The 57,671-nt window shown below is 50.5% G+C and carries 56 protein-coding genes, 2 pseudogenes and 1 riboswitch (2 of these 59 running past the window's edge); of the genes and pseudogenes, 42 read left to right on the top strand and 16 right to left on the bottom strand.

All coding sequences use genetic code 11. The features are described 5' to 3' along the window. Positions 1-641 carry the 3' portion of a hypothetical protein gene (locus tag DWX59_RS18150; RefSeq protein WP_117560617.1) on the top strand. Its footprint begins 103 nt before the window's first position, so the window shows 641 of its 744 coding nt (coding positions 104-744); its start codon lies off the left edge, out of view; it ends in the stop codon at positions 639-641. 188 nt (positions 642-829) lie between these two features. Here DWX59_RS18150 and DWX59_RS18145 read toward each other — a convergent pair whose 3' ends face one another. After that, positions 830-1,510 (bottom strand): GntR family transcriptional regulator, encoded by a 681-nt coding sequence (locus DWX59_RS18145; RefSeq protein ID WP_117560616.1) that lies wholly within the window; start codon positions 1,508-1,510, stop codon positions 830-832. Between the two features lie 497 nt (positions 1,511-2,007). On the opposite strand from DWX59_RS18145, the gene DWX59_RS18140 reads away from it, so the two are divergent. From DWX59_RS18140 to DWX59_RS18115, 6 genes are all read left to right on the top strand, one after another. Continuing rightward, a complete protein-coding gene (locus DWX59_RS18140) occupies positions 2,008-2,691 on the top strand; it encodes a ribulose-phosphate 3-epimerase (protein WP_227116799.1) in 684 nt (227 codons plus the stop codon). A gap of 39 nt (positions 2,692-2,730) precedes the next feature. Then, entirely contained in the window at positions 2,731-3,816 is a 1,086-nt protein-coding gene (locus DWX59_RS18135) for a TRAP transporter substrate-binding protein (protein ID WP_117560615.1), read from the top strand. 86 nt (positions 3,817-3,902) lie between these two features. Next, positions 3,903-4,382, top strand: a complete 480-nt coding sequence (locus DWX59_RS18130) for a TRAP transporter small permease (RefSeq protein WP_117560614.1) — start codon at positions 3,903-3,905, stop codon at positions 4,380-4,382. 3 nt (positions 4,383-4,385) lie between these two features. Then, positions 4,386-5,657, top strand: a complete 1,272-nt coding sequence (locus tag DWX59_RS18125) for a TRAP transporter large permease (protein WP_117560613.1) — start codon at positions 4,386-4,388, stop codon at positions 5,655-5,657. A gap of 26 nt (positions 5,658-5,683) precedes the next feature. Next, entirely contained in the window at positions 5,684-6,568 is an 885-nt protein-coding gene (locus DWX59_RS18120; protein ID WP_117560612.1) for an SDR family NAD(P)-dependent oxidoreductase, read from the top strand. Positions 6,569-6,594: 26 nt separating this feature from the next. Then, on the top strand, positions 6,595-7,617 hold the full coding sequence (locus tag DWX59_RS18115; protein WP_117560611.1) for a zinc-binding alcohol dehydrogenase family protein: 1,023 nt from the start codon (positions 6,595-6,597) through the stop codon (positions 7,615-7,617). 2 nt (positions 7,618-7,619) lie between these two features. Here DWX59_RS18115 and DWX59_RS18110 read toward each other — a convergent pair whose 3' ends face one another. Together DWX59_RS18110 and DWX59_RS18105 are read right to left on the bottom strand one after the other, a co-directional pair. Then, positions 7,620-8,294, bottom strand: coding sequence for a GntR family transcriptional regulator (locus tag DWX59_RS18110; RefSeq protein WP_117560610.1), 675 nt, complete (start codon positions 8,292-8,294; stop codon positions 7,620-7,622). An 84-nt stretch (positions 8,295-8,378) separates the two neighbouring features. Further along, positions 8,379-9,401, bottom strand: coding sequence for a zinc-binding alcohol dehydrogenase family protein (locus DWX59_RS18105; protein WP_117560609.1), 1,023 nt, complete (start codon positions 9,399-9,401; stop codon positions 8,379-8,381). Positions 9,402-9,698: 297 nt separating this feature from the next. Between DWX59_RS18105 and DWX59_RS18100 the strand changes: the two genes are divergently transcribed. Continuing rightward, positions 9,699-11,309, top strand: a complete 1,611-nt coding sequence (locus tag DWX59_RS18100; RefSeq protein WP_117560608.1) for a mannitol dehydrogenase family protein — start codon at positions 9,699-9,701, stop codon at positions 11,307-11,309. Positions 11,310-11,387: 78 nt separating this feature from the next. Here DWX59_RS18100 and DWX59_RS18095 read toward each other — a convergent pair. Continuing rightward, positions 11,388-11,585 (bottom strand): annotated as a pseudogene (locus DWX59_RS18095) (cysteine-rich VLP protein); the annotation flags it as partial. A 231-nt stretch (positions 11,586-11,816) separates the two neighbouring features. On the opposite strand from DWX59_RS18095, the gene DWX59_RS18090 reads away from it, so the two are divergent. Both DWX59_RS18090 and DWX59_RS18085 read left to right on the top strand, forming a co-directional pair. Continuing rightward, entirely contained in the window at positions 11,817-12,383 is a 567-nt protein-coding gene (locus tag DWX59_RS18090; protein WP_117560606.1) for a DNA-3-methyladenine glycosylase I, read from the top strand. A 19-nt stretch (positions 12,384-12,402) separates the two neighbouring features. Beyond that, positions 12,403-12,483, top strand: a pseudogene (locus tag DWX59_RS18085) (helix-turn-helix domain-containing protein); the annotation flags it as partial. Positions 12,484-12,604: 121 nt separating this feature from the next. On the opposite strand, the gene DWX59_RS30060 reads toward DWX59_RS18085, so the two are convergent. Genes DWX59_RS30060 through DWX59_RS18075 form a run of 3 tightly spaced genes read right to left on the bottom strand, consistent with a single transcriptional unit; the run spans position 12,605 to position 14,438 of the window. Further along, complete coding sequence (locus tag DWX59_RS30060; protein ID WP_353626771.1) at positions 12,605-12,925, bottom strand: DUF6783 domain-containing protein; 321 nt, start codon at positions 12,923-12,925, stop codon at positions 12,605-12,607. A 44-nt stretch (positions 12,926-12,969) separates the two neighbouring features. Next, the gene (locus DWX59_RS18080; protein ID WP_117560605.1) at positions 12,970-13,761 is read right to left on the bottom strand and encodes a creatininase family protein; all 792 of its coding nucleotides are present in this window, start codon (positions 13,759-13,761) and stop codon (positions 12,970-12,972) included. A gap of 59 nt (positions 13,762-13,820) precedes the next feature. Further along, on the bottom strand, positions 13,821-14,438 hold the full coding sequence (locus tag DWX59_RS18075) for an ECF transporter S component (protein ID WP_117560633.1): 618 nt from the start codon (positions 14,436-14,438) through the stop codon (positions 13,821-13,823). A gap of 214 nt (positions 14,439-14,652) precedes the next feature. Continuing rightward, positions 14,653-14,770: riboswitch (FMN riboswitch) on the bottom strand. A gap of 215 nt (positions 14,771-14,985) precedes the next feature. On the opposite strand from DWX59_RS18075, the gene DWX59_RS18070 reads away from it, so the two are divergent. The 10 genes from DWX59_RS18070 to spoIIID all read left to right on the top strand — a co-directional run bounded on the left by DWX59_RS18070 (position 14,986) and on the right by spoIIID (position 24,585). Beyond that, a complete protein-coding gene (locus tag DWX59_RS18070; protein WP_117560604.1) occupies positions 14,986-15,657 on the top strand; it encodes an aspartate/glutamate racemase family protein in 672 nt (223 codons plus the stop codon). A gap of 55 nt (positions 15,658-15,712) precedes the next feature. Continuing rightward, positions 15,713-16,732, top strand: coding sequence for a DctP family TRAP transporter solute-binding subunit (locus DWX59_RS18065; protein WP_117560603.1), 1,020 nt, complete (start codon positions 15,713-15,715; stop codon positions 16,730-16,732). A 15-nt stretch (positions 16,733-16,747) separates the two neighbouring features. Beyond that, positions 16,748-17,230: a TRAP transporter small permease gene (locus DWX59_RS18060; RefSeq protein ID WP_117560602.1), complete on the top strand. Its 483-nt coding sequence runs from the start codon at positions 16,748-16,750 to the stop codon at positions 17,228-17,230. 1 nt (position 17,231) lies between these two features. Continuing rightward, positions 17,232-18,503 (top strand): TRAP transporter large permease, encoded by a 1,272-nt coding sequence (locus tag DWX59_RS18055; protein ID WP_117560601.1) that lies wholly within the window; start codon positions 17,232-17,234, stop codon positions 18,501-18,503. A 102-nt stretch (positions 18,504-18,605) separates the two neighbouring features. After that, complete coding sequence (locus tag DWX59_RS18050; RefSeq protein WP_117560600.1) at positions 18,606-19,343, top strand: FadR/GntR family transcriptional regulator; 738 nt, start codon at positions 18,606-18,608, stop codon at positions 19,341-19,343. Between the two features lie 135 nt (positions 19,344-19,478). Next, the gene (locus DWX59_RS18045; protein WP_117560599.1) at positions 19,479-19,832 is read left to right on the top strand and encodes a cupin domain-containing protein; all 354 of its coding nucleotides are present in this window, start codon (positions 19,479-19,481) and stop codon (positions 19,830-19,832) included. Between the two features lie 93 nt (positions 19,833-19,925). Further along, positions 19,926-20,738 (top strand): beta-keto acid cleavage family enzyme, encoded by an 813-nt coding sequence (locus tag DWX59_RS18040; protein ID WP_117560598.1) that lies wholly within the window; start codon positions 19,926-19,928, stop codon positions 20,736-20,738. 31 nt (positions 20,739-20,769) lie between these two features. Beyond that, on the top strand, positions 20,770-22,197 hold the full coding sequence (locus DWX59_RS18035) for a four-carbon acid sugar kinase family protein (RefSeq protein WP_117560597.1): 1,428 nt from the start codon (positions 20,770-20,772) through the stop codon (positions 22,195-22,197). A gap of 202 nt (positions 22,198-22,399) precedes the next feature. Beyond that, positions 22,400-24,130 (top strand): SWIM zinc finger family protein, encoded by a 1,731-nt coding sequence (locus DWX59_RS18030; RefSeq protein WP_166460258.1) that lies wholly within the window; start codon positions 22,400-22,402, stop codon positions 24,128-24,130. A gap of 179 nt (positions 24,131-24,309) precedes the next feature. Next, complete coding sequence (spoIIID, locus tag DWX59_RS18025; RefSeq protein ID WP_008724393.1) at positions 24,310-24,585, top strand: sporulation transcriptional regulator SpoIIID; 276 nt, start codon at positions 24,310-24,312, stop codon at positions 24,583-24,585. A gap of 115 nt (positions 24,586-24,700) precedes the next feature. Here the strand turns inward: spoIIID and DWX59_RS18020 are convergent, their stop codons facing one another. From DWX59_RS18020 to DWX59_RS17980, 9 genes are all read right to left on the bottom strand, one after another. Then, positions 24,701-26,236 carry a sodium/proline symporter gene (locus DWX59_RS18020; protein WP_117560595.1) on the bottom strand — a complete coding sequence of 512 codons (1,536 nt, stop codon included), beginning with the start codon at positions 26,234-26,236 and terminating at the stop codon, positions 24,701-24,703. A 389-nt stretch (positions 26,237-26,625) separates the two neighbouring features. Further along, the gene (locus DWX59_RS18015) at positions 26,626-27,234 is read right to left on the bottom strand and encodes a TetR/AcrR family transcriptional regulator (protein ID WP_117560594.1); all 609 of its coding nucleotides are present in this window, start codon (positions 27,232-27,234) and stop codon (positions 26,626-26,628) included. Positions 27,235-27,308: 74 nt separating this feature from the next. Then, positions 27,309-28,127, bottom strand: a complete 819-nt coding sequence (locus DWX59_RS18010; RefSeq protein ID WP_117560593.1) for a carbohydrate ABC transporter permease — start codon at positions 28,125-28,127, stop codon at positions 27,309-27,311. A gap of 2 nt (positions 28,128-28,129) precedes the next feature. Beyond that, positions 28,130-29,020, bottom strand: a complete 891-nt coding sequence (locus DWX59_RS18005) for a carbohydrate ABC transporter permease (RefSeq protein ID WP_117560592.1) — start codon at positions 29,018-29,020, stop codon at positions 28,130-28,132. A 109-nt stretch (positions 29,021-29,129) separates the two neighbouring features. Next, positions 29,130-30,494: an ABC transporter substrate-binding protein gene (locus DWX59_RS18000; RefSeq protein WP_227116796.1), complete on the bottom strand. Its 1,365-nt coding sequence runs from the start codon at positions 30,492-30,494 to the stop codon at positions 29,130-29,132. 20 nt (positions 30,495-30,514) lie between these two features. After that, positions 30,515-32,734, bottom strand: a complete 2,220-nt coding sequence (locus DWX59_RS17995) for a glycoside hydrolase family 2 protein (protein ID WP_117560591.1) — start codon at positions 32,732-32,734, stop codon at positions 30,515-30,517. Continuing rightward, entirely contained in the window at positions 32,712-33,662 is a 951-nt protein-coding gene (locus DWX59_RS17990; RefSeq protein WP_117560590.1) for a DMT family transporter, read from the bottom strand. The genes DWX59_RS17995 and DWX59_RS17990 overlap by 23 nt, the downstream gene beginning before the upstream one ends. Before the next feature lie 61 nt (positions 33,663-33,723). Then, entirely contained in the window at positions 33,724-34,128 is a 405-nt protein-coding gene (locus DWX59_RS30055) for a 4Fe-4S dicluster domain-containing protein (RefSeq protein WP_166460257.1), read from the bottom strand. Positions 34,129-34,372: 244 nt separating this feature from the next. Next, on the bottom strand, positions 34,373-36,826 hold the full coding sequence (locus tag DWX59_RS17980; RefSeq protein ID WP_207660442.1) for a molybdopterin-containing oxidoreductase family protein: 2,454 nt from the start codon (positions 36,824-36,826) through the stop codon (positions 34,373-34,375). Between the two features lie 515 nt (positions 36,827-37,341). Between DWX59_RS17980 and DWX59_RS17975 the strand changes: the two genes are divergently transcribed. The 22 genes from DWX59_RS17975 to DWX59_RS17870 all read left to right on the top strand — a co-directional run. Continuing rightward, entirely contained in the window at positions 37,342-38,625 is a 1,284-nt protein-coding gene (locus DWX59_RS17975; protein WP_117560587.1) for a helix-turn-helix domain-containing protein, read from the top strand. 139 nt (positions 38,626-38,764) lie between these two features. After that, complete coding sequence (locus DWX59_RS17970; protein ID WP_117560586.1) at positions 38,765-39,790, top strand: branched-chain amino acid aminotransferase; 1,026 nt, start codon at positions 38,765-38,767, stop codon at positions 39,788-39,790. 111 nt (positions 39,791-39,901) lie between these two features. Next, the gene (locus tag DWX59_RS17965) at positions 39,902-40,327 is read left to right on the top strand and encodes a protease complex subunit PrcB family protein (protein WP_117560585.1); all 426 of its coding nucleotides are present in this window, start codon (positions 39,902-39,904) and stop codon (positions 40,325-40,327) included. Positions 40,328-40,443: 116 nt separating this feature from the next. Continuing rightward, positions 40,444-41,160 carry a serine O-acetyltransferase gene (cysE, locus tag DWX59_RS17960; RefSeq protein WP_117560584.1) on the top strand — a complete coding sequence of 239 codons (717 nt, stop codon included), beginning with the start codon at positions 40,444-40,446 and terminating at the stop codon, positions 41,158-41,160. Continuing rightward, positions 41,157-42,029: a tRNA 2-thiocytidine biosynthesis TtcA family protein gene (locus tag DWX59_RS17955; RefSeq protein WP_117560583.1), complete on the top strand. Its 873-nt coding sequence runs from the start codon at positions 41,157-41,159 to the stop codon at positions 42,027-42,029. The genes cysE and DWX59_RS17955 overlap by 4 nt, the downstream gene beginning before the upstream one ends. Positions 42,030-42,101: 72 nt before the next feature. Next, the gene (locus DWX59_RS17950; RefSeq protein WP_117560582.1) at positions 42,102-43,712 is read left to right on the top strand and encodes a DUF3794 and LysM peptidoglycan-binding domain-containing protein; all 1,611 of its coding nucleotides are present in this window, start codon (positions 42,102-42,104) and stop codon (positions 43,710-43,712) included. Between the two features lie 171 nt (positions 43,713-43,883). Then, on the top strand, positions 43,884-44,795 hold the full coding sequence (locus DWX59_RS17945) for a DUF2156 domain-containing protein (protein WP_117560581.1): 912 nt from the start codon (positions 43,884-43,886) through the stop codon (positions 44,793-44,795). Continuing rightward, positions 44,792-46,048: a GNAT family N-acetyltransferase gene (locus DWX59_RS17940; RefSeq protein ID WP_117560580.1), complete on the top strand. Its 1,257-nt coding sequence runs from the start codon at positions 44,792-44,794 to the stop codon at positions 46,046-46,048. The genes DWX59_RS17945 and DWX59_RS17940 overlap by 4 nt, the downstream gene beginning before the upstream one ends. A gap of 52 nt (positions 46,049-46,100) precedes the next feature. Then, positions 46,101-46,883, top strand: a complete 783-nt coding sequence (locus tag DWX59_RS17935; protein WP_117560579.1) for an NAD-dependent protein deacylase — start codon at positions 46,101-46,103, stop codon at positions 46,881-46,883. Beyond that, positions 46,883-47,890, top strand: a complete 1,008-nt coding sequence (locus DWX59_RS17930) for an aldo/keto reductase (RefSeq protein ID WP_117560631.1) — start codon at positions 46,883-46,885, stop codon at positions 47,888-47,890. Before DWX59_RS17935 ends, DWX59_RS17930 begins: the two co-directional genes overlap by 1 nt. A 23-nt stretch (positions 47,891-47,913) precedes the next feature. Then, positions 47,914-48,108: a DUF951 domain-containing protein gene (locus tag DWX59_RS17925; protein WP_117560578.1), complete on the top strand. Its 195-nt coding sequence runs from the start codon at positions 47,914-47,916 to the stop codon at positions 48,106-48,108. A 161-nt stretch (positions 48,109-48,269) separates the two neighbouring features. After that, positions 48,270-48,557: a 30S ribosomal protein S6 gene (gene rpsF / locus DWX59_RS17920; protein WP_117560577.1), complete on the top strand. Its 288-nt coding sequence runs from the start codon at positions 48,270-48,272 to the stop codon at positions 48,555-48,557. A 48-nt stretch (positions 48,558-48,605) separates the two neighbouring features. Next, positions 48,606-49,064: a single-stranded DNA-binding protein gene (locus DWX59_RS17915; protein WP_117560576.1), complete on the top strand. Its 459-nt coding sequence runs from the start codon at positions 48,606-48,608 to the stop codon at positions 49,062-49,064. 38 nt (positions 49,065-49,102) lie between these two features. Then, entirely contained in the window at positions 49,103-49,372 is a 270-nt protein-coding gene (gene rpsR / locus DWX59_RS17910; protein WP_002568382.1) for a 30S ribosomal protein S18, read from the top strand. A gap of 417 nt (positions 49,373-49,789) precedes the next feature. Continuing rightward, positions 49,790-50,791 (top strand): LacI family DNA-binding transcriptional regulator, encoded by a 1,002-nt coding sequence (locus DWX59_RS17905; RefSeq protein WP_117560575.1) that lies wholly within the window; start codon positions 49,790-49,792, stop codon positions 50,789-50,791. Between the two features lie 74 nt (positions 50,792-50,865). After that, complete coding sequence (locus tag DWX59_RS17900) at positions 50,866-51,975, top strand: M28 family metallopeptidase (RefSeq protein ID WP_117560574.1); 1,110 nt, start codon at positions 50,866-50,868, stop codon at positions 51,973-51,975. Positions 51,976-52,020: 45 nt separating this feature from the next. Beyond that, entirely contained in the window at positions 52,021-53,034 is a 1,014-nt protein-coding gene (locus tag DWX59_RS17895) for a substrate-binding domain-containing protein (protein ID WP_117560573.1), read from the top strand. A 74-nt stretch (positions 53,035-53,108) separates the two neighbouring features. Next, positions 53,109-53,507, top strand: coding sequence for a D-ribose pyranase (rbsD, locus tag DWX59_RS17890; RefSeq protein WP_025484097.1), 399 nt, complete (start codon positions 53,109-53,111; stop codon positions 53,505-53,507). A 21-nt stretch (positions 53,508-53,528) separates the two neighbouring features. Then, positions 53,529-55,019 (top strand): sugar ABC transporter ATP-binding protein, encoded by a 1,491-nt coding sequence (locus DWX59_RS17885; protein ID WP_207660441.1) that lies wholly within the window; start codon positions 53,529-53,531, stop codon positions 55,017-55,019. A gap of 1 nt (position 55,020) precedes the next feature. Next, the gene (locus DWX59_RS17880; protein WP_202048813.1) at positions 55,021-55,965 is read left to right on the top strand and encodes an ABC transporter permease; all 945 of its coding nucleotides are present in this window, start codon (positions 55,021-55,023) and stop codon (positions 55,963-55,965) included. Positions 55,966-56,019: 54 nt separating this feature from the next. Then, positions 56,020-57,294 carry an ArgE/DapE family deacylase gene (locus tag DWX59_RS17875; RefSeq protein WP_117560572.1) on the top strand — a complete coding sequence of 425 codons (1,275 nt, stop codon included), beginning with the start codon at positions 56,020-56,022 and terminating at the stop codon, positions 57,292-57,294. Positions 57,295-57,303: 9 nt separating this feature from the next. Continuing rightward, positions 57,304-57,671: the 5' end (the start) of a glutamine amidotransferase gene (locus DWX59_RS17870; protein ID WP_117560571.1), read on the top strand. It continues 388 nt past the right edge of the window; the window shows 368 of its 756 coding nt (coding positions 1-368); its start codon is at positions 57,304-57,306; its stop codon lies off the right edge, out of view.

The following is a 57,671-nucleotide window of genomic DNA, read 5'->3' as shown; positions in this document are numbered from 1 at the left end:
CAGAACTGTTATTTGGCGTGGGCAGGAAGAAGAAACAGGATGGAGCGGACGGGGCGCCAAAGAAAAGCGCGGGACGTGAACCAAGGATGAACAACGGCACCAGGAATGATCTGACGGTGTTTGTCTCCCAGCTGTTAAAAACGGCCAATAAAAACGGTATGGGAGTGGTTGCTCCGGGTTTGGTGGAATATAAAGGTAAGACGGCCCAGCTGGTGGCGTTCCTGGTGGCGCCCAGCGGCGTGACAGGTATCTATTGCCTGGGGTTTGGCGGCGTCGTCATGCCCGGGGAAAAGGACGGGCCATGGAAGCAGCATATGAATGGCCAGGACACAACATTCCGCAATCCCCTGGCGGTCTGCAAAGAACAGTATGAGCTGGTCAGGGCTGCCATGGACGAGGCAGGTGTGAAGGCGGACCTGGATATTGTGACTGTTTTCACCAATTCACGTGTGACGCTTAAGGCCGTGCCTTCTGCACGCATATACACCCAGAAGCAGTTCATGGAGCATCTGAAAAACACGGATTCCCTGAAACGGGGGGACGTGGATGTGAAGGAGATGACCAAGGTTCTTGCCCGGCTGGCCAAGATTAAGGAGAAGAAGGCGGGCAGGAATAAGAAACAAAGGGAGCAGGAGGGCTGACAGGGATTTCCTGATTGGGAATCTTATGATTTGTACAGAGAAAAATGGAATAGAACGTATGGCATTTTTGGATGTGTGTCCGGAGATGCCATGCGTTCTTTTTTGTCTGCCGCTGTTTTGGCGGTATGGGGTATGTGCATGGGATGCGGACTTGCTAATACCTGCACACATATTGTGATGCGGACTTGCTAATTCCTGCACACATATTGTTCCAGCTCTGGATGAAGCTTGTTAAACATGATGTTTACATTGTTCAGGTGTCCGAAAATGGCTTTTTGCAGCCCTGTCTCATCATGGTTTTTAATGGACTCCACAATGGCGCGGTGCTGGTGGGGCATCATGATGGGATTTTCCAGGCGGAGGGCTAAAAGACGGGCCCTCATATAGTGGATGTCCTTTTCGCCGGTATGCTCCAGCACGAATTCCTTGTGGGTCATATTATAAAATATCTTATGGAATTCCATGTCCAGCTGGAATGCCAGCTCATATGCGGATGCGTTCAGCAGTTCCTCCTGCCGTGTTACCAGGGATTCCAAATATGGGACAATGGATTCAAAACACCCGGAATGATAGCCGTCCATCATGATCTTGTACTCCAATGCTTCGCGCAGATAACGGATCCGTTCAAGCTGTTTCACATTAATCAGTGTTACAAAGCTGCCCCGCTGGGGCCGGGCCTCCAGGGCGTCTTCGGCGGCCAGGAGATGGACTGCCTCGCGGACCGGTATGCGGCTGCAGCTGAATTCTTTGGCTAATTTCACTTCACTGAGCTTCTCGCCGGGCATCAGGTGCAGGGAAGCAATCTCATGCCACAGGTGCTGGTAGACAATCTGGGTCAGGTTTGCTGGTGTCTGAAGGGTTTCAATCATAATTACTCCTGTCTGTCATAGGTATTCAAACATTTGAATCAGGCATTTGCCGGATTGCCGGATCGTGCAGATGACGGAAAGCAATTTTCAAACACGACCTAGTATACATTCTATAACACGATAAAAAATAATTCAATATCAATACAGTTAAAATTAAAAATAACATGGATATGTTTCTGGCCTGTTGAAACGTAAGCATAAAAGGTGGAATAAAGTGTATACCAGATTTTAGGAAATAAAATATGCGGAAACGAAATGTTCCGCTGGAAATGCAGAAAAATAGGGAGGGGCATAAAAAACAACAGGGCATATTTGATAAAAAATAAACAATCAAACTGTAAAAATAGCACAAAAAATTAGCTTTAATTTTGTAAATAAAAACAAAAGTGATATTCTTTGTTGATTTTGCACTTGTAAGGTGATATACTCTCCTCAGATGTTATACTAGTATACATTTTTGGAAATGCGAACAAGGAATAATAAAGAAGGAGCTGATAATGATGGAAAAAAGGCCCAAATTACTGTGCCCATCCATATTGAACCTGGCAATCGACAACATCAGGGAAGAGGTCGTGAAGCTGGATGCCACGGATATGGATATTTATCATGTGGACTTGATGGATGGGACATTTGTTCCAAACTTCGGGATGTCTGTAAGGGAACTGGAGATGATCCGGCGGGTTACGGACCAGGGCGCCCACAAATTAATCGACTGCCATATGATGGTCATGAATCCGCACAACTACATAGAGAAGGTAGCACAGGCAGGGGCTGACATCATCTACATCCACCCGGAGTCAGAACTGATCCCGTCCGCGACCCTGGAGCTGATTCAGCTGCAGGGCAAGAAAACAGGCCTTATACTGAATCCCTGTACCACACTTGAAAGCGTTAAGGACATGCTTCCGATTACTGATTATGTCATGATCATGGCAGTGAATCCTGGGTTTGCAGGAAGGGAGTTCATGCCGTATACGCGGCAGAAGTTTATTGAACTGAACCGTTACAGGGAGGAACATGGGCTTGCTTATCACCTTCTTCTGGACGGCGGGGCCACAAGGGAAGTTATCAGCGACCTGTATCACAACTGCGGCGTGGAAGGGTTTGTCCTTGGGAAACAGGAACTGTTTTTCCAGAAGGAGGATTACGCTGCCTGCATAGACAGGATACGGGCTATTTAAAGCAGTAACAATAAACCATTCATACAGGAGGACGATGAAATGAAAAAAAGATTGGCAGTTATCACTTCCGTGGTACTAAGCGCAGGCCTGCTTTTCGGATGCGGTTCCGGCAGCACATCCGCAACCAAGGCGGCAGGGACCGGGGACAAGGAAACCCAGGCAGCAGGTGAGGAAAGCAAGGAGGCTTCTGCGGCAGGGGAAACAGTCACGCTGAAGTACGACCTGACGGTATCCCTGGACCATCCATGGGGGCAGGCCGCAACCGAGTTTAAGAAACGCCTGGAGAAAAAGTCCGGCGGACGTTTTGTGGTTGAGATTTATCCTTCCAGTTCATCTGGCTCGGAAGCTGATTCCCTGGCAGGCATGCTGGTGGGCACAACGGATATGACCATGTCCGGCGGGTCCTTTAACGGATACGCGCCCAGCGCAACCCTTTTGGAAGCGCCATGGGCCTACAACTCTGAGGAAGATGTGCAGAACATGGTTGAGAGTGATATTGGGACCTCCATTAAGAATGACTTTGAAACAGCGGGATTCCACGTGCTGTGGTACCAGCTGCGCGGCGCCCGTCAGCTGACCTCCAATGTGCCGATTAACACCCCGGCCGACTTAAACGGACGCAAGATGCGCATGTCAGGCAACACGCTGCATACTAACATGTGGAACAGCGCAGGGGCGGTGTGTTCCTCCATTGCATTGGGGGAGACCTTTAACGCCTTGAGCCAGGGCGTTGTGGAGATGCAGGAAAACCCATATGACATGATTTATGACAACAGCTTTTATGAGGTACAGAAGTATGTAAATGAGACAAACCATGTATATTCAACTATCCTTAACCTGATTTCTGCCGACCTTTACAATGGCCTGGACGATGAGATGAAAGGCTGGCTGGATGAGACATCCATGGAAATGCAGCAGTGGACCAATGATTTCTACTACGGGCACAAGGACGATTACCGCCAGAAATGCATGGATGCAGGTATGACCATTAATACCGAAGTGGACCGTGAAGCCTTTAAGGACGCCATGATGCCGGCCATCCAGTCCTATCTGGAGGACCAGGGCGCAGGGCTTTGGGATATGTACCAGAACATATGTGAAATGTCAGATGCCAATGTAAAGTAACGGCATGGTGCCAGACGCCGCTTGCGGGCAGCAGGCGGCGTTTTATGAAACCGGCAGTAAATGATTGATAGAGTTGGGGGATAGCGATGAAGAAAATTACTGACATACTGGATAAGATATTCCATTACCTTACAGCCCTCTCCTTTGGCCTGGTAAGTATCTGCGTCCTGGTTCAGGTCATCACAAGATATACGCCGGGGATTTCAGCTCCCTGGACAGACGAAATGACAAGATTGTTTTTCATGTATACAATCATGTTCGGTGCGCCCATGGCAATAAAATACAAGGAATATGCGGTCATTGACATAGTGACCAACAGCATACATGGAAAGCCCAGGCATATCATAAGCATTCTGGATTATATCCTTATATGCATCGTGGGGGTTGTGGGTACAAGGCAGGCCTTTATATTCTGGAAGACCGGCCTGAGGACGGTATCCACCTCCCTGAGGATCAACATGGGCGTTTTCTATCTGGTTCCGGTGGGGATATTTGCCCTGACCTCCATCTACTGCGCGGCCGGAATCATAAGCGAGATCGTGACAATGGGGAAGGGGGAGGAATAGGATATGGTTGCAATGATGTTCATTATATTTCTGGTGCTGCTTCTGATTGGGGTTCCGATTGCATTTTCCCTGGGTCTGTCCTCCCTGTTCTATCTGTTTACAAACAATATACCGCTGACCGTCATTTCCCAGAAGTTTTATTCGGGAATGGATTCCTTTACCCTGCTCTGCATACCGGGGTTCATGCTGGCCGGCGCGCTGATGAACGGCGGAGGCATCACCAGGCGTATCCTTAATTTCTGTAATTCCTTTCTGGGACATTTCCGTGGAAGCCTTGCACTGGTGAATATTGTGGCAAGCATGGTGTTTGCGGGCATATCCGGAACAGCCATTGCCGATGTGTGCAGCCTGGGAAGCATGCTGATCCCGGCCATGGTGGATGACGGGTATGATGATGATTTCTCCGTGGCAGTGACAGCGGCCTCGTCCGTTGTGGGCCCAATCATACCCCCCAGCGTGCCCATGGTCATTGCAGGTTCCTGTGTAAGCATTTCCGTCGGGAAAATGTTCCAGGCTGGCATAATACCCGGGATCCTGCTGGGCATGGCCCTCTGTATCCCAACTTATATCATTTCCGTAAAGCGCAATTATCCAAGGCATGACAGGGCCGGATGGAAGGTGCGCCTGGAAACCACCAAGGACGCAATCTGGGCCATGCTGATGCCTGTCATTCTCTTGGGCGGAATCCTTTCAGGCGTGTTCACGCCGACGGAAGCCTCAATCGTCACATGCGTATACGCACTGGTTGTGGGCGTGTTTGTGTATAAGGAAATCCAAATCACGGATGTTCCAAGGATTGTCTGGGAGAATATAAGGGCCTGCGCCAGCATTATCGTACTCATTGGACTGGCCAATGTATTCGCCTATATCCTGACCGCGGAGCGTATCCCCCAGATGGTGGCAAACAGCATACTCAGCATTACGGATAACCGGATAGTGGTAATCCTTCTGATCAACGTGGTCCTTCTTTTCGTGGGCATGTTCATGGAAAGCCTTGCGGCAATCCTGATTACGTTTCCGGTGCTGCTTCCCGTGGCAACCGCAGTGGGCATGGAACCGGTCCACTTTGCGCTGATGGCAATCCTCAACCTGATGCTGGGGCTGACCACGCCGCCGGTGGGCATGTGCGTCTGCACAGGGGCCCAGATTGGGAAGATTTCCGCCTTCAAGGCATTTAAGGCCACGATTCCCTTCCTGGCCACAAGCCTTATTGTGTTAATGCTTGTATCGTTTATTCCGCAGCTTACACTGTGGATCCCAAGTATTTTAAATTAAATTATATTTATCGGAGGATGAGGGATATGGAACAGGTTATTGTTATAACCGGGGCAGGGGGAGGCCTTGGCAGCGTGTTTGCCAGGGAACTTGCAAGGGACGGTAAATCAATTGCAGTGCTGGATTATGATATCCGTGCCGCAGGTCAGGTAGCTGCCCAGATCAGGGCGGATGGGGGGAAGGCCGCTGCAATCCGCGGAAACGTGGTGGACAAGGCTTCCATGGAGCAGGCCCGTCAGGAGGTAAGGGAAAAACTGGGCAGATGCAATGTGCTGATTAACTGCGCGGGAATCCAGGATCCGCTTGCTAAGACCACGGCCGAGTCATACCGGCCGGGCGATGAGATGGACACAGTGGTTGCAAAAGCTGATCCGGACCACAAGGAAACGGTCCGGGAACTGCTGGGCAAGAGCCGAACCCTGTTTAATATTGACGCGGAAAGGATGATGCGGGTCATGAACGTGAATTGGCTGGGAACCGTGATTGCCAGCCAGGTATTTGCAGCGGACCTGGTAGGAGGGGAGGGCAGTTCCATCATCAACATCACCTCCATGGCTGCCTATGACGCCCTTAGCATGGTTCCGGCATATGCGTCCAGCAAAGCGGCAGTGGATATGTTTACCAAGTGGCTTTCCAATTACCTGTCCAATGAATTTGGCAAGGTCAGGGTCAACGCGGTGGCCCCGGGGTATTTCCTGACTCCATTAAACCACGACATGTATGTAAACCCGGACGGCACCTATACCCAGCGCTATTATAATGTAATCCACCGCACGCCCATGGGCAGGCTGGGGGATTCCAGGGAGCTGGTGGGCGCGCTGCGCTTTTTCGCTGACCCGGATATGTCGGGGTATGTCACGGGACAGGTGATTGCTGTGGACGGAGGGTTCCTGTCCTGCCCCGGGATTTAGCCGGAACTGAATGAAAGGAGAGGAAGATGAAAGCAATCACGGTAATAAGACCAGGCCATATGCAGATGCTGGATGTAAAGAAGCCGGCCATCACTGAGCCGGACCAGGTGCTGGTGCGGATCCATGCCACGGGAATCTGTGGCTCCGATGTGCATGTGGCCCATGGAAGCAATCCTTATGCTGTATATCCAAGGGTAATCGGACATGAGGCGGCCGGTGAGGTGGAAGCGGTGGGGGAGGCGGTGACCGATCTGGCGGCAGGGGACGGGGTGGTCTTTGAACCTATCACCTACTGCGGAAAATGTTACGCCTGCCGCAGCGGCCATCACAACGTGTGCCGGGAACTGAAGGTCCTGGGCTGTATTGTGGACGGGACCTTCAGGGAGTATGCGGTGGTTAAACGCTCCCAGCTGTACCAATACGATAAACGTAAAATGAGTTATGCCCAGGCAGCCCTGTGTGAGCCATACACCATCGGGTTCCAGGCCAACTGGCGGGGCGATGTCCGTCCGGGGGATGTTGCCCTGGTCCATGGGGCGGGCCCGATTGGCCTGATTGTGGCAGATGTGGCCAAGAGCCGGGGGGCAGTGGTAATCGTGTCTGAACCAAATGAAAACAGGCTTGCCATGTCGGCCCGGTTTGGCGCGGACTACATGGTCAACCCTGTAAAAGAAGACCTGGATGCACTTATTATGGATGTGACTGGCGGGGAAGGGGTCAACGTGATATTTGAAGCAGCGGGAATCCCGGCCCTTCTGGAACACGCGGTAGGGCTTCTCTCCCCAGCCGGACGCCTGGTGGCCATGACATTTGGGGATACGCCCATTGCGGTTGATTTTAAGGCGGTTAATGCCAAGGAGCTTACCATCCTCGGAACCAGGCACCAGATGCAGAAATTTTCGGAGACATTGGAGAGCCTTGGGGACCGGGTGGACCGGGTGGACCAGCTGATCACACATGTGTTTCCGGCTGAAAGGTATGAGGAGGCATTTGCCGTGCTGGCTGATAAAAACAGCGGGGCGGGAAAGGTAATCCTTACATTTGGCTGAACTTACACAAAATAATCCGGATACAGCTTAATAAGCTCTGATTTCTCTACCCGGTGCCTGGTCAGGTGCCGGGTCATCAGCATCTCGGCCAGCTCGCTGTCCCTTCTGCCAATGGCATAGAGGATATTCTCATGGTCCTCCACGATTTTGTCCGGCTTAAGGGATTTGAGGGATAAGGCCCTCAGCCTGTCAAAATGCACCATTTGGGAGTGGATGATACCGTAAGTCCGGGCCTTGCCCACGGACGTGAACAAAAGGCGGTGGAAATCCGTGTCCAGCTCAAACAGGCGGGTATAGTCGCCTGCTTCAAGATGCCTGGTTTCCTCCTCCATGTTTGCACGGAGCATTTCTTCATGTTCCGGTGAAATCCCTTCGCATACCAGGGCAAGGACGGCATTTTCCAGAACCAGGCGCATGAACCTGGACTCTTCCACCAGTTCATAATCGATCTTGGCAATATAACTGCCGCGCTGGGGCTGGATATCCACCAGCCCCATTTTGCTCAGCTCAATCAAGGCCTCCCGCACAGGGGTGCGGGAAAGCTTAAGTATCTGGGAGAGTTCATTTTCACTGACCGCGCTGCCAGGCGCAAGTTCAAGGGTTATGATGTTGTGCAGGAGAACGCGCAGTGCATAGGAGCGCGCGTTTTCGGAAGGCTGCCTGTCTAATAATTCCATATCCAATCCTCGCTGCTTTTATTTTGCATGTTGGTATTCATCAAGCCTGCATGGTACAGGCGAACATGTTGCTAATGGCTTGTATCAGAAGTCAAAGGTCAGTACAATCTTGCGGATGGATGGGTCGTGGCTGTCCACGAAGTCAAATGCTTCCTGGGCCTTTGTAAGGGGGAAGGTGTGGGAAACAGCGCCGGACAGGTCAAGCTTTCCCTCGTTAACCAGTTCGATGGCTTTGCCGAACATCTTGTTCTGAAGCCTGGAACCCCTGACATCCAGCTCTTTGGAGGTGATCACGAACTGGTTAATCTCTGTGGGGCTGGTGGAGAAGCCCATGGTCATGACGCGGCCCGCGTTGCCGGTCGCCTGAAGAAGGTTAATCAGGGAATCCTTGTTGCACACAGCGTCAATGGATACGGTTGCCCCGTGTCCATATGTATATTCCTTTACCTTCTCAAGCAGGTTCTCTTTTAACACGTTGATGGTGTAGGCTGCCCCATTGGCCTTTGCAGCCTCCAGCTTGTCATCCAGTACATCGGCTACGATGATATGGTCGCAGAGCAGGCGCGCAATCTTTAATATGGAACTTCCAAGTGCGCCTGAGCCGTAAATCAAGAGCATGTCATCCTTCTGAAGCTCTGCCCTGGTGCAGGACTGGATGCCGATGGTGGTGGGCTCAATCATCACAGCGTCTTCATCGGAAAGGGAATCGGGAAGGATGTAGCAGTCAGACTCGGGAACGGCAATGTACTCCCTGTAACCGCCGTCAATGTGCACACCGCGCACTGCCAGGCTGTCGCATACATTTCCGCGTCCGATCCTGCAGGGATAGCAGTGGCCGCAGCTTGTAACCTGATTGATGATGACGCGGTCGCCCGGCTTTAAGTCCTTCACATTGGGACCCACCTCATCCACGCGGCCAACCATCTCATGCCCGATGACCCTTGGGTAGGTTGCGGCTGCGTTGGTTCCGTGGTAGATGCCCACATCAGAACCGCAGATGCCGGCAGCGGTCATCTTCACAAGTACATTGTCCTTTTCGGTGATGACAGGCTTCTCCATGTCAATCAGCTTTAATTCGTTGGGTTTTACAATCTGTACGGCTTTCATAATCATTCTCCTTTGACACATTTGTTTGATTGGGGCTGGTTCATGTAACTGGTTCACGAAACGGTTGCTGTTCCATTGGAATTACTTCGTCCAACTACCATACAAGTATACTAATACCTCTTGGACGAAATGTCAATCCATGAAAATAAATTGGCATATTATAAGCGATTCTTACAAATATATACCTGAAAAATTGTGGAAAATTACATATTGAATAAAAGGCCGCTATATACTACCATACTAGATAAGAGACTTTCATTATTTTAATCTTATTTTAAAAGGAAAGGGTAATCAATTATGAAACTGACATTAGAAGGATTGAAAGACAGGAGCGCATGGGAGGCAGCAGGCATCGGACTTCCGGACTATGATATCGAAGCAGTGGCAGCAGAGACAAAGAAGGCTCCTGTGTGGGTACATTTCGGAGCAGGCAACATTTTCCGTATCTTCATCGGAGGACTGGCTGACACCCTGATTGAAAAGGGTGAGTGCAGCAAGGGGATTACCTGTGTGGAGACCTTTGACTTTGATGTGATTGACAAGATATACAAACCATATGATAACCTGGTGCTGGCAGTGACACTGAAAGCAGACGGTTCCACGGACAAGAAGGTAATCGGATCTCTGACAGAGGCCCTTAAGGCGCAGTCCGGTGTAAAAGAGGAGTGGGACCGGTTAAAGGAGATATTCGTGAATCCGGGGCTTCAGATGATTTCCTTTACCATCACGGAAAAGGGTTATGCCTTAAAGGGGTCTGACGGTAATTACTTCCCATTCATCCAGGCAGACATTGACAACGGTCCGGAAAAGGCAGTATCTGCCATGGCAGTTGTATGTGCGCTTTTGAATGAGAGATACAAAGCCGGCAAGGCGCCTCTGGCAGTTGTTTCCATGGACAACTGCTCCCACAACGGGGAAAAGCTTCAGGGCTCCATCCTTACCATGGCAAAGGAGTGGAACCAGAAGGGCTATGTAGAAGACGGTTTTATTGATTACCTTTCCGATGAAAACCAGGTGTCCTTCCCATGGTCCATGATTGATAAGATCACGCCGCGTCCGGCTGACTCTGTCTGCGCTGAACTGGAGAAGGCCGGTGTGGAGGATATGGCCCCTGTCATCACCTCCAAGAAGACATACATTGCCCCATTTGTCAATGCAGAGGGACCCCAGTACCTGGTCATCGAGGACAAGTTCCCGGCCGGAAGGCCGGCGCTGGAGAAGGCCGGGGTCTACATGACGGACAGGGATACGGTTAATAAGGTTGAGCGCATGAAGGTGACCACCTGCCTGAATCCTCTTCATACGGCACTGGCTGTATACGGCTGTGTGCTGGGCTATACCCTGATTGCGGATGAGATGAAGGATGAGCAGCTTAACAAGCTGGTCCATGAGATTGGCCCGGTTGAAGGGATGCCGGTTGTGACCAATCCTGGAATCCTGTCCCCTGAGGACTTTGTAAATGAAGTAATTAACGTAAGGATTCCCAACCCATTCATGCCTGACGCACCCCAGAGGATTGCCACCGACACCTCACAGAAGGTGGGCATCCGTTACGGCGAGACCATCAAGGCCTATGTTGCAAAGTACGGCGACGCCAAGAAGCTGAAGGCTGTTCCCCTGGCGCTTGCAGGCTGGTGCAGATACCTGCTGGCAGTGGATGATGATGGAAATGCATTCGAACTTTCAGCAGACCCGATGGTGCCTGAGCTGACAAAAGCCCTGGAAGGCATTGAGGTTGGCAGGCCGGAGACGTATAAAGGACAGTTAAAGCCAATCCTGTCCAATGCCAATATATTCGGCATAGACCTCTATGAGGCCGGAATCGGTGAGACCGTGGAATCCATGTTCCTGGAGGAGATTGCCGGACCAGGGGCCGTGAGGGCAACCCTTAAGAAGTATTTGGATTAATGAGTGAAAGGCAGAGGCGCGTAACAGGGTTACGCGGCCTCTGCCTTTTTTGTGTCACAGGAAAAATAAACCATCTGATTTTTCCCGGTTGGATTTGGGGACAAACATGCCGCCGCAGACCGAGAAAGAAACTATCTGCGGACAGGTGCAGGTGTCACCATTGTCAAGGGCAATACAGTTGCCGTCCTTACAGTTACAGCACTCCCACCGTATTATGGCGTTGGCATGCTCTCCGGACTTCGGGCCATTGTGAACTGAAGCCACCTCTGGACACATGTTCCCGAAGTCGGCTTCTTGCGTGCTTTCCCCGCTGCGTGTTCCTTTTCAGACGGTCATTCTGTTTTCAAGGGACTGTCCACCGATGAACTACCCTAAGTCTATACTTTTTTGACCGCCTGTGCCGCATACCCGAAAGGTAGGAAATCCAGCAGAAAAGCTGGCTATTTCCGCGCTCTCGGAATTATGGTAGAATAGAAGAAAATTGAAAATGATAGAAAAGAGGATATCATGGAAAAAGAAAATATAAAAAGATGTTCATGGGCAACAACGGACTTATATAAAGCGTATCACGACAAAGAATGGGGACAACCTGTTCACGATGATGATAAATTATTTGAAATGTTGATACTTGAAGGTATGCAGGCGGGGTTGTCATGGCTGACAGTATTAAATAAGAGAGAAGCGTTTAGAGAAGCCTTTGACAGATTTGATTGTAGAAAAGTAGCGCTCTATGATGAAACAAAAATTGAGGATTTGATGAAGAATGAAAAAATTATTCGTAACAGATTGAAAATTAAGTCGGCAATCATTAACGCACAACAATTCATAAATATACAAAAGGAATACGGAAGCTTTGATTCTTTCATATGGTCTTATGTCGATAATAAGCCTATTGAAAATCATTTTGATACTGAAGGTGACATACCTGCAAGAACAGCCCTTTCGGATAAAATCAGCAAGGATTTGAAAAAGCATGGTTTCAAATTTATAGGCAGTACAATTATATATGCCTATATGCAGGCAATAGGTATTGTTAATGACCATGTAAAAAGCTGTCATTTATATAAGGCTTAAATATATTCATCCAGAATAACTCCACAAGTCTGCTTTAGGCAGTTATGAGGGGGACAATTTTAAGGACATCAGCCACTACGCCTTTATCAAACTGGCGAAGTTTTGTTAAGTTTAAACATTATTTACGTCGTCAACCATCTTGGGATCCATTATTATTTTTTTGCTGATGCTGGCCTCGGTGGTGGTTGCGGTCATTATTTCAATGCGTCTTGCCAGAGGAATCAGCGTTCCAATTTAGTCAGTTTAAGTTGAAGGATACAGGGATTGAAGGCATGGATAGGCAGGAGATGCAGGATATGCAGGACATGCAGGACATGCCAGGTTAGATAGTACAGGGGCCTGCTGATTTGGACGGAAGAAAGTATTAGGCTTGTTTTTAGACAGGAATGGTATTCGGATTTTGGCACACCGGGGCGTGTTTGGAAATTCATTCCCGCTATGCCTCCCTCGTTGGGACCAAATCTCCTACAAAGTGGGACGCACAGCTGACGGAAAGCAATTTTCAAACACACCCTAATATAAAATGACTGCGGAGAAATCATTTTGATCATCCAGCAGTCATTTTGTATGTTTATAATGTGATAAATCACCCTTTCCATTTCCTGATTTCCAAAAGTCCCGGCACCAACGCATCCGCGCTTGTCTTGAGGATGATCCGTCCCTTTTCAGCCGTAGCCCCGGAGGGGTTCCCGCCAATGCCGATGGGTCTGCCGTCCTCCGTTTTCCAGTCTTCGGATACCCAGCCAATGGATACGGGACCGTAGGGCTGAAGGGCCTGGTTGTCTTTGAAAGCAGCTGGGATGCCGGCCTCAGAGGTTTCCAGCTTGACTAAGGAGGGGTCCACGGCCATGACCATGGAGGTTTCCATTTCGCCGCCGTGGAAATCCCAGATGTTGCCCTCTGAAACCGTGGCTTTTACATCGGGGTGGCCGAATGCGCCGGAGGTCAGGAGGAATGGGGAAATCCCCAGCTCGCTTCGCAGTTCCCGGCTCAGTACCTGGGCAATGGGAGCATTGCCGCCGTGGCATATGAGCAGGGCCAGCTTCTTAAATCCATGATGCGCCAGGCTGGCGCATATGTCATATAGCAGATGATAGTAGGTGTCCGGTTTTAAGGTGATGGAACCGCAGAAGTTTTTGTGCTCCGTACTGAGTCCCACAGGGATGACCGGAAATATCAGCATGGGGAAGTCTGGGTCTTCTGCTTCCAGGGCCCGGGTCAGGTATTCGGTCATGGCCTGGGCAATGATGTCGTCCGTGCCAAGGGGCGCCTGGTTCCCATGCTGCTCCAGGGCGCCAAGAGGGATGAGGACAATGGTTTCCTCCTTGTTAATCTGTTCCATCTCAAGTCTGGTAAGTTCGCTGTATTTGAGTATCATTTTCTTAATAATCCTCCTATCGGACGTGTCCGCTCCCTGATTTTGCCGGCTGGCCTCCCTTAATGCTGCCTTGCAGGTTTCAATGACGGATAAGCAGCCGTCAGCCGGTTAAACAGGAGGTATCCCACAAAATAATTAAGGCCCAGTTTCAGGATATTGAAAGGTATGGTGGCCATGACGATGAAGGTGGTCAGGCTGGTGATGGCAGGGTTCACGGAAGCAACCATGGAAACCACGCTGTCCAGGGACACGCCCATGGCTTTTGCGTATAAGGGCAGGGTGATGAAGGCGTTGCAGAAACATGCAAAAGCAGTCCGTATGGCAATGCTTACGGTCAGGCCGGTGATGGCTGCCCGGCGGTTTTTGCCCATTTTATTGTATACAATCCATAAGGGGATGACGAACAGGGCCACGCCAATCAGGTTGGACAGTTCGCCCACGTACATGGAATTGGTTCCCACGGTAATCAGCTTGATGAGTATTTTGATGATTTCCACCCAGGCAGCAGATGCCGGCCCGAACAGGAACAGGGCCATGATGGATGGGACGTCGCTGAAATCTACTTTGTAAAACGGCGGCATCATGGGAACTGAAAATTCCAGTGACATAAGGGCGCCGGCAATGGCGGCCAGCATGCCGGTGTAAATAAGCTTCTGAATACTCCACTTTGATTTCATAACATAAACCTCCTTAGATATCAGGGCCTTCATGAGCCCTAAAGCATGTTTTTGCAATGAAACAAGTCCTTTGGAAAAACTTTTTGAAAAATCTTTGGTATAAAACTTCACAGACACGTTTTCCACATTAAAAAATCCCAGAGCCATAGGGGCTTGGGATTCATTAACAATTCAATATAAATAACGGCATGTGGTTCATTATCCATATGAATTAAATCGCCTTCTCTCATCCAGACTATACTGTCGGTTTTGGAATCACACCAAATCAGCCGCCTAAGCGGGTCGCGGACTATACCGCCGGTAGGGAATCACACCCTGCCCCGAAGAACTTATTCATTTGCTGTTTTTAGCGTAGCACAAATGGTATAAGAAGTCAATGGGATGCCTTGTACTTCAGTTGGAAAAACTGCACAAAATTTTTATTCAATGATGTGCAAGTTCACGATTTACAACCAACGTAGGATGTAGTATATTATTGACATAAACATAGAACATAGGATGTAGGATATATAAGAGGAACATATGGACAGATAGAAGGAGGATTATCATGAAAGTAGCATTGGTTTACACAAGTACCACACCGGAGCTGATTGAACTGGTTGAGAAGGAGGTAGGGGCAGTGCTTCCGTCGGACACGGAGGTAGTGAGTTATGAGGATCCCTCCATTCTGGCAGAGGTCAGGGATGCCGGTTATGTGACTGCTCCGGCAGCGGCCAGGCTGGTGGGAATGTATATGAAGGCTGTGTCGGAGGGCGCGGATGCAATCTTAAACCTTTGCTCCTCAGTAGGCGAAGTGGCTGATGCCGCTCAGGAGATTGGAAGATATACAGGTATCCCGATTGTCCGGGTGGATGAGGAGATGTGCAGGGAAGCAGTTAGGCAGGGCAGGCGCATAGGCGTTATGGCCACCCTTCCCACTACACTGAATCCCACTAAGAATACCATAGCAAGGGTTGCCAGGGAAATGAACCGCCAGGTGGAATTGGTTGATGCGCTGGTGGATGGGGCATTTGGCCTTGACCAGGAACAGTTTAAGGGCCTGATGAGCGGGTATGCCGAAAAGCTGGCAGACCAGGTGGATGTAATTCTATTTGCCCAGGGTTCCATGGCATATTGTGAAGGGTATATTCATGAAAAGTATGGTAAAGTAGTGTTATCCAGTCCAAGATTCGGGGCAGCTGCATTAAAGGGTGCGCTTGTGAAAAAGGGATTACTGTAGGAAACGGATTACTGTGAGAAGTCTCTATGCGCTTGTAACGAAAGGAGAGGGAAGTATGTTTAAAAGGTTTAAAAAGGCAGCTGCAGCCATATGCGCCGCATCCATGGTATTATCCATGACAGCCTGCGGGTCTGCCGGTGATAAGAAGGTTGAACTTCATTTTACCCATACACAGAGCCCCGGGTCCATCAGCGATCTGACTGCCCAGGAGTTTAAACGGCTGGTGGAGGAAAGGAGCGGCGGGAGGATCAAGGTTAATATATATTCCAACTGCGGCCTTTCCGGCGGAGACCTGACCAAAGCCATCGAACTGGTCCAGGCAGGCAACATTGACATCCATTCCTGTGCCCCGCCAAACATCGCCAATTACGATAAAAAGTTTTATTCCTTCTGGCTTCCGTTCCTGTTCCCCAACTCGGATGACCTGCTGGCATTCTGCCACAGTGACAAGGTGCACGATGTTGTGAACAGATGGTGCAATGACCTGGAGATGGAAATGTTAGGCATTAACAACGCAGGTTCCAGGCAGATATCCAACAGTAAGAAGGAAATTACAAAACCAGAGGATTTAAAGGGCATGAACATCCGGGTGCCGGGTGCCAACATTTTCATTGACCTGTACAGGAATTATTTTGGCGCAAACCCCACGGCCATGGACTTCTCAGAGGTATATACCTCCCTTCAGCAAAAGACCATTGACGGACAGGAGAACCCCATTGCGGTGTTTGATTCTTCCAAGTTTGCAGAGGTCCAGCAATATGTTACCCTGTGGGACGGTGTCCGGGACACCACTATCTGGGTCATGAGCCAGAAAACCATGAAGAAGCTGTCACCTGAGGACCAGGCCCTTGTAAAGGAGTGTGCGTCAGAGGCGCTGGACTGGGGCAATGATTACCTGGCTGACAATGAGGAGGCCATTATCCAGAAACTGAGGGACGGCGGGACAACCATTACAGATCTGACGGACGGGCAGAAGGCCGAGTTCCAGAAAGCCTGCGCCGGGATTTATGATGATTATGCCCGGTCAGTGGGACAGGATGTAATTGATCTGTTCACCGGCGGTTACAAAGAATAACAGGAGGAGAACGGTATGAAGGAAAAAGGCTTTTTAAAGGATTTCTGGGAGAACTTTGAGGAATATCTGTGTTCGGCCGCACTGCTGGTCATGACCCTTGTCACATTCATGAATGTATTTTCCAGGAAAATATCATGGTTTAACATGTCGTTTACCCAGGAACTGGTGACAACCATGTTTGTGTGGGTGTGCTGCCTGGCGGCGGCAAGCGTGTTCAAGACGGATTCACATATGGGTTTCAACTACCTGACAGATATGTTTACAGGTACGGCCCGCAAGGTCTACCGTATGAGCAGGCTCTTACTGTGCTCGGCAAACTACGGGATTTGGATCATATGGGGCATCCAGATGGTTTACAGACAGTACCATTACAACCTGCTTACCGGCGTTCTGGAAATGCCTCAGTGGACCATTGGGATTGCCATCCCCTTATCCGGAGTATTTTCCATCATCCGCATGGTACAGTACGAAGTCAGATTAGCAAAGGAGGGGAATTAATATGTCAGCAGCGATTCTTTTTGGTTCCATGGCACTGATGATTGGCTTTGGTATCCCCATAGCCATTGTGCTGGGAGTTTCCAGCGCCCTTACCCTCCTGTTTTCAGGGGCGCCCCTGGGCGTTATCCCCTCCATGATGCAGGCAACGGTCCAGAAGTTTTCCCTTCTCACCATCCCCCTCTTTGTGCTGGCAGGTGCTATCATGGATAAAGGCGGCATTTCCAAACGCCTGATTAACCTGGCGGACAGTATCATCGGACCAGTTTACGGAGGTCTTGGATACGTGGCGGTTGTGGCAGCCCTGTTTTTTGCAGCCATATCCGGTTCCGGCACAGCAACCGTTGCAGCCATGGGATCCATCCTGATTCCCGCCATGGTGAAACAGGGATATGACCCGGGCTTTTCCAGCGCCCTTTCCGCCATATCCGGCTCCCTGGGAACCGTTATCCCGCCAAGTATCACGTTTATCATCTATGGCATGATTACCGGGGAGTCCATAGGAGATTTGTTTCTGTCCGGTATTGTCCCGGGCCTCATATTCGCCTTTGTGCTCTGCATCATGGTATTCACCCAGTCCAAGAAGCATGGATGGAAGGGGGATACCAAGAGGGCGTCTGCAAAGGAAATCGGAAAACTGTTCCTGGATACGGTCTGGGGCCTGTTAAGCCCGGTTATTGTTCTGGGCGGCATCTATTCAGGGCTTTTCACACCCACTGAGGCAGCTGCCGTGGCTGTTGTATACAGCCTGATTGTTGGCATCTTTGTCTATAAGGAGCTGCGTCTTAAGGAATTAAAGGAGACTTTGTTCTCAACCGCCAAGACAACAGGCATGATTCTGTTGATTATTATGAACGCAGGCATTTTCTCCTGGGTGCTGACCCAGCAGGGAATCGCCGCATCCCTTACGGAAATGGCCCTGGCCCTTACGGACAACAAGTACATCATGCTGTTCATCATCAACATTGTATTCCTGTGCGCAGGCTGTGTCATGGACAACACCAGCGCCCTTTACATCCTGGTCCCCATCATCATGCCCATTGCCAAGGCCCTGGATATCAACATGATCCAGCTGGGTGTCATACTGGTGCTGAACCTGTCCATTGGCCAGGTAACGCCGCCTGTCGGACCAAACCTGTATGTGGCTGCTGACATTGGAAAGGTGAAGTTTGAGGTTATATGCCGGAAGATGGTGCCGCTGCTTCTTATGTCTCTGGTCGCACTGTTTGCCATCACATACATACCGGCCCTGTCGCTCTGCCTGATCCCTGCATAAGCACTGGATACATCAGCAGAATATTAACGCAGGGTTAACACAAGATTGCGCTGAACCAACATATGATGTATACTTATGGGTAAGTACATGAGGAGGTTCAGCATGGAGAAAACCAGTTTTTTAAAGGAATCTGTCGGAGGACAGTCAATTGTAAATAAGATTGTAGACAACATAACCAATGCTATCATAAATGGAGAACTTAACCCAGGGGATAAGATTCCCACAGAGGCTGAATTGTCAGAGTCCATGGGAGTGGGCAGGAATTCGGTCAGGGAGGCCATCAAGGTCCTTGAGGCTTACGGCGTGGTACATATCAAGAGGGCGGAAGGCACCTTTGTAAGCCAGGAATATGACAGTAAGATGATTTATCCCGTGCTTTACGGAATCATTTTACAGAAGGATTCCACAAAACAGATTGTGGAACTGCGCAAGGTGATTGATGTGGGGCTTCTCCAACTGGCTGTGGACAAATTAAAGTCCAGGGAGCTGGAGAAATCCCAGATGGAAGCCATTGAACATGCCATGGAGGAGCTGGAACGCCAGGCCAATGCGGATACGCCCCAGGTGAAGAACCTGTTTGAGGCGGATGTGCAGTTCCATATGGCCATTGTGGGAATTACGGAGAATGTGATGCTTCAGTCCATCTGCAATTATGTGGACAAGATTACACGCCGTTCCCGGATGGCGACCATTGACCAGATATTCGAGGCCGGGGAGGCGGAGAATTTCCTGGACATGCACCGCAGGATTGTGAAGCTTCTGCAGGACAGGGATGCCGCGGGAATCTATGCAACCGTGGAAGAGCATTACCAGTACTGGGCAAAAGTAAAGGGTGAGTAGTAGTATAAGCAGAGGGTGGTTGCTGCAGGATGACTGTGACTGGACAGGGAGATGTCACGGGAGTCGATGATGCGGCAGCCGCCTTTTTAGTTAGAGGCATGGAAAATAAGAGAAAAATGAAGCCGGAGGCAGGATATGATATACAGGAAAAAGAGTGATTTGGAAGTCAGCCCCATTGAGAACTGCATGGGGGGACAGGGAACCGTGAAAATGGAAAAACTGCTTCATGGGCCAGAGGAAATGCTGGGAAAGGGCAGGGCTTATGTGCGCCATACCTTAAATCCGGGCGTATCCATTGGAATGCACAGACATGAGGGAGAAATGGAGACCATGGTGATTATCAGCGGAAAGGCAGTGCATACCATTAACGGGGAGGAGCAGTATCTGGAAGCCGGTGATATCATTGCGGCACAGCCTGGGGATACCCATGGGATTGCCCAGACAGGCGGCATGCCCCTGGTGCTGATTGCCCAGGTACTGTATGCATAGGATGGGCGGATGGCGTGGATGTATGGCATACGCGCCGTTGTATTGGAAGACATACCTTGTATTGGAAAATTAGATGGAAGAGGAGATTGAACCATGACAGATATGGGAAATAAAGTCCTTGTTTCCGTTGCGCCGGTGGCGGCCACGGACAAGGTAATCATACCGGAGAAGATTGCAGAGGATGTATATGATTGTTATAAAGCAGGGGCGGCCATGGTGCATCTGCATGTAAGGGACAGGGAGGGGAACCTGACGCCTGACATGACGCTGCTGGAGGAGACGCTGGCCATGATACGGAGAGATTCGGATATTGTCATAGAGGTGTCCACAGGAGGGGTCTCCAACCTGACCATAGAGGAGCGGTGTGCGCCCCTTTATTCTGATCTTGTGGAAGCCTGTTCCCTGAACGTGGGATCCACCAACCTGGGCAGGTCTGTTTACTGCAACCCTATTGATGATGTGGAATACTGTATCAGGGAAATGCTGAAGCAGAAGAAGACACCGGAGGTGGAGACATTTGAGATTGGCCACACCTGGGCCATGGAACAGCTGATGAAGAAATATGAATTCGCGGACCCTGTGCTGTTCAGCATTGTGCTGGGACATGAAGGCGAGGCTCCTGCCACGCCCCAGGCCCTGGCAGCCATGATCCAGATGATTCCGGCCGGGACTGTCTGGGGTATCACCCAGGCCCGCAGGACGGATTTCTCCCTTCTGGCAGGCGCTGTGGGCATGGGCGCCAGGACCGTGAGGATTGGCTTTGAAGACAGCAGGTATCTGGATTCCCAGACCCAGGCGCTTTCCAACGCCCCCCTTGTTGAAAAGACCGTGAACATGCTCCGCGCCATGGACAAAGAACCCATGACGCCGAAGGAAGCAAGGAACTTCTTCCGTATAGGGAGATGATGGGTTTGGGCCGAAGAAAGGGAGGATAACTATGTTAGATGCAGCTGTGCTGAACCGGTATCCCCAGGCAGATTGCCGGGCCATACAGGCGTTACTGAAAGAAAAATGCCGGGAGGACGGACATAAGATTGTGGTATTGGACGATGATCCGACCGGAGTGCAGACAGTCCATGATGTTTCCGTGTATACGGACTGGTCCTATGAAAGCATAAAAAAAGGCTTTGAAGAAGATAACAAGCTCTTTTACATACTGACCAATTCCAGGGGGTTCACTGTGGAGCAGACCACCAGGGCCCATCTGGAGATTGGGGAAAATGTGGCGAGGGTGTCTGAGGAGACGGGGATTGATTATGTGATTGTCAGCAGAGGGGATTCTACCCTGAGGGGACATTACCCATTGGAAACAGAGCTCCTTGCCCAGGCAGAGGAAACATACCGGGGAAAGCCGGTGGACGGTGAGATTATATGTCCCTATTTTAAAGAGGGCGGCCGTTTCACCATTGACAATGTACATTATGTCAAATATGGAGAACAGCTGGTTCCGGCAGGAGAGACTGAATTTGCAGGGGACAGGACCTTTGGATATCATTCATCGGATTTAAGGGAATACGTGGAGGAAAAGACCGGGGGCAGGTATAAGGCGGAAGATGTGGCATACGTGTCAGTGGAGGAACTGCGCGGTGCGGATTATGCAGGAATCACGGAAAAACTTATGGGGCTTCACGGTTTTGGGAAGCTGGTGGTCAATGCAGTGGATGCATGCGACCTGAAAGTTTTCTGTATTGCCCTATACAATGCCATGGGACAGGGAAAACGGTTCATGTTCCGCACGGCCGCCGGTTTTGTAAAGGAATTCGGCGCTGTCAGTGAACGCCCTCTTTTAGGCAGGTCTGAAATGATTGGGAGCAGCTGCAACACAGGCGGAATCATCGTGGTTGGCTCCCACACGAAAAAGACCACCAGCCAGCTGGAGGCATTAAAGCAGGTTCCGGGAATTGAATTCATTGAGTTTGATTCTGACCTTGTGCTGGATGAGGATAGGTTCCGGGAGGAAGTGGAGAGGGTCATCCGGCAGGAAGAGGAACTGCTGGGGCGCGGTGTCACGGTTGCGGTGTATACGAAGCGGAAGCTGCTTTCCCTGGATAATGACAGCCCTGAGGCGGCCCTTGTACGGTCCGTGAAAATATCTGACGCGGTCCAGTCCCTGGTGGGACGGTTAAAGGTGGCGCCTGCATTTGTGATGGCAAAGGGAGGAATCACATCCAGCGATGTTGGAACCAAGGCGCTTCAGGTAAAAAAAGCTACTGTGCTGGGGCAGATACGGCCCGGCATACCGGTGTGGAAGACCGGGGAGGAAAGCCGTTTCCCAGGCATTCCCTACATCATTTTCCCAGGAAATGTGGGTGAGGCGGACACACTTAAGGAGGCGGTTGGGATATTGATGGGCGGCCTTCAGTGACATACCTGTACAATTGAATAAGAAACTAAAAAAGCTGCCGGAAAAGTATGATATGCCCCCTGTCAGGCTGACAAGGACATGTCGGCATCCCCTTCCGGCAGCTTTTCATTGTCATGATATAAAAATCATGTATACTTATAGTTAGATGGCAAAAGACAATTTTCAGACGCGCTCGGGACGGCAGGTAAGGAGGGACGATTGTATGGATGATTTGAAAAGCCAGGATTTAGAAAGCCAGGATTGGGAAAGGTTAGATTGGGAAAGCTTATTCAGCCCCCGTATCCTGGTCCGCGGCATGGGTTACTATGAATCGGGGGCCGTAACAGAACTGTCGCGGACAGAGGGAGGATACCGCGCCCTGGTGGAGGGGACCGAAGACTATGAGGTGGAAATAGAGATAAAGGACAACCGGATTCTCGACATGAGGTGCACCTGCCCCTATGCGGGGGACGGGAAATACTGCAAGCATATGGCCGCGGTTTTATATGAGGCAGAAGAAGGGGGAGGTCTGGAAATGTCCCATGGGGCCTGTGAAGGAACCGTCCGGGATTCCAGACAGGAACTTAAGGAGGTGATAAATGGGATTCCGGAACAGGAACTGAGGAATCTTCTGGAATCCATGGCCTGGGAAGATGAAAAGCTGAGAAACAGGATCCTGATACAATATTCCCCGGCCATAAGCAGTAGTCAGATGGCATCATTGAAAAAAGAGATAGATAACATTGCTAACAGATACTCGGACAGAAGCGGTTATGTGGACTGGGCAAATGCAGGCAGTTACATATGGGGGATGGAAGCATTTCTCCATGACAAGGTACAGGCCATGATTGACAAAGGCTGCTGGATGCAGGCATTTGAACTTACAAACCAGGTATTCATCACCATCGGAAACCAGGATATGGATGATTCAGACGGCGGTACAGGCATGCTGGCGGAAGTCTGCTATGAATACTGGAAGCAGATTCTGGAAAAATGCAGCGGCCAGGATAAGGATAAGATACGTGACTGGTTTAAGGGACATCAGACCGACAGCACTGCAACTGATTATATGGAGGAATATATCAGCGAGTTCCTTATGAATGAGCTTCATGACAAGGAGCTTCTGCAAAAGACAATGGAGGCATTGGACCGGCAGATAGAAACAAGCAGGGACAGTACGGACTGCGGTAACTACTACAGCATACGGTATGGACCTGAAAACCGTATCCTGAAAAGGCTTCAGATTATGAGGGAACTGGGGGCCTCAGCGGAGGAGATACGGCAGTACCGGGAGAAAAACCGCAGATTTACGGCAGTAAGGATGCTGGAGACAGAAGAGTGCATCCAGTACGGAAAATACAAGGATGCAATCCGTGTCCTGAAGGAAAGCAAGGAACTGGACCAGTCCTCCCGGGCCTGGGTCAGGGAACACAGCCGGAAACTGATTGAACTGTACGGCAGACTGCATATGGACAAGGAATATAAGGAAGAATTGATGTTCCAGGTCTTTTCCTGCAGACAGGACAGCCTGGATTTCACCAACAGATTAAAGGCTGTCTGCGGACAAAGCGAGTGGGAACAGAACCGGGAGAAACTGCTGTCAGGCCCAACCCTCCAGGGGATTAAACTGTCTTTGCTGGAATCCGAAAAAATGTATGACCGGCTTCTGGAAGAAGTAATAAACAGCGGCTCCGCATATACCATGGACCGATATGAAAAAATACTGAAAAGGACATACCCGGACAGGATGAGGTCTGCCTATGTTGCCTTTGCCAGACAACAGGCCGAATCCGCATGTGACAGGACGCGCTATAAAGAACTGATGAAATATCTGAAGAAGATTGCATCTTACCCCCAGGGAGCGAAAGCAGCCGGGCAGCTTGCGCAGGAGTGGAGGACGCTTTACAAGAGACGCAGGGCCATGATGGATGAGTTGATGAAAGCCGGGTTTTAGTGTGGGAGGAGGCGGACTGCCTGGACCAATGCGCTATTTTGACGGACCGGATAAAAGGGACAGGGAGTTTGCCGTAAATACAAAGCCGGATATAAAAATTATCTTTAGAAACAGTACGAGGTTGTGCTAATCCCAGGATTTTCCGCATATGATGTAAAAAAATCCTCAGGAGACTCACTTTGAAGGAGTATATTGAAGAACGTGCGGTAGCCATCGCCAATTACATCATAGACCACAATGCCACGGTAAGGCAGACGGCGAAGAAATTCGGGATAAGCAAATCCACGGTACATAAGGATGTAACTGACAGGCTGGAACACATCAATCCGGGGCTGGCTGCCCAGGCAAGGATTGTACTGGACGTAAACAAGTCCGAGCGCCATATCCGGGGAGGGCTGGCTACCAGGGAAAAATACCAGCACAGGCTGGCAATCTGCAGTAAACAGGAAGATTAAGCTGGTTAAGAAAGAACACTGGACCGGGTCAGGAAAATTCCAGGCGCGGTCCGGACATGAAGAGAGACACGCAAACCGCCCGCATGGCGGTATTTGCGTGTCTCTTTCTTAAATCTTATTTCCCCACCGAATCAAACTCCCGGCAGATTTCCTCCGACGGCGCAGCGGTTGCCAGGGAGACAATCACAATGGCTGCGCAGGCCACCAGGAACGCGGGAAGCAGTTCGTAGATGTTCCAGGCGCCGCCAAGGGGACGTACGCCGTATTTCCATACAAATACCATGATACCGCCGGAAACCATGCCGGCCAGGGCGCCCTTAAGGTTGCTGCGCCTCCAGAACAGGGCGAACAGCATCACCGGGCCAAAGGAGGCGCCAAAGCCGGCCCAGGCAAAGGATACAATGGTGAACACGGAACTGTCGGGATTCCATGCCAGTATAATGCCTACCAGCGCAATCCCCACAACCGTAAGACGGGCGGCCAGCATGGATGTTTTGGTATCCATCCTGATTTTCAGGAAATCCTGAAGCAGGTTCTGGGATACCCCGGACGCAGCGGTCAGCAGCTGGGAATCAGCCGTGGACATGGTACATGCCAGGATTCCGGCCAGGACAACTCCTGCCACGATGGATAACAGTAGTCCATGGCGGCCCAGCAGGTCGGCCAGACGGATGATGACGGTCTCTGACTCGGAGCTGGAGGAAAAGGCGGGGATGCTGCCTGCAACGGAAGCGCTGTAGCCGATGATTCCAATCAGGATTGCCACAAACATGGAGATGACCACCCAGACCGAGGCAATGCGCCGCGATGTCTTAAGCTTATCCTCATGGCTGATTGCCATGAAGCGCAGAAGGATATGAGGCATCCCGAAATATCCCAGCCCCCAGGCCAGGGTAGACAGTATGGTGATGAATCCATAGGGTGAGGCTGTATTGTCGGCCATGTTGTGGATATGGGTCATGCTCAGGTATCCTGTGAGGGAACGGGCATTGTCCGCCACCGCATCCCAGCCCCCGGCAACGCTGACCCCAAAGAATACAATGATGACCAAGGCAATGCTCATGACTATGCTCTGAATCAGGTCCGTGGTGGAGACAGCCATGAATCCGCCCAGGACCGTGTAGCCGATGATGACAACAGCGCCCACAATCATGGCCACGTGGTAGTTTACGCCGAACAGGCTGTTGAACAAGGTTCCCACCGCCTTAAATCCTGAAGCCGTGTATGGGATGAAGAAGATAAGGATGACAAGGGCGGCAATGCACATCAGTATGTTTTTCTCATCCCTGTAGCGCCTGGAAAAGAAATCCGGAATCGTGATGGCGTCACAAGCCACGGAATAACGGCGCAGCCGCTTTGCCACAATCAGCCAGTTCAGGTATGTACCAACCGCAAGCCCGATGGCGGTCCAGCCCGCGTCGGCGATGCCTGTAAGGTATGCCACGCCCGGAAGCCCCATAAGCAGCCAGCTGCTCATGTCCGATGCCTCGGCGCTCATGGCCGTTACCAGGGCTCCCAGCTTGCGGCCCCCCAGATAAAATTCATCGGCTGAATCCCCGCCGCCTTTTTTGCTGAAATAAAATCCTACGTAGACCATGGCTGCCAGATATAGGATGATGGCTGCCAGGATTCCTATTTGTCCTGTACTCATGTTTTCCCTCCTGTTTTGCAATCAATCACAGTACATGCGTCATATGTGCGCTGCATCTTCGATATATGCATGATATATCTGCATATTCATAATATGTGCACGATACATATGAATGGCATGGCGCTGTATCGTACTGGCCATTACACACAGTTCCCCGGAACCTGTCAGCCCGGGGAGAATAGAAATAGCCATAATGTGCACATTATAACATGAGGCATAGGAGAACGCAATACAGAACAAAGTATAGACTGAATACTAGACGAAAAAATTATATACATCAAAAAATGCTTATGAATTAAGGGAATATTGACTGTACGTCATATCAAATAATATACATTCAAAAAATAGAATTTATTTTCCCGGCCAACTTTGGCCTTAAGACCTCCCTCTTATAAAGCGCCTTCCCGGTGTTCCAGGAAACTGCTCAGGAATCCGGGCATGACCGATACGCTGTACCTCCTAAGGGGGTATTCCCCGCCGCACAGGCACCAGTCATAGAGGATTGCGCGTTCCGATAATGCATACAGCTTCACCATTTCGCTGACGCTGGAGCCAGAGCTTAATTCGCCGCTGTCCTGTCCGTGGGCAATGATCTTGCGCAGGAGCTTGTAATAGGTACGGTTATGGTCCAGCAGATGCTTTTCGCCGGCAGTGACCAGCTGGGTGGACAGAAGCCGGGCCAGCAGATCCATGGATATACTGTTCTCAATCATCCCGAACAGCTCGCTGTTAAGGAACAGCAGCCTGTCCATGGCGGTCATCTCCGGTTTTTCTGCCAGGATATCGGTAAGCTCTTCATATTTTTCATCAAATAACAGGCTTAAGGTGCTCAGGAGGGCATCCTTGCCATCAAAATAGTGGTAAAAGGAGCCCTTGGATGTGTGGGACAGTTCAATGATTTCCTCTACCGTGGTATCCTCGTATCCCTGTTCGTAGAACAGCTTCCACGCAGCGCCTACAATCTTGCCCCGGGTTCCCCGGGCGGTTTTCTTGGCCATTGGTGATTCTCCTTCATATGTGTTAGGTTATTTAATAATTTAACACACCCTGACATGTTTTACAATGGGGATGGTTATCCTTTCACAGAACCTGTCAGTCCTTCCACAAAACTCTTCTGCATCACGAAAAAGACAATGGTCATGGGAAGTATGGCAATTAATATCCCGGCCATCTGTACCGAATAGTCCACCACATAATACTCAGCGGCCAGGTCGGATATGAGGAGGGTCATGGTCTTTTTTTCCGGGGACTGGAGTACCACAAGGGGCCACAGATAATTATTCCATGAGGTCATGAATGCATAGATGGCAGCGGCCGCATAAGTGGATTTCATGTTGGGCATCACTATTTTAAAGAATATGTAAGTGTCCCCGGCGCCGTCAATCTTGGCTGCTTCCAGCACGTCATCCGGAAACGCCTTGAAGTTCTGGCGGAAAAAGAAAATCAGGAACACAGAGCTTATGGCGGGCAGGATTACCGCTGTGGAGGTGTTGACCAGTTTTAGGGCTGCCATCATCTTAAACAGCGGTATCATCATGGCTGAAAAAGGAATCATCATGGCCAGTAGATAGATGGAATAAATCCGTTCTGACCATTTGGTGCGGAATTTCTCAAAACCATATGCTGCCAGTGAAGTGGCCAGAAGGGAGAACACAACGGTTATGAGGGCGATTTTGATTGAGTTGGAAAGAGCCTCCACAACCTTGTATTTGTGGAAAAGGTTCCACATATTAACAAGGAAGTATGGCCCGATGGTGAGCTTTCCCTGAGCCAGTTCGTTGGATGTATTGGTAGCGCCGGCCAGAATCCAGTAAAAAGGAAATATGGATACAAAGGCCGCGATGATTAAGATTGTATAAGATGCTGCTTTACGTATTGTCCTATGAGTCATATTCAGCCCACCTTTCCTTTCTTTTCCCTGGTCACTGCAAACTGCAGCATGGACAATGCGGCCACAATCAGTACCACGACCCATGAAAGGGCTGCCGAATATCCGAAGTTTGCCGAATAGACAAAGGAATGGTTATAAATGTATTGGGAGGCGGTCATGGTTGCATTGGACGGCCCCCCGGCCGTGATGTTCACCACCTCGTCAAACAGCTGGATTGTGCCGATGGTTGAGGTGATGGATGTGAATAATATGACTTCCTTTAACTGCGGTATGACCACATAGAAGAATTCCTGCAGGCGCGTGGCCCCGTCGATGCGGGCAGCCTCGATTGTTGTATAGGGGATATTCTGCATGCCGGATATATAAAACATCATATTATAACCGGTCCATCTCCAACACAGGGCAATGATGATTGAGACCTTTGCCCAAAAGGAATTGTTCAGCCAGTTAATGGGGGATGCAATCAGGTGCACGGCCATGAGGAAGTGGTTGACCAGGCCGTCAATCTGGAACAGCATTTTAAATACCAATGAATAGGCTACCAGCGAAGTGACACACGGCAGGAACAGCGCCAGCCTGAAGAAGCCCTTAAAGCGGATTTCCTTAGAATTGAGGAGATTCGCAAACAATAAGCCCAGAATCAGCATGATGGGGACCTGGATCAGGAGGAACAGGAAATTATGGAGCAATGCCTGCCAGAATATGGTGTCCTTCATCAGACGGGCAAAATTCCCCAGACCGATAAAGGTACTGTCCAGGCCCTTATAATTATGTGTGGAAATATAGATGGAATATAATACAGGATAAACCATGAATATAAGGGAAAACATGATGCTTGTCCCGGAAAACCGGAACCATTTCCCACTTGGATGTATACTCTTTGCCTTCTTCATCTGCCGCCCTCCAAAGTCATGATACCGGAGAGATGGACCCTCCGGTATGGTCTGGTGCCGCCCGGCGGCACCGGTATGTATGTCTGGTTACTGCTGCAGGCAGCGAATCCTAATTGCCAACCTGCATGTCAAATGTTTTCTCTGCTTTTTCCAAAGCCTCATCCAGTGTCAGTTTGTCGTCAAAGTAATCCTGGGTCACAGTGCGCAGGGCATCGCTGGTCTCGTTGGTATACATGCCGTAATCCACGCTGGGCACCAGTTCGCCCCAGTCGGCAAAGTCCTTATATATCTTTGCGCCGTCAAAGAAATCACTGCCTTCTTCGTATGCGCTGCCGTCAAGGGATGGGAGATAGGTTGCAACCGCGCCCTGCTCCTTCAGGATCTGCTGGTAGAAGTCTATATTTCCCGCATAAACAGTTTTAAGGAAATCAATTGCCAGGTCCTTGTTCTTGCTTTCCTCCAGCACCACCCAGCTGGAGCCGCCGATGTTGGAATACTTGGTTGCATTGTCCACTGTTTCCAGCACAGGAATGTTGGTATAACCCCATTTGCCCTTCATTTCAGGTACGCTTGTCAGGGTTGGTATGTACCACACCGCAGAAATATGTGCTGCCACGTCGCCTTTCTGCACGCCGCCGATTCCCTCAGCTGACCAATAATCCACAGGCATGATTAAATCGGCCTTGTAGAGTTCCTTTAACACGCCCATCATTTCACGGACAACCGCGCTGTCCGTAAAGTTGGCGCTTCCGTCCTCCTTGGTCAGCCATTCCCCGGCAGACTGGAGGGCAATCTGGATATAGTGGGTTCCTTTGTATGGAGTGAATACCACAAAGTATTTCCCGGTGGCTTCCTTTACTTTTTTGCCGATTTCTATGAATTCACTCCAGGTCAGGTCCTTCATGTCCTCTTCCGTGAAGCCGGCCTGCTCCAGATAATCCTTCCTGTAATAGAGCCCTGCGCTGCCGCTGTCAAAGGGTACCCCGTAAACCTTGCCGTCCACGGTATAGGCATTGACCTTATACTGGGCAAACTGGCTGAAATCAATGGCGTCCGTCAGGTCGGCGTATTTGCCTTTATAATTGTTCAGGAAGCTTTGTGCGCTGTAGTCGCCCATGAGCAGGATATCAGGCATGCCTTCTGAAACGCCTGAGGTGAATGCTGTAATGGATTTTGTTTCCACTGCGTTTTCTTCCACTTCAATGATGTTCAGGTTAAAGTCAGGATGCCCGGCCTTGCGGTAATATTCAGCCGCTGTATTCATTGCCGCGATGTTGAAGTTCTGGTCCCATGCCCAGATGGTCAGTTCCTCCGGTGATCCGGTTTCCTGGCTTTGGGAAGTACCGGAATCGGCTCCTTGGGTGGTGCCTGCCGCCGGTGCTGCGGGCGCCTCTTCCTTGGGCGGAGCCACACATGCCGTGGAAACGGCCATGATGGTTAACAGTGCTGCTGCCAGTCTTTTTGTTTTTTTCATACGTTCATCCTCCTGTGTGTTTATTCAATCCTTATAGTTACCTTATTGGATTCTAATTTAGATGTCCTGGCCCAAAGGGTTACCTGGCCGGGCACCCCGGTGGTCCTGATCCAGGCCGCAATGCATCCGCCCTGCATGGTGGTTGAGGCCGGCCCAATGATTTCAGCCGGGCCCTCTATGGCAAACTCAATGCTGTCCATCATATAATCCAGGCTGTTTCCGTATTGGTCAAGGGCTTCGAACACGACCCTTGTCACGTCATACGGTTCGTCCTCTTTCTGGGCCTTCAGCACCGTATCGTCTGCGGTGCATGAAAGCTGATGCGGAATCGGGTTCTTGGCGAATTTTTTTGTGATGGCCGGCTTTCCGTCCACGTAGCCCACAAAGGTGGCGTCCTCCCAGCCCCATTCATCCCAGATATTGTTCTGTATCCGGTCCATGTACATGGGGGCATGCTTTAAACCTGCAAACTGCCTGCGGTGGGGGAACAGGCGCCTTGCCAGTTTGTCCCCATAATAAAATTCCACATAATCGCAGTTGGTAAATACGTACATTGGAAGGAATCCGCATTCGTCAATGTCGCCGTTTACCCACAAGGTTGCGGGAACCATGACAACGCCTTCGGACGGATCTTTCTGGCTCTGGTAAACAGCCGCGGTCCATTTCTTGGCAATGCGGAACATGTCGGATACGCCGTGATAACATACCCGGTCGCCGGGGCCGAACTGGTAATGGGTGTTATAGTCAAAGGCACACCAGCCGATTGCCCCGCAGATGCGGTCATCCAGCGCAACCTCATCATGGGCCCATGCATGACGCAGCGCCATGTCCACCCGGTGGCTTGTGTCATCCCAGCGTTTGGTGGGATGGAAGGCGCCGGTAAACTCTGAAATCAGGAAGGGCACGTCATAATTCAGACCGGTTGATATATTCTGGTCCCTGTGGCGTCTCTGGGAATGGCCTGTCTGGAATTCATTCATCACATAGACGTCTTCCTGGAAATCCGCCCGCTCTATGTATTTGACCCCTCCTGTGGGCCGGGTGGCATCCATGTCATGGGCCTGTCTGTTGGTCCTCTCGTAAAGTTCAAAATCATTCTGGGATTCGTTGATCCTTACGCCCCACAGAATGATGGACGGATGGTTAAATCCTTCCATGATCATGTCATGGACGTTCTTGACGCAGAGGTCTTTCCATGCATCATCCCCGATGTACTGCCATCCTGGGATTTCCTCGAAGACAAGAAGACCGATTTCATCGCAGCGGTCCAGGAAATGGGAGGACTGCGGATAATGGCTTGTCCGGACAATATTGACCCCGATTTCATCTTTCAGGATATCGGCGTCCTTTCTCTGGGCCCTTTTCGGCATGGCATAGCCCACATAAGGATAGGACTGATGGCGGTTCAACCCAACCAGCTTTATCTTATTTCCGTTGAGGCAGAATCCTTCCGGCTTAAACGATATGTCCCTGAAGCCAAAACGCTCCGTGATGAGGGTGTCTCCCAGCATCAGTTCCATTTCATACAGGTGCGGGTTTTGCGTATCCCATAATGTGATGTTTTTTAAGGGGCCTGTGGAAAATTCAAGAACCTGTTTTCCGGTTTTTATATCAACAGTGGACTCCGATTCATGGACGGGCTGGCCATTATCCAGAAGCCGGAGACCTGCCCTGACATCAGGACGGTCTGCGGCGGAGTTGAGGAAGACTTTTACATCTGCCCGGATATTGTCTGAAAGCACGTCCACAGGAGCCACGTGCATGGCTTCCACATATACCGTGTCTGAGACAATCAGCTCCACTTCCCTGTAGATGCCGCCATAACCCAGATAATCCACCAGGTATCCAAAGGGAGGTATATCCTCCCGCTCCGTTGAATCCACTTTGACGGTAAGCCAGTTTTCACCATCCCGGAGCGCGTCTGTCAGTTCCAGTTCAAAGGCAGTGTATGCGCCCTTGTGTTCGCCCAGGCGCTGCCCGTTAAGAAAGACCTCGCCATAATTGGCAATGGCGCCGAACCGGATGAATACCCTCTGGCCCTCAGCCGGTTTCCAGCTAAACTGTTTTTTATAGCAGGATACGAACTGATAACAGCCCTCATCAAAATAATTGAATGGGATTTCCTTGTTGGCATGGGGAACCGTGACAGCCGTCATTCCCTCCAGGCTGCTGTCCCCTGCATCGCTTTCGCGGAATTCCTCTTTATAGTACCATTGGTTAAAGGGTATAATTTTCTTCATGCTTCCTCCTTGCCTCTAAGGGCGTAAATTTTTTATATGTATCAATTTTGTTCTCAAACAGCATGTACCAGGCCAGCCCAAAGAGAATGATGATGCTTCCCATGGATTTATGGAACGTAATCAGTTCCGTGGCCTGATTGTGGTCCGGTATCAGGGCAGCCCCGATCATTCCGAAGACAGGGGTCAGCATCTGGATGAAAGGGACGGTGACCGCACGGCTGTATTTTTGTCCCACTGCCTGGACGATATAAGCTATCCCTGTGCCGATTACCCCGGTCAGGATGATGATAAGGATGGATGTCCGGCATAACACAGGTGTTTCATACAGGAATATTCCCGCGGCCAGGCTGAGGATTGCCGCAATCACTATCTGCAGCGCCCCAAGCAGCTCTGCGTCCCCGTCCCTGACAAAATGATTCATGGTCATGATACAGGCTGTGTTTAACAATGCAGAACAGAAGGTGATGCCGTCCCCTATATTAAAGGAACCGCCATTGCCATGGGAAAACACATACAGCCCGGTTAAGGTAATCAGGATTGACAGCAGCAGGTTTTTTGACGGCACCTTTTTATTCAGCAATGAAATGCAGACCGGTACAAACACGATTGACATCTGGGATATGAATACGGAATTAGACGCGGATGTGTAGTTCAGTCCCAGCACGGTAAGTTCCATCGGTACAACCAACAGGATGCCCAGCACCAATCCCTGCATGAACGTCCGCAGGCTGATGCCTGCCAGACGTTTTCCATATACTGCCAGCACCAGTATGGCGGCGCTTAAGAAACGCAGCATCAGATAGGTGGGGGAGTTCATGTAAAATAAAATATGCTTCATCAGGACCGTGGTGATTCCCCAATAAACCGCTGCCACGGTCAGAAGGCAGCTGCCTTTCCTGACCCTCCATGTTTCCTTTAACCTTTCCACTTCATCTACCTCAATTCCATCGTTGTTTTATGGTTTTTTGCAGATGAAATAGAATACTTCCTTAGAAAGTATTTCCGCGTTTCCTGAATATGATATTAGGATCGGTATTTCCCCGCTCGAAACCAATTGCCTGTTCGGTATAATCTTCTGAATGACGCTCCTTTAGTCCCTTTAATTCCCCTGCTTCCAGCGCCCTCATGGGGCATGCCGCCACACAGGCGGGTTTTAAACCCGTTACAATGCGCTCCATGCATAAATCACACTTTACCATAACCGGCCGTTCTTTCAGTATGGTGTAAAACTGCGGAGCTTCCCAGGGACAGGCCTTCTGACATCTTCCACATGAGATACATGGAATTTCTTCATTGGCCAGGACTATCCCATATGTATCCTCCTTGTATATGCGTCCTGTGGGACATGCATCAATACAGGCTGGCTTACTGCAATGGTTACATGAAATATTCATGTTATATCTCATTAAATCCGGCGGTTTATTTCCCCTTTCCTCATACCAGGACCGTCGCAGACGTTCCTTCATATAATAGTTTCTTTCAACAGCGTTTTCTCCTGCGGTCCCTCCGGTCAGCTCACGTAAGGGATACAGGCGGGCATCTCCCCGTTTCTGCTCATTCCATACCTTGCAGGCAATTTCGCATGTATGGCAATTAATACAATCCTGCTGGTCAAACCAGAACCCCCATTGCCCCATATCAATCCCCCCAATCCGGCAGGGTTCTGGAAACCTCGCAGGCGCTTCCTCCTGCATGGAACCCCATACAATCTATGAAGGGATCAAAGATTCCCGGCTTGACGTCCTCCAGCAATGTATTGGCACAGCCCCCGTAGTCAACCGGTGTCCAGTGGTATGCCTTCCCTTCCCCTGCGTCAAAAAAGGCTCTGTATTGTTCGCCCCCTGGCTCATACCATGTTCCCTGCTCTATGGCTATGACTCCCGGAAGTTGGGAACGGGTGATATGTGCGCGGATGCGTATACATCCAAAGTCGGTGTAAACATATACCAGGTCATTTTCATGTATGTTCCTGGGCGCCGCGTCCTCGGGATGGATCTGCATCATGTGGGGGTGAAGCTCCTTAAGTACCTGTGTATTGCCATAATCAGAATTGGCCCTGCCCGGTGCATGGGGTGTGATGAACTGCAGCGGATACCGTCTGCCGGATGGGGAACGCATCCCCTTTTCCCCACGGCTTCCTGATGCCTGTATGGATTCCCGTCCATCCGGGAGGGGGACGTAACAGGCATGGTTGATCTTATGGGATGTACGGTCCCTGCTGGCCAGGAAAGGCGAATAAAAATTGATTTTTCCTGTTTCAGTGGGAAATGTTCCCGGTGCATATTCCATCAGGGGCGCGGGGACTTCCTCCGGTTTCACGGGAAAGGATGCGCCTCCGTTTTGGACCACTGTTTCAAAGTCCGGGAGAGGGGCAGGATGTCTTTTTTGATAAGCAGGGTCCAGGCAGGCTTTGTCCCACTGTCTTTTCATGAGCGCCCCATAGTCCGGGGCGGGTTTTTCAAGATGGAAACGCCGGCCGATCAACCGGTTTACTTCGGGGTCCGCAATCCCTTCCCCCACTGGTTCCAGTACGCCGTTCAATACGTGTATGTCCGAGTCATAGGCGCTGTTCTTATCGAATTTTTTGCCATTTTCCAATGGGAATGTAACCGGAAGCACCAGGTCGGACCATGCCGCGGTGGCTGTCATGTGCCGCTCATATGTTACTACGTAATCCAGTTTCTGCCATGCCAGCCTGCGTTTGTTAATATTGGCCAGCTGGTTAAACGGGTTCCCATTGGCAGCGCCCTTGACGATTCCGTCCAGGCAGAGGCCGCCTCCGATATCGATTCCATTCATTTTCTGTACATCTTCCCGCAGCTGGCGCCAGGGCCGTCCGTCCGTGCCCGTAAGGATGACCTGGTCTATCCCGTACTGGCTGATTAAAATAGGCTGTTTTTCTTGCTTATCCCACTCATCGGGAAGGGATGGGAGATTGACGGTATATCCGTCGTCGCCCCTCATCTCACCGAAACCGCCGCCCTGCCTTTGAAGGTTACCGGTCATGGCGCACAGCGCTATCATCATCCATGAATGGTAAAAACCATTGTAGGTCCGCTGGGCGCCGCCATGGAAACGGGACATGATGAATGCAGGGCTGCTGACCGCATATTCTATGGCAAAATTCTCTATGACCTCAGCATCCACGCCCGTGGTCCCCGCAGCCCACTCCAGCACGCCGTGATACCCGCCATGTTCTTTTTCCAGGCCCAGAAGATACTCTTCAAACGATTCCCCCTCCGGCACCCGGTATGTCCTTCCATAATAGGCCTGGCCCGTTACAGGATTTGTTTCACTGGAACGGCTTGTGACCGTGTCATTGGGATAAAAGCCAAAACAGCTGGTCCTGATGAATTCCCTGTCGTGAAGGTTCCTTTTATAAATCACATATGACATTGCCGCCATCAGCGCCCCGTCTGTGGCGGGATAAGGGCAGATTAAGGGCGGTACCTTATTTTTCCCGGTGGCAAAGGCGCCGGCTGATTCTGTATACCTGCAGTCCACCACCGTGATGGGGATTCCCTTTTCACGGGCTTTGCGGATGACATAGGGAATGGGGAACACAGTGACGCACGGGTTGGAACTCCATAATATGATATAATTGGAATTCATCATATCCATTGGCCTGGAGGCATGGATCCGGCACCGCTTTCCCAGAGCTGCCGTGATGGCCGCGTCCACATTCCCGCAGGAACTGGCGCCAAAGGGCCGCAGCGTTGTTCCAAGGAAGGAACCGATTCCGCCAATATCCAATACCGGCAGATAACCTAGCCTCCCTGCCTTTTTTAGGGAGGATTCATAATAGGATTCATACAGGTCAATGGCTTCATCCCAGCTGATTGGGCGAAATCCCTGTCTGTCGCCCCTGGAACCGGTCTGTTTCAGGGGATGGAGGATCCTGTCAGGCGAGTACATGTGATACAGCTCACTGTAACCTTTCATGCAGGCCCTTCTTTGGACCGGATATAATCCGGAGTCATATTCATCTGCATCCCCGCGGCTGATATCGCCGTCCGAGGTAATCCTGCTTATCCCGTCCTCTGTTTCCCACAGCTTCAGACGGCAGGTTGTACAGCAGTGCATTTTATGCATGGTACAGATATTGTCCATTCCTGTCCGGCCTTTCTTTGTTGTGTTTTGTTGATTGATGAATGGGGAATTTGTATGATTTTGTCATATAATACATATGACTATTTTAAACTTTTGGGTATTTTGTGTCAATAGCACTAAAAATTAGCGGGATTGAAAAGGTATTTTTATTGAAAATTTACGTTCGATTAAAATCTGAAACAGGAAAAAGCGCCTGTTTATATGGCTGTTCGTGATTGGATGGGACAAATAATGACATTTTTACTGTAGATTTTGCAGAATGGTGTTTTAACCTAAAAAAATTCAGCACATACAGGGCGGAATTAAGAATGGCTGATGTGGCGTACTGTGCAATTAATCGGGTGTTTTATATTTATCACGTGTTTTGAATTTTTATTGATTCGTACCAATGAACCGGACGAAAATGTCCTTTTTGGGTCATATCATCCCACCCCCTTCCTTGCAATGGTAAACAGATAACAGTATAATACATGTATGGTTCATGAGGAGGGATGGTATTGTCGAATATTATAAAGATGCAGGATTTATATTTTTCAGATTATGACTCCCACAGGCTGTGTCAGTTTTATTATGAGGTGCTGGATAAACCAACGACTCCAATCATTCATCAGATGTCCCGCTTCTGGCTGATTAACAAAGGGAGAGGTGTCCTGAAGCTGCAGGGGAAGGAATATGAGTTAAAGCCGGGAACCCTGGTGTCCGTCCTGCCATGGCAGGTATCGGATATCGTACAGGTGGATTCACCCATCCAGTACTTCCTGCTGGTCTATTATTTTGACGGAGTCAATGACATCATAAAGTCATTATACAATCTTGGCCACGGCCCCCTGAACCTGATTGAGGACCTGTCCCAAAATCCTGTGATATACTGCAGCACCGGGCAGGCCAAGTACATGCACCAGCTGTTCCTCCAGCTGAGGGATGAACTGGGGGGAGGCGCCGTCCCATCCCTGGAGACTTCGGTGGCATCGGAACTGGGCAGCCTTTTCATCACCAACAAACTGATTGAACTGATCATCAATCTTTGGAGGATCGGCAAGGCCAACAGCAGTCAGGCCGCAGAGGTAAGCGCCCCGGCAGACCGCACGGAAATCCTCCAGTATATGTATCACCATCTCAGTGAAAAGCTGACACTTAAAACCCTGGCAAAGACATTTTATATGAGTGAATCCTCCATAAGCCTTTATATTGTCCAGACAACAGGGCTGACGTTCCCAAACCTCCTGAATGAGATGCGTGTAGGGAAAACAATCACCTACCTTTTGTACACGGATTTTACAATGGATGAGCTGGCGGAGATACTGGGATTTGTGGACAGCTCCCATATATGCAAGGTTTTTGCGGCCAGGATCGGCCTGAAGGCAAATGAATTCAGAAAGACATATCAGAAGATAGGCAGTATCTGCAACATCAGGGACAGCAGGAAGGCATATTCCATTGTGGAGTATATCTATAAGCACTATTCCGGGAACCTGACCCCGCAGTCAGTTGCACGTAAATTTGACATTACCGTGAGAAAGCTTAACACCATCCTGTTTTACCAGGTAGAAAAGAGTTTTTCGGACTTCCTGAATTACGTGAGGATAAACCGGGCATGCGGACTTCTCCTGGACACTGACAAAACCATTGCAGAGATAGCTTCCCTGACAGGATATAATAATGTAAAGACATTAACCCGCAATTTCCTCAAGTTCCAGGTGATGACCCCGGGAAAGTACCGGGAGTCGGTTTCAAAAAAAGGCGGGGAAACTCCTGGTCCTGGGGCGGGGGAAGAGGGATAAGCCGCGCTTGGGACCGGTTATGGCTGATATGCACGAATTGTATACCATATTTCCCCATAACCCATTGATTTTACCCTTTAATACGATTATAATGTGTTCAACAAAACAAGCTACATCTACCTGAACGGAGGAATTGATTATGGAAAAGAAAGACCTGGACTGGGGAAATATAGGATTTACTTACATGCCGACAGACATGCGTTATGTGGCTGATTATAAGGACGGCGCATGGGGTGAGGGAGCGCTGACCGCTGACTCCAATGTGGTGATTAATGAGTGCGCGGGCATCCTTCAGTACTGTCAGGAGTGTTTTGAAGGCCTTAAGGCATATACCACTGAGGATGGAAGCATTGTCACCTTCCGCCCTGACCTGAATGCAGAGCGCATGATGGACTCCGCGGCCCGCCTGGAGATGCCTCCGTTTCCAAAGGAGAGGTTCCTGGAAGCAGTGGATGCGGTGGTGAAGGCCAATGCGGCATGGGTGCCTCCCTTTGGCAGCGGCGCAACCCTGTATTTAAGGCCGTATATGTTTGCCTCAGGTCCGGTTATCGGCGTCAAGCCTTCGGATGAGTATCAGTTCCGTCTGTTCGCCACCCCGGTAGGCCCGTATTTCAAGGGCGGCGCAAAGCCCCTGACCTTGTGCGTCAGTGATTTTGACCGGGCGGCGCCTCATGGAACAGGCCATGTAAAGGCAGGGCTCAACTATGCCATGAGCCTGTATGCCTCTGTCACTGCCCATGCGGCCGGTTATGATGAGAATGTGTTCTTAGACCCGGGCACCAGGACTTATGTGGAAGAGACGGGCGGCGCTAATTTCCTGTTCATCACCAAGGACGGTGAGGTAGTCACGCCTAAGTCTGACTCCATCCTTCCTTCCATCACCAGGCGTTCCCTGGTCCATGTGGCCGAGCATTACCTGGGCCTTAAGGTAACGGAGCGGCCTGTGAAGCTGGCTGAGCTTTCTGACTTTGCAGAGTGCGGCCTGTGCGGCACTGCTGCCGTCATTTCCCCGGTGGGCAGGATTGTGGACCATGGAAAGGAAATCTGCTTCCCCAGCGGCATGGATGAGATGGGACCTGTTACCAGGAAGCTGTATGAAACCCTTACCGGCATCCAGATGGGCACCACCAGGGCGCCTGAGGGCTGGATCAGGAAGATTGTATAGGGGCCTGCCCAGGCATTTTCAGGCACACCCAAAGCAGAATCAAGAATAATCAGGACCTTCCGGAATATATTGATAGTAATTGTATCATATATTCCGGGAGGTTTTATTAACATGAAGGCATTTATCAGAGGAAAAATGTACCTGGGACTGCTGATGGTCGTTGCCGCGTCACTGTGGCTGGCAGGCTGTTCCGCTTCAAAGGATGACGGTGATAAGGTCCGGGACCTGGATTTTACGGTGGCAGGGGACCTGGATGTACCGGATGAACTTAAGAAACTGATTGCTGAAAAACAGCAGCAGCCCTTCAAGCTTACATACAGCGATGAGCAGAACCTGTACATTGCAGTGGGGTATGGGGTGCAGCCCACTGGCGGGTACAGCATCAGCGTAAACGAACTTTACCTGACCGACAATTCCATTGTGATCAACACAGAGTTAAAGGGGCCTGAGAAGGGGGAAAATGCAGGCACGGAGCAATCCTTCCCATATATTGTAATCAAGACGGAATATTTGGAGAATCCTGTGGTATTCCAGTAAAAAATCCTTTTTAAATCGGATATCATATGCTATACTATACGATATTTATGTTTTTCGGTAAATGTCGTGTTACAGCACCAATGTTTTAACTTGTTAAAGAGAGGGTGGAGTATGCTATGATATTCAAAGATATTTGGCTTGACATTAAGGCCGTTCAGGAACGGGACCCGGCTGCCAGAAACGCACTGGAGGTGTTCCTGCTTTACCAGGGGGTCCATGCCCTTATATGGCACAGGTTTGCCCACTGGTTTTACCAGCATAAGATGTTTTTTGTAGCCAGGCTGATTTCACAGATAGCGCGCTTTTTCACATTGATAGAGATACACCCGGGCGCCCAGCTGGGCCATGGGATCCTCATTGACCATGGAACCGGCGTGGTCATCGGGGAGACCGCAGTGGTGGGGGATAACTGTACGATTTACCAGGGAGTCACCCTGGGCGGCGTGGGCACCAGGAAGGGAAAGCGCCATCCAACCCTTGGCAGCAATGTCATGGTCGGGGCGGGCGCCAAGATCCTGGGCGCATTTGAGGTGGGGGATAACTGCTCCATTGCCGCCAACGCGGTGCTCCTGAAACCCCTGGAGGATAATGTGACCGCGGTGGGGATACCGGCGCGCCCGGTGAAAAAGGACGGCGTCACCATACCGAAGAATAAGAGAAGCCTGACACTGGAAGAATATGAGGATATGAGGAACCGGATGGAGCAGATGGAACAGGAAATCGCGTACCTGAAGCAGGCCCTGGCGGCCCGGGGGACAGAAGTCCCTTCCCGAAAAGACGCAGGGCAGGGTATACAGGATAAAGAAACACAGGAGAAACCATATCAGTCATGAAGAATGAAGCACCATATGTGGATATAGAGCGGAGCATCATCAAGCAGTTCCGTAAGGAGATCTGGCGCCCCTTTGTCAGGGGGCTTCAGGAGTATAAGATGATCCGGGACGGCGATAAGGTGGCTGTCTGCATATCAGGGGGCAAGGATTCCATGCTGCTGGCCAAGTGCCTTCAGCAGCTTAAAAGACAGAGCAGCACGGAGTTTGGGCTGGAGTTCATTGTCATGGACCCGGGCTACCATCCTGACAACCGGAAACTGATTGAGGATAATGCAGCCCTTATGAATATACCGGTCCGCATCTTTGATTCAGATATCTTTGATATCGTGGTGGATGTGGACCAGTCGCCCTGCTATCTCTGCGCCCGCATGCGGCGGGGGTACCTGTACGCCCATGCCAGGGAGCTGGGCTGCAATAAGATTGCTCTGGGCCATCATTTTGATGACGCCATAGAAACCATACTCATGGGTATTCTCTACGGAGGACAGATGAACACCATGATGCCGAAACTCCACAGCACCAATTTTGAGGGAATGGAACTGATCCGTCCCCTTTATTTTGTAAAGGAAGAGGATATCCTGAACTGGAAAGATTACAATGGCCTGCATTTCCTCCAATGTGCCTGCCGGTTCACGGAGCAGGCTGCAAAGGAACAGGCTGCCAGGGGGATTGCGGGGAATGGGGCGGATATCGTCCACACCTCCAAGCGCCAGGAGATGAAGGAATTAATCCGTTCCCTCAGGAAAATCAGTCCCTTTATCGATGCAAACATCATGAAAAGCGTGGAGAATATCAATCTGGATGCCTGCCTTGGATATGTGCAGAAGGGCGTGCGCCATCATTTTATGGACAAATACGATGAAAGATAAGATATAAAGCATAAACCACCTGCTGTCCGCATAGATTTTTCTAAAAGACTATGAGAGATGGCAGGTGTTTTTATGGAATTAATAAAGAAGCAGATACATATGAACCAATGGAAGGGAAATGTTACCACGCAGATCACACTGGATGACGACTTTATTGTACCGGATACCATGGATGATATGGAACAGGTGATGCTGGACACCGGTGAGATACAGATTGAGACAGTAAAAAACCAGGGGGATAAGGTGGCGGTAAAGGGTAAACTGGAGTTTCAGGTGCTGTACCGCAGGGAATCAGGCGGACTTCAGACCCTGGGAGGAAACATCCCGTTTGAGGAAGTGGTCAATGTCCCTGGGCTGGAGGAAAAGGATTATGTGGGCCTGAACTGGATGCTGGAGGACCTGAATACGGATATGATTAACTCCAGGAAGCTGGGGGTCCAGGCCATCATCACGCTCCAGGTACGGGTGGAGACCTTGAGGGATGTGGAAGCCGCGGTAGATGTGGACATGGAAAGCCAGAGCCGCGGGGCAGGGGCCGGTCTGTCGGATACAGATGCATCGGGACAGGTACAGGTGGAAACGCTGAAGCGGACAGCCACCGCGGCAGCCATTGCAGTCAGGCGCAAGGATACATACCGCATCAAGGAAGAACTGAGCCTTACAGGCGGAAAGCCCAACATCGGCCAGCTTCTGTGGCGTGAGATGAAGCTTCGGGACATAACCGTTAAACCCCTGGACGGCCGTCTGCATCTGGATGGTGAGCTGAGCGTGTTTGTCATATACAGCGCTGAGGATGAAAACATGCCCATGCAGTGGATGGAAGAGACCCTGCCGTTCTCAGGCGATATGGAAATGGGCGATGTGAAGGAAGAGCAGATTCCCATGGTAACCGTACGCCTGGCCCACAAGGACATGGAAGCCAAGCCGGACTATGACGGGGAAATGCGTGAGATGGATGTGGACGCTGTCCTGGAACTGGATATCAAGCTGTACGAGGAAGAGCAGGTTGAGCTGTTAAGCGACATGTATTCCAACAACCGTGAGATTGAACTTACCCAGACTGAGGCATGCTTTGACCAGATACTGACCAGGAACGTATGCAAGTCCAAGGTGGCGGAAAAGCTGAAACTGCCCCAGGCCGAGCGCATCCTCCAGATCTGCCACAACGAAGGGACCATCAAGCTGGACGACGTGGAAGTGGGGGAGGACTGCCTGCAGATAGACGGCGTCCTGGAAGTGACCCTGTTATATCTTACCAGCGATGATACCTCTCCGGTACAGTCATCCGTGGAGCAGGTGCCATTCCACTGCACCGCCGAGGCCAGGGGAATCCGGGGGGACAGCGTATACCAGCTGGACGCAGGCCTGGAACAGCTGAGCGCGGTCATGATGGGCGGCGACATGGTAGAGGTAAAGGCAGTGGTTGCCCTGGATTTCCTGGTGCTGCAGCCTGTATGCGAGCCCGTGATCACCAGTGCTGCCGTCAATCCCATGGATCTTCAGAAGCTTCAGGAACTGCCTGGAATCGTGGGATACATTGTCCAGCCGGACGACACGCTTTGGACCATTGCCAAAAAGTTCCACACCACGATTGGCACCATCATATCCACCAATGAACTGGCGGATGAGCAGGTGAAGCAGGGGCAGAGGCTTCTGCTGGTAAAGGAGATTGCACCGTGTTAGTGAAATCACGGGCCATAGGCTTAAGTATGCTTGGCGTATGATATGGTTGCGGGGGCTGCGTACCCTCCGCAACCTTTTTCAGCTTCAAAAAACCAATCTTAAAAATCCTGTTTTAGTATTGGAAATTATGGTATACTAACAACAGTCATACGAATAAAGAGAGGTAATTTTATGAAGCTTGATTTCAAGCCCGTAGTGGCCGGGGATATAGAAAAGCTCAAGCCTTTTTATGGTCTGAGGCCTAATAAAGCATGTGACAGTGTGTTCCTGGACTGCTTTTTGTGGAAGGATTATTATCATGTGGAGTGTGCGGTCAGTGAGGACAGGGCTGCTTTGTGGCTGATGGAAAGGGATGGACAGGTTTCTACCGCCATGCCCATGTGCAGGGAGGAAGACCTGCCTTATTTTTTCCATCAGCTGGAGGAGTATTTTGCTGAGGTGCTCCATAAGCCCTTTTACATTGCATTGGCTGATGAGGAGGCGGTGCAGTATCTGGGGCTGGACCCCAAGGAATATGAGGTGGAGGAGCAGGTGGACTTAAAGGACTACCTGTATGACGGGGAGGCCATGCGCACCCTGGCAGGGAAGAAACTCCACAAGAAAAAGAACCATCTGAATGCCTTTATGAGGGAGTATGAGGGGCGGTATGAGTACAGGCGGCTTTGCTGCTCGGACCGGCATGAGGTATGGGAGTTCATGGAGCGCTGGAGGCAGAAAAAAGCGGATGCGGATGCCCTGGAGGATTCCCTGGAATATGAGGTTGCCGGTATCCATGAGATACTGAAGAACTGCTCCAGCCTGAGCGTGCGGATGGCTGCTGTTTATGTGGACGGGCAGATGGAGGCCTTTACCATCGGCAGTCTCAATGAACGGGAGAATATGGCGGTCATCCATATTGAAAAGGCAAACCCGGATATCAAGGGACTGTACCAGTTCATTAACCAGCAGTTCCTGGTCCATGAGTTCCCGGATGTGGCCCTGGTGAACCGGGAGGATGATGTGGGGATGGAAGGTCTCAGAAAGGCCAAGATGAGCTATAATCCCATTGGGTTTGCAAGAAAATATATGGTGAGGAAACGATGATACGTTATTTGGACAAGGATGAATATGGAAAATGCATCCCGTTGTGGAAGGAGGCTTTTCCTGAGGATTCAGAGGAATTCCTGGATTACTATTTTGGTAAGAAGATTTCGGACAGCCAGGTTATTGTAAAGGAGGATGAAGGTGGGAAACTGCTGACCATGGCGCACCTGAACCCTTATAAGGTAAGGGTCGGGGGCAGGATGTATGTCCTGCCCTATATCGTGGGTGTGGCAACCGCTGCGGACAGCCGCCACCAGGGCCATATGAGGGATGTCCTGGCGGCCATGCTTCAGGACATGCACGAGGCGCACACCCCTTTCTGCTATCTGATGCCGGCTTCCCCGGACATATACAGGCCCTTTGGGTTTGTATATATCTTTGACCAGCCCGTGTGGACGCTGCGGGAAGACGCGGCAAAAGGAATGCAGGTCATTGGGTTACGCCTGGATGGGGCGGCAGAGGCGGCCGGGGAAGCCGTGGCAGATGTAGCTGCGGCGGAGATGGCATATACAGGGACGGCAAATGGGCATGCAGCACACAATGGAAGCCCGGCAGCAGTGGGAATGGACCTGGCTGACTGGATGGACCGCTGGCTGAACGGGCGTTTCCAGGTATATGCAGAGCGTGACAGCGCATATCTTCAGATGCTCCAGGCAGAACTTGACAGCGAAGACGGACAGGTGTATGGATACCTGGACGGACAGGGGAAGCTGGCAGCCCTGAGGGCGGTCTGGGGAAAAGAAAAGCAGGAGCAGAGGTTCCTCTACTGTGACAGGGACGAATGGGTTGGGACGCCGGAAGGCCTTCCGGCATCTAAACCTGCAATCATGGCCCGTATCACGGATGTGGCGGCCATGGCGGAAGCCATTTCCGTGAATGAAGACTGTCCCTGCCCCAGGATGGAGGTTCTGATAAGGATTAAGGACCGGCTGGTGGATGGCAACCACGGGCTTTGGAGGTGGCGGCTGGGAAGGGATGGTTCCAGGCTTGAGAGGATGAAAGGTATTGGCGCCATGGAAGGTATCGGGACCGCGGAAGGTTTTGGGACCATGGAAGGCTTTGAGACCATGGAAGGCTGCGGTGACACACTGGTATCCACGGAGGTTCTGGAACTTACAATTGAACAGCTGACAGCCTGGCTGCTGGGATACCGTGCGCTGGATGCAGTTACGGAGTCGGACAGCGGGGAGATTCCTTACTGGTGGCGGTTTGTACGGCCGCTGAGAGGCGTTTTCCTGGATGAGGTTGTGTAAACAGTGCTTCTGTAATAATTTCTATAATAATATAAGGAGGGGGAAGTAAGTTATGGACGGAAAATGGCAGCAGCTTAAGGAGTGGATGGACGAAAGCAGCAATATCGTGTTTTTCGGCGGAGCGGGTGTGTCCACGGAAAGCGGCATCCCTGACTTCAGGAGCGTGGACGGGCTTTATAACCAGCAGTATAAGTATCCGCCTGAGACTATCATCAGCCACAGCTTCTATGTCAGGTATCCCGAGGAATTCTACCGTTTCTATAAAGACAGGATGCTGTTTACCGAGGCCAGGCCCAATGCGGCGCATAAGGCCCTGGCGCATCTGGAGGCCCTTGGAAAGCTTAAGGCTGTGATAACCCAGAATATCGACGGCCTCCACCAGATGGCGGGAAGCCGGGAAGTCCTGGAGCTTCACGGCTCCGTACATAGGAATTACTGCACACGATGCGGGGAGTTCCATGATCTGGATTATGTGGTGAAGTGTAACGGCGTACCGCACTGCAGCTGCGGGGGCGTCATTAAGCCGGATGTGGTGCTGTATGAGGAAGGACTGGACAACCGGACCTTACAGAAAGCCGTAAAATACATACGGAATGCAGATGTGCTGATTGTCGGCGGCACGTCACTGGTCGTGTACCCGGCAGCAGGGCTGATTGATTATTACCGCGGCAGTAAACTGGTACTGATTAACAAAGGGGCCACTTCCCGTGACTCCCAGGCGGATCTGGTCATCAGCGACCAGATTGGGGAGGTGCTTGGCGCCGTGACAGGTGTGAAGACATGCGGGGGACAGACAGGGAATAGGGAAGAGGAGACAGGGAGGAAGGATACATGATATATAAGGCGGCAGAAAACAGGTATCAGGTCATGGAATATAAGCGCTGCGGAAGAAGCGGCGTGCTTCTTCCCAGGATATCCCTGGGGCTGTGGCAGAATTTTGGTTTGGAAAAACCGTTGGATGAGCAGAAGGAAATCCTGTTCAGGGCATTTGACCTGGGCATCACACATTTTGACCTGGCTAACAATTACGGACATCCGGCCAATGGGATGGCAGAGGAGAATTTCGGCGCTGTCCTCAAATCAGACCTGGGCCGGTACAGGGATGAGATGTTCATTTCCACCAAGGCGGGTTATGATTTCCTGCCCGGACCTTATGGGAACTGGGGCTCCAGGAAATATCTGACAGCCAGCCTGGATTCCAGCTTAAAACGGATGGGGCTTGACTACGTGGACGTGTTTTATCATCACCGTCCGGACCCGGATACGCCGCTGGAGGAAACCATGGGAGCGCTGTCTGATGCGGTCAGGCAGGGAAAGGCCCTATATGCAGGGATTTCCAATTATAAACCGGAGGAAGCAAAGAAGGCAATCGGGATACTGAGGGCCAACCATACCCCCTGCCTGCTTCACCAGCCCCGTTACAATATGCTGGACCGGTGGGTGGAAGACGGGCTTCTTGGACTGCTGGACCAGGAAGGGGTGGGCTGTATCTGCTTCAGCCCCCTGGCCCAGGGCGCCCTGACGGACAAATACCTTCACGGTATCCCGAAGGGTTCCAGGGCTTTCAGGGAGGTTACCGGCATAAGGGGGAATTACCTGACCGAGGAGAAACTGGCGGGAATCCGTGAGCTGGATTGTATTGCAAAGGAACGGAACCAGACCCTGGCCCAGATGGCCCTGGCCTGGATCCTGCGGCGTCCTGAGGTCACAAGCGTACTTATCGGGGCAAGCAGCTGCGGTCAGCTGGAGGATAATGTGGCGGCCTTAAAGAACACGGTATTTGGGCAGGAGGAACTTGCGCGTATAGAGCAGGTTTTAGCCGGCATAGGGAGAAACTCATAAAATGGAAACCGGAGCAGTGGACAATGGAAAAACTGAATTACGAAGTCGGAGATATTGTAAAGTTAAAAAAGCCCCATCCATGCGGCAGCAATGAATGGGAAATCCTCCGCGTGGGCGCGGATTTCCGTTTGAAATGCATGGGCTGCGGACACCAGATCATGGTTGCCCGGAGACTGGTGGAGAAGAATACCAGGGGACTGGCTAAGAAAACGGAATGAACGCAGGAAATCATGGTTCATGGAAGAAAATTATTGAAGAAAAATAAAGAAACTCCTTGCATTTGTCCAAAGAGTTTGGTAAAATAATACTCCGTGACATATCATATCCTTGCTCCTGTTACTGAAAGCAGGGGCCAGAGACCACAAGGAGGTAAAGCAAGATGAACAAGTATGAATTAACCGTTGTTCTGAATGTGAAGCTTGAAGACGATCAGCGTGCAGCAGCACTGGAAAAGGTGAAAGGTTACATCACACGTTTCGGTGGCACCGTGACCAATGTAGATGAATGGGGTAAGAAGAGACTTGCATATGAGATCCAGAAGATGCATGAAGCTTTCTACTACTTCATCCAGTTTGAGTCCGATTCTGTATGCCCGAATGAAGTAGAAGCACACATTCGTATTATGGAACCAGTGATTAGATACTTATGCGTTAAGGTAGACGCATAAGATATACCCAACCCGCTTTTGCGGGGAAGAAAAAGGAAGAGTGACCGTATGAACAGAGTGATCCTAATGGGAAGATTAACAAGAGACCCGGAAGTCAGATATTCACAGGGAGAGCGTTCCATGGCTATTGCCAGGTATACCCTTGCTGTAGACAGAAGAGGACGCAGAGGCCAGGATGGCGGGGAGCAGACAGCAGATTTCATCAACTGCGTGGCATTTGACCGTGCAGGGGAATTTGCGGAGAAGTATTTCCGTCAGGGCATGCGTGTGCTTGTATCCGGCAGACTTCAGACAGGAAGCTATGTGAATAAAGAAGGTCAGAAAGTATACACCACCGAGGTCATCCTTGATGACCAGGAATTCGCAGACAGTAAGGGCTCAGCATCTGACATGGGCGGCTATGCACAGTCAGCCCCATCTCAGAGACCGGCTCCTACCAGTGCGATTGGTGATGGGTTTATGAACATTCCGGATGGAGTGGAGGACGAAGGGCTTCCCTTTAACTAGGATGTTCCATGGTTGAATAATAAAGGAGGACAACACCAATGGCATTTAATAAAACAGATAGACCAGATGGCGCTAAGATGAGAAGACCAGGCGGAATGCGCAGAAGAAAAAAAGTTTGTGTATTCTGTGGCGATAAGAACGGCACAATTGATTACAAGGATGTTAACAAGTTAAAGAGATACGTATCCGAGAGAGGTAAAATCCTTCCCCGCCGTATCACCGGCAACTGTGCAAAGCATCAGAGAGCCCTGACTGTAGCTATTAAGCGTGCACGTCATATCGCCCTTATGCCATATACCTGTGATTAATTTATATTAATAGCAGATTCAGAGGACTTCATGCAGGGATGTATGAAGTCCTTTTTTAGAGAAGACCGGGACATCCACAGACAGAGGGGCGTCAGCATAAATAAATTTTTCAGAATAGTATTGACAAGTTTAAAGATTATGCTATAATCATTTACATAGCAAGGGAAACGTTCCCCTAATCCAAAAGGGAAGAATCCCTTACGCTTTTACCCAATTAGGGGAACGTTCCCCTATCGGGCTGGATCATAAGCTGCCTCCATAACAGCATTGTCAAAAAAAAATATATATAGTATACTTAATCCGAAGAAGAATAAGTGACTACTCCTTCTTTTTATTTTAACCATTTAGGGAAACGTTCCCCCTCCCGGGCGGGACTTAAAAAGAAGGACAGGACAGTGATGAAAGCGGAGGTATGAGATGGCAACGATTATTGACGTAGCAAAATTAGCCAGGGTTTCCAAGACATCTGTATCCAGATATCTGAATGAACAGGACCGGGGACATATGTCGGACGAGACAAAAGAAAGAATCAAAGATGCGATTGAACAGCTGAACTATGCGCCGAACAATGCGGCCAGGAGCCTGAAGGGAAAGGCGTCCAAGGTCATAGGGCTGGTCATCAATGATCTGGCAAACCCGTTTTTCCTGCAGATGATACAGGGGATTGAAACCGAACTCAGGGATTCCGGGTATAATATCCTGATGTGTGATTCAAATCTGGATATTAACCGGGAAATCGAGTGTCTGAGGATGTTGGAGCAGAGAAGGATTGATGGAATCCTGATTGTGGGCGTCAATCTTCCGGTCCAGCACCTGACGGACCTGAACATCCGGGTGCCCGTTGTATTGCTGGAGCGTGATTCCGGGGACAGCCGGTTTGATTCGGTAAAGATTGACAACTATTCAGGCGCTTACGCAGCAGTTGATTACCTGATAGAAAAGGGATATGAAGGAATTGCCCATATAAGGGGAAACCAGGCTTCCATGATGGCGGTCCAGAGAAAAGAAGCATATCAGGCAGCGCTGCGGGAACATGGGTATGAGCCGGTTAAGGAATACGAGGTAGATGGTCACTATACATTGGAAGGCGGCTATTCAGCCATGGAACGGCTGATGCAGCTTAAGGAGCCGCCCCGCGCTGTATTTTGCGCCAATGATATGTCTGCGATTGGCGCATTGCGCTACTTGTCACAGAATGGCTATAAGGTGCCCCAGGACATGGCCCTTGTTGGATATGATGATATTACGGTTGCGTCCCTGGTGACCCCGGCCCTGACCACGGTCAGGCAGCCGGTCATGGAGCTTGCGAAGATTGGTACGCAGATATTGTTGGAGCGTATGGAAATGAAAGAAGGGGATACATATTCCCCCAAATCTGTTGTATTGAAGTCTGAGCTGCTTGTAAGGGATTCAACATAATATAAATATTTATGGGCCGCGTTTTATAAGCCAGGCATGCCGGGCAGGACGCGGCGCTGACAGGAGAATGGTGTATGAAGAATGAAGATTATCAACAGATGAAGGAAAACTGGAAACAGATCATATCCTATGGTCCCAGGCCCTTTGGTTCAGCTTCATTGAAACAATGCAGCGATTATCTGACCAAAGAGATGAAAAAGCTGACTCCGGACGCTTACCAGGAAAGCTATGGTGCAGAAGCATGGGAAGTGGAAAACTGGAATCTGGAGATAGTATCGCCTGCCCCAAGGGGACTTGAGTCCTATCTGTTTCTTGGCAGCGGCGCATCGGACGGATTTGAGGGAAGGCTGATATTTGCGGGGCACAACCGTATCTGGAACATGTATGTATGGGACCGCTATGCGGTGGTGGACAAATCCGGGGAAATCACGGCATACATTACGGTCAGGGGAAATGGGGAAGCGATTCCACAGATGCTGTTCACTGGACACAGCGAACTGCCCCATTACATTGTGGGAATTGAGGAAAAAGATTTCTTTGAGGCGGCGGCACGAAACCATACAGTGGTCAGGGGCCATGCCCATTGCAGGAAGCTGCCGGATGCCAGATGCTACAATGTGGTGGGCCTGCTGGGAGAGGGGAATAAGAAGGTAGTGCTCTGCGCCCATTACGACACTGTCTACAATACGCCTGGAGCCTATGATAATTCTTCCGGCGCAGCCGTTCTTCTGGAAATCGGGAGACAGTTACATAATTATCACCTGAATACCCGGATTGAATTGCTGCTTACGGACGGCGAGGAGTTTAATCTGGTGGGATCGCGCCACAGATGCCGGCAGTGTGCGGACGATGACATCGGGATGGTCCTGTGTATTGACGGGGTTGGCCGGGAAGAGGTGCTGGAAGTCTGGAGCGGGCCGGAACCGTTTGAGAGGAAGATACGCGCAATCCTCGAAAAAAGCAGCGAACATTTTGACGCTTTATACAAGTGTCCGCCTCCGCCGGGAAGCGATCAGGAACCTTACTATTCAGCCGGGATTCCGGCCTGTATGCTGACATTTAATGATCAGGGGATCCTTCATTCCCCGAAAGACATTTTTGAGGAAAGCAAATTCAAGAACATGAGCGTCATGGTCAGGATTTCACTGGACCTTCTGGAACAGTTGAATGTGATAAAGAGATAAAAAAGAAACAGGAAGAGTTACTTATGGAGAAGGAGGACAAAAGAAATGAAGAAAATGATGGCAATGGCGGTAACGGCAGCAATGTTGGTAATGACAGCAGTCACCGGCTGCAGTACGCCGGCGGGGAACGGCGCAGGTACTGCCGGCACACAAACGGGGTCTGAGGGCACGCAGCAGGAAAGCCAGAAAACAGCAGATAAGGGGGACGGGAAGAAAGTAATCGGCGTATCCCTGATGACACTGCAATATGAGTTCTTTCAGGATATGAAGGCGGGAATAGAAGCAGCTGCCGGGGATGATTATAAGATTGTATTTAATGATCCGGCCCTTGATTTACAGACACAGATTGATGCCGTGGAAAACTTCTGCGCCCAGAATGTGGATGCAATCATATTGAACGCAGTGGATGCGGCGGGTATCGTGACTGCACTGGAAACCGCGGAGGAAAAGGGCATCCCGGTCATTACCGTGGACATGAAGCCGTCTGCCGGGACATATGTAACCTATATTGGTTCGGATAACTTCCTGGGCGGTGAACTGGCTGCGAGATGGACCGCTGACAAGTATGAAGGGGAGAGCCCGAATATCGTCCTGCTGACTAACCCGCTGTCTTCCGCGGCCGTGGAACGTATTGACGGTTTTAAGGAAACCATTGCAGAGATAATGCCGGATGCAAAAATCATTGCGGAGCAGGGCGCGGATACAAGGGAAGCGTTCATGAGCACCATGGAAGATCTGCTGACCGCGAATCCTGAAATCGATCTGGTATTTGCCTACAGCGCCCAGGGCGGTCTGGGCGCATATGATGCAATCCAGGCAGCCGGAAGGGATGGGGCCATATCGATTATCGGATTTGACGCCAGCGAAGAGGAGCAGGCTGCAATTGCAGAAAAAGGTTGTTACAAGGGAAGCATCATCCAGTTTCCTGATAAGCTGGGACAGACATGTGTGGAAAGCGTGACCAGAGTATTAAATGGGGAAACCCTGGATAAGGAAATTGGGGTGGAAGTTGGCGTTTATACGGCTGACGGCATTCTTTACCTGAAGGATCTTCAGTAAGGCAGGATACGGTCCAGACAAGGACCGGCCAGGGAAAACCAATGGATGGAACAGGGGAAAGAGAGGGCGTAAGATTGAAGAAAATAGGACTGCTTCATGGGGAACTGTCAAGGACCATTGCGGAATTGGCCCATGAGGACATTATATTAATAGGCGATGCGGGAATGCCGGTACCGGAAGGGGTAAAGCTGATTGACCTGGCGGTGGTCTGCGGGGTTCCATCATTTATCGATGTATTGAAAGCTGTTATGAGTGAAATGCTGGTGGCAAAAGGAATCATTGATATGGAGCAGGAGGAAGTCAGCCCGCAGATGGGGGTTAAAATCCGGGAGGCCGTGGGTAAGGAATTCCCATTGGAGATACGTCCTCACGCAGAGGTAAAGGAGCTGTCTAAAAAGGCGAAAGCTGTCATACGGACAGGGGAATTTACCCCATACTCGAACATCATACTGGAAGCAGACTGCTTATTTTAAACAACATAAGGTGGTGAGCACGTGGAGAATGATTATATACTGGAATTTCGGGGGATTAACAAATCATTTACCGGAGTAAAGGCCTTAAAGGATATCAGTTTCCAGATAAGGCGCGGTGAGGTACACGCCCTGATGGGGGAAAACGGGGCAGGTAAATCAACGCTCATGAAAATCCTTTCAGGGGCATATACAAAGGATTCAGGAGGAATCCTTGTGGATGGCAGGGAAGTAACCATTAAAAACACAAGTGATTCAGAAAAGCTGGGCATTGCCATCATATATCAGGAATTAAACCTGATTCCGGAATTGTCTGTTGCTGAAAATATTTTCCTGCACCGGCAGCCGCAAAGAGGGATTTTTGTGGACTGGAAGCAGATGAACAGCCAGGCGGCTGATGTGCTGAAACAGATTGATGTGGATATAGACACAAAGGCGGCAGTGTCCTCCCTGAGCGTGGCGCAGCAGCAGATGGTGGAGATTGCCAAAGCGATTTCCCTGAATTCCAGGGTATTAATCATGGATGAGCCGACCTCAGCGCTGACAGAAGGAGAGACAAAAAAACTGTTCCAGGTTATCTCAAATCTGAAGAAGAAAGGGATAACCATGGTTTACATCAGCCACCGCATGGAAGAAATCTTTGAAATCTGTGATTCATATTCAGTGATGCGGGACGGCGCCTATATTGCCGGCGGTATGATACGGGATGTGACGGTGGACAAGCTGATTGAGTACATGGTGGGACGTTCCCTTTCACAGGTATTTCCAGGCAAACACAATGTAATCGGCGATATAGTCCTGGAGGCCCGGGATATCAGCAGCGGTACTGAGGTCAGGAATGTCTCCTTCTATCTGAAACAGGGGGAAATCCTTGGATTTGCCGGGCTAGTGGGAGCCGGACGTACGGAAACCCTGAAAGCCGTGTTTGGCGCCGACCCGAAATCCAAGGGACAGATAATGATAAATGGCAGGACAGTTCCCATCCACTCTCCTGGGGACGCCATCCATAGGGGAATCGGTTTTGTCCCGGAGGACAGGAAACGGGAAGGACTGGTAACGGAACTGTCCGTGATGGATAATGTAGTAATGGCAAAAATGGACAATTCCATGAACCATGGGCTGTTCTCCATAGGGAAGGCAAAGGCGCTGTGCAGATATTATATTGACAGTCTCATGATAAAAACCCCGTCAGAAAAGCAGCTGGCTAAGTATCTGAGCGGGGGGAACCAGCAAAAGGTGGTCTTGGCCAAATGGCTGAACTGTGCCCCGGATATCATTGTATTGGATGAACCTACCAGGGGAATTGACATAAATGCGAAAATGGAGATTTATAACATTATTGTAAAGCTGGCGGGAGAGGGGAAATCCATCATACTGGTCTCTTCAGAAATGCAGGAGATCATCGGGTTGTGTGACCGGGTCTATGTCATGTGTGAAGGTAAAGTAGCTGGCATGTTGATGAAAGAAGAATTAACACAAGAAAAGATTATGAGTTACGCAACAGGAGGCAGATAAGATGGAGAAGGTAAGAAGCAGCAAAATCAATGTAAGCTGGAACGATATGGGGATTTTTATGATACTTGCTTTGCTGATTGTCATATTATCCGTTATCCGGCCCGTGTTCCTGACCCCGGATAATATCATCAATGTCATCCGGCAGGTGACAATCGTGGCAATTATCGGGATTGGTATGTCGTTTGTACTGATTTCAGGAGAGATAGACCTGAGTGTGGGGTCTATCTGCGCCCTGTCCGGGATTATTGTTACCATGTGCCTGAGGGATGGCTTTGGGATGACGGTTTCCATCCTTCTGGCATTATGTACGGCGGCCCTTTGCGGGGCAATCAACGGGTCAATCCATGTGTTTGCAAAAATCCCGTCTTTTATCGTGACCATGGGCATGCTGAACGTTGCCAGGGGCATTGTCCTTGTCATTACCAATTCCTATTCCATCACCGGGCTCCCTGACAGCTTCAAGGTAATCGGACGGGGATACGTAGGCCCTATACCGGTCCCTGTTGTGATTATGGCTGTCTGTTATGTGATTGGCTTTGCAGTGCTTAAATATACGAAATTCGGCCGTAGTGCATATTCCATCGGAGGCAACATTGAGGCGGCAAGGCTTTCCGGTGTTCCGGTGGTAAAGAATAAAATCCTGATTTATATCATCTGCGGGCTTACGGCAGGGATTGCGGGAATCATCCTTTCATCCAGGATGTTCTCAGGCCAGCCCAGCGCGGGGAACGGGCTGGAGCTGGATGCCATTGCGGCCTGTGTAATCGGCGGCACCAGCACCACGGGCGGAAAGGGAAGGCTGTGGGGAACGTTTTTGGGTGCATTGATTATGGGGATCATAACCAATGGAATGAATTTAATGAATATCTCCACAAACTGGCAGCTGATTGTCCAGGGTATGATTATCGTGATAGCGGTTGGCCTGGACAGGATTAAGAGCAATTAGTGCACATGGCGGGCTTGGGTCCCAAAACAGGTTCATGTGCAGGGAGGCAGACGGATGGATGACCTAAAGAAGATGATATATGGGAAGCAGGACTATTATCTGGACTTTCTGAGTAAGCTGGTGGGCTTTGATACTTCTGTCATACGTCATGGCGAGGATGGGCAGGAGGGCGCTGCGCAGATGTATATGGCCGGGTTCCTGGAACGCCTTGGCTGCGAGGTAGATATATTTGAACCGGACAATGAACGGATGAAGGCATATCCGGGCTATAATCAGGGCCACAGCTATGCGGGAAGGCCGGTTGTGGTGGGGACATACAGGGGAACCGGGGGAGGGAAGTCCCTGATCCTTAATGGTCATATGGATACCATGCCATCCGGGGACCTGGACCGTTGGGAGACAGACCCCTGGAAGATGACGGAACGGGACGGACGCCTGTACGGGCTGGGAACCGATGATATGAAAGGCGGTCTAAGCGCCCTTGTGCTGGCATTGGAACTGGTGCTCTCCATGGGGATAAAGCCCAGGGGCGACATCCTTGTCCAGAGTGTGGTGGACGAGGAAGGCGGAGGAAACGGGACCCTGGCCTGTGCTGACAGGGGATACCGGGCTGACGGGGCAATCATTGCAGAAGGGTCGAACCTGGAGGTGTTTGCGGCAAACCGCGGCGCATGGCTGGTACAGGCGGACGTGGAAGGCATTCCCATCCATGCCAGCCTGAAAGGGTTTGGGGTCAATGCCATTGATAAGATGACAAAGGTAATTGACTCACTCCGGGAGCTGGAGACAAAATGGATGACGACCAAACGCCATCCCCTTCTGGCTCCGCCCACAATCAATATTGGCTGCATAGAAGGAGGGGTTGCTGCCTCCACGGTGGCTGAAAGCTGCAGGCTGAAGTTTGATGTGGAATATTTTCCTTCAGAGACAGACGCATTTGGCGTCCGCCATACCGTGGACAAGGACGAGGTGGCCCGGGAAGTGGAACAGCATATCGGCCTTATGTGCCAGGGGGACGGCTGGCTTAAGGAGCATCCGGTGAAACTGCAGTGGTATCAGGACTGTTCCCCATTTGAGACAGACACCGGACATCCCCTGGTACAGACGCTGGCGGACATATCAGGGGAGGTTACCGGGAAACGTGTGATTTCAGGCATGACAGCCGGATGTGACGCACGCCATCTGACCAATATCCTTAAGATACCCACGGTGGTATATGGACCCGGCAGCTGCCATTTTGCCCACAAGGTAAATGAATTCCTGCCCAAGGACCAATTTTTAATGGCAATTGAAACATATGCAAAGATGATAATGAAATGGACATGCTAGGAGGCTGTAATGGATAAAATAAAGGTTTTGTTTGCAGGGGAATCATGGTTTTTCACAACCATAGAAACAAAAGGATTTGACCAGTTTACAATAGGCGGGTATGAGACAGAAATCGGCAGGGTAAGGGAGGTCATGAAGGATTATGCTGAGATTACCCATATCCCTGCCCACCTGGTATTACAGGAATTCCCATCCACGGCAGAGGAACTGAAACAGTACGATGTGGTGATTGTCAGCGACGTGGGGGCCAATACATTCCTGCTGCATCCCGATACTTTTTTCCGCAGCATACCCACTCCCAACCGCCTTCAGGCCATAGCCCGATATGTTGAGGAAGGCGGGGCCTTTGGTATGATGGGGGGATATATGACCTTTAT

It is taken from the genome of Enterocloster aldenensis (assembly GCF_003434055.1).
Lineage (GTDB): Bacteria > Bacillota > Clostridia > Lachnospirales > Lachnospiraceae > Enterocloster > Enterocloster aldenensis.
The sequence above is the reverse complement of the archived record's forward strand: the minus strand, read 5'-3'. Positions and strand labels throughout refer to the sequence as shown.

Bases quoted from the DNA above. Each gene is read 5' to 3' on its own strand.
- DWX59_RS18145 (WP_117560616.1), bottom strand. From the start codon at position 1,510: ATGATTGAAACCCTTCAGACACCAGCAAACCTGACCCAGATTGTCTAC.
- DWX59_RS18140 (WP_227116799.1), top strand. From the start codon at position 2,008: ATGATGGAAAAAAGGCCCAAATTACTGTGCCCATCCATATTGAACCTG.
- DWX59_RS18135 (WP_117560615.1), top strand. From the start codon at position 2,731: ATGAAAAAAAGATTGGCAGTTATCACTTCCGTGGTACTAAGCGCAGGC.
- DWX59_RS18130 (WP_117560614.1), top strand. From the start codon at position 3,903: ATGAAGAAAATTACTGACATACTGGATAAGATATTCCATTACCTTACA.
- DWX59_RS18125 (WP_117560613.1), top strand. From the start codon at position 4,386: ATGGTTGCAATGATGTTCATTATATTTCTGGTGCTGCTTCTGATTGGG.
- DWX59_RS18120 (WP_117560612.1), top strand. From the start codon at position 5,684: ATGGAACAGGTTATTGTTATAACCGGGGCAGGGGGAGGCCTTGGCAGC.
- DWX59_RS18115 (WP_117560611.1), top strand. From the start codon at position 6,595: ATGAAAGCAATCACGGTAATAAGACCAGGCCATATGCAGATGCTGGAT.
- DWX59_RS18110 (WP_117560610.1), bottom strand. From the start codon at position 8,294: ATGGAATTATTAGACAGGCAGCCTTCCGAAAACGCGCGCTCCTATGCA.
- DWX59_RS18105 (WP_117560609.1), bottom strand. From the start codon at position 9,401: ATGAAAGCCGTACAGATTGTAAAACCCAACGAATTAAAGCTGATTGAC.
- DWX59_RS18100 (WP_117560608.1), top strand. From the start codon at position 9,699: ATGAAACTGACATTAGAAGGATTGAAAGACAGGAGCGCATGGGAGGCA.
- DWX59_RS18090 (WP_117560606.1), top strand. From the start codon at position 11,817: ATGGAAAAAGAAAATATAAAAAGATGTTCATGGGCAACAACGGACTTA.
- DWX59_RS30060 (WP_353626771.1), bottom strand. From the start codon at position 12,925: ATGATTTCTCCGCAGTCATTTTATATTAGGGTGTGTTTGAAAATTGCT.
- DWX59_RS18080 (WP_117560605.1), bottom strand. From the start codon at position 13,761: ATGATACTCAAATACAGCGAACTTACCAGACTTGAGATGGAACAGATT.
- DWX59_RS18075 (WP_117560633.1), bottom strand. From the start codon at position 14,438: ATGAAATCAAAGTGGAGTATTCAGAAGCTTATTTACACCGGCATGCTG.
- DWX59_RS18070 (WP_117560604.1), top strand. From the start codon at position 14,986: ATGAAAGTAGCATTGGTTTACACAAGTACCACACCGGAGCTGATTGAA.
- DWX59_RS18065 (WP_117560603.1), top strand. From the start codon at position 15,713: ATGTTTAAAAGGTTTAAAAAGGCAGCTGCAGCCATATGCGCCGCATCC.
- DWX59_RS18060 (WP_117560602.1), top strand. From the start codon at position 16,748: ATGAAGGAAAAAGGCTTTTTAAAGGATTTCTGGGAGAACTTTGAGGAA.
- DWX59_RS18055 (WP_117560601.1), top strand. From the start codon at position 17,232: ATGTCAGCAGCGATTCTTTTTGGTTCCATGGCACTGATGATTGGCTTT.
- DWX59_RS18050 (WP_117560600.1), top strand. From the start codon at position 18,606: ATGGAGAAAACCAGTTTTTTAAAGGAATCTGTCGGAGGACAGTCAATT.
- DWX59_RS18045 (WP_117560599.1), top strand. From the start codon at position 19,479: ATGATATACAGGAAAAAGAGTGATTTGGAAGTCAGCCCCATTGAGAAC.
- DWX59_RS18040 (WP_117560598.1), top strand. From the start codon at position 19,926: ATGACAGATATGGGAAATAAAGTCCTTGTTTCCGTTGCGCCGGTGGCG.
- DWX59_RS18035 (WP_117560597.1), top strand. From the start codon at position 20,770: ATGTTAGATGCAGCTGTGCTGAACCGGTATCCCCAGGCAGATTGCCGG.
- DWX59_RS18030 (WP_166460258.1), top strand. From the start codon at position 22,400: ATGGATGATTTGAAAAGCCAGGATTTAGAAAGCCAGGATTGGGAAAGG.
- DWX59_RS18020 (WP_117560595.1), bottom strand. From the start codon at position 26,236: ATGAGTACAGGACAAATAGGAATCCTGGCAGCCATCATCCTATATCTG.
- DWX59_RS18015 (WP_117560594.1), bottom strand. From the start codon at position 27,234: ATGGCCAAGAAAACCGCCCGGGGAACCCGGGGCAAGATTGTAGGCGCT.
- DWX59_RS18010 (WP_117560593.1), bottom strand. From the start codon at position 28,127: ATGACTCATAGGACAATACGTAAAGCAGCATCTTATACAATCTTAATC.
- DWX59_RS18005 (WP_117560592.1), bottom strand. From the start codon at position 29,020: ATGAAGAAGGCAAAGAGTATACATCCAAGTGGGAAATGGTTCCGGTTT.
- DWX59_RS18000 (WP_227116796.1), bottom strand. From the start codon at position 30,494: ATGAAAAAAACAAAAAGACTGGCAGCAGCACTGTTAACCATCATGGCC.
- DWX59_RS17995 (WP_117560591.1), bottom strand. From the start codon at position 32,734: ATGAAGAAAATTATACCCTTTAACCAATGGTACTATAAAGAGGAATTC.
- DWX59_RS30055 (WP_166460257.1), bottom strand. From the start codon at position 34,128: ATGAATATTTCATGTAACCATTGCAGTAAGCCAGCCTGTATTGATGCA.
- DWX59_RS17980 (WP_207660442.1), bottom strand. From the start codon at position 36,826: ATGCATAAAATGCACTGCTGTACAACCTGCCGTCTGAAGCTGTGGGAA.
- DWX59_RS17970 (WP_117560586.1), top strand. From the start codon at position 38,765: ATGGAAAAGAAAGACCTGGACTGGGGAAATATAGGATTTACTTACATG.
- DWX59_RS17965 (WP_117560585.1), top strand. From the start codon at position 39,902: ATGAAGGCATTTATCAGAGGAAAAATGTACCTGGGACTGCTGATGGTC.
- cysE (WP_117560584.1), top strand. From the start codon at position 40,444: ATGATATTCAAAGATATTTGGCTTGACATTAAGGCCGTTCAGGAACGG.
- DWX59_RS17955 (WP_117560583.1), top strand. From the start codon at position 41,157: ATGAAGAATGAAGCACCATATGTGGATATAGAGCGGAGCATCATCAAG.
- DWX59_RS17950 (WP_117560582.1), top strand. From the start codon at position 42,102: ATGGAATTAATAAAGAAGCAGATACATATGAACCAATGGAAGGGAAAT.
- DWX59_RS17945 (WP_117560581.1), top strand. From the start codon at position 43,884: ATGAAGCTTGATTTCAAGCCCGTAGTGGCCGGGGATATAGAAAAGCTC.
- DWX59_RS17940 (WP_117560580.1), top strand. From the start codon at position 44,792: ATGATACGTTATTTGGACAAGGATGAATATGGAAAATGCATCCCGTTG.
- DWX59_RS17935 (WP_117560579.1), top strand. From the start codon at position 46,101: ATGGACGGAAAATGGCAGCAGCTTAAGGAGTGGATGGACGAAAGCAGC.
- DWX59_RS17925 (WP_117560578.1), top strand. From the start codon at position 47,914: ATGGAAAAACTGAATTACGAAGTCGGAGATATTGTAAAGTTAAAAAAG.
- rpsF (WP_117560577.1), top strand. From the start codon at position 48,270: ATGAACAAGTATGAATTAACCGTTGTTCTGAATGTGAAGCTTGAAGAC.
- DWX59_RS17915 (WP_117560576.1), top strand. From the start codon at position 48,606: ATGAACAGAGTGATCCTAATGGGAAGATTAACAAGAGACCCGGAAGTC.
- rpsR (WP_002568382.1), top strand. From the start codon at position 49,103: ATGGCATTTAATAAAACAGATAGACCAGATGGCGCTAAGATGAGAAGA.
- DWX59_RS17905 (WP_117560575.1), top strand. From the start codon at position 49,790: ATGGCAACGATTATTGACGTAGCAAAATTAGCCAGGGTTTCCAAGACA.
- DWX59_RS17900 (WP_117560574.1), top strand. From the start codon at position 50,866: ATGAAGAATGAAGATTATCAACAGATGAAGGAAAACTGGAAACAGATC.
- DWX59_RS17895 (WP_117560573.1), top strand. From the start codon at position 52,021: ATGAAGAAAATGATGGCAATGGCGGTAACGGCAGCAATGTTGGTAATG.
- DWX59_RS17880 (WP_202048813.1), top strand. From the start codon at position 55,021: ATGGAGAAGGTAAGAAGCAGCAAAATCAATGTAAGCTGGAACGATATG.
- DWX59_RS17875 (WP_117560572.1), top strand. From the start codon at position 56,020: ATGGATGACCTAAAGAAGATGATATATGGGAAGCAGGACTATTATCTG.